Annotated in this window: 34 protein-coding genes and 1 pseudogene (2 of these 35 only partly in view); 7 read left to right on the top strand and 28 right to left on the bottom strand. The window is 67.1% G+C overall.

The genetic code is table 11. The annotated features are described in order from the left end of the window. Positions 1 to 989, top strand: partial view of an SDR family NAD(P)-dependent oxidoreductase gene (locus tag ABZ293_RS27645; protein WP_355185305.1) — the 3' end only. It extends 4,057 nt beyond the left edge of the window; only the last 989 of its 5,046 coding nucleotides appear in the window; its start codon lies beyond the left edge, outside the window; its stop codon occupies positions 987 to 989. A 154-nt stretch (positions 990 to 1,143) separates the two neighbouring features. Here ABZ293_RS27645 and ABZ293_RS27640 read toward each other — a convergent pair. From ABZ293_RS27640 to ABZ293_RS27570, 15 genes and pseudogenes are all read right to left on the bottom strand, one after another. After that, positions 1,144 to 1,362, bottom strand: a pseudogene (locus tag ABZ293_RS27640) (hydroxylase); the annotation flags it as partial. A 72-nt stretch (positions 1,363 to 1,434) separates the two neighbouring features. Then, positions 1,435 to 2,253 carry a hypothetical protein gene (locus ABZ293_RS27635; protein WP_355185303.1) on the bottom strand — a complete coding sequence of 273 codons (819 nt, stop codon included), beginning with the start codon at positions 2,251 to 2,253 and terminating at the stop codon, positions 1,435 to 1,437. 128 nt (positions 2,254 to 2,381) lie between these two features. Then, a complete protein-coding gene (locus tag ABZ293_RS27630) occupies positions 2,382 to 4,103 on the bottom strand; it encodes an ABC transporter ATP-binding protein (protein WP_355185301.1) in 1,722 nt (573 codons plus the stop codon). Beyond that, positions 4,100 to 5,863 (bottom strand): ABC transporter ATP-binding protein, encoded by a 1,764-nt coding sequence (locus tag ABZ293_RS27625; protein ID WP_355185299.1) that lies wholly within the window; start codon positions 5,861 to 5,863, stop codon positions 4,100 to 4,102. Before ABZ293_RS27625 ends, ABZ293_RS27630 begins: the two co-directional genes overlap by 4 nt. 68 nt (positions 5,864 to 5,931) lie before the next feature. After that, the gene (locus ABZ293_RS27620) at positions 5,932 to 6,174 is read right to left on the bottom strand and encodes a helix-turn-helix transcriptional regulator (RefSeq protein WP_355185297.1); all 243 of its coding nucleotides are present in this window, start codon (positions 6,172 to 6,174) and stop codon (positions 5,932 to 5,934) included. 24 nt (positions 6,175 to 6,198) lie between these two features. After that, positions 6,199 to 7,383, bottom strand: coding sequence for a thioester reductase domain-containing protein (locus ABZ293_RS27615; protein ID WP_355185295.1), 1,185 nt, complete (start codon positions 7,381 to 7,383; stop codon positions 6,199 to 6,201). Beyond that, the gene (locus ABZ293_RS27610; RefSeq protein WP_355185293.1) at positions 7,380 to 8,696 is read right to left on the bottom strand and encodes an aminotransferase class III-fold pyridoxal phosphate-dependent enzyme; all 1,317 of its coding nucleotides are present in this window, start codon (positions 8,694 to 8,696) and stop codon (positions 7,380 to 7,382) included. The genes ABZ293_RS27615 and ABZ293_RS27610 overlap by 4 nt, the downstream gene beginning before the upstream one ends. Positions 8,697 to 8,706: 10 nt before the next feature. Beyond that, positions 8,707 to 9,117, bottom strand: coding sequence for an SRPBCC family protein (locus ABZ293_RS27605; RefSeq protein ID WP_355185291.1), 411 nt, complete (start codon positions 9,115 to 9,117; stop codon positions 8,707 to 8,709). A 46-nt stretch (positions 9,118 to 9,163) separates the two neighbouring features. Continuing rightward, positions 9,164 to 10,945: an acyl-CoA dehydrogenase family protein gene (locus tag ABZ293_RS27600; protein ID WP_355185289.1), complete on the bottom strand. Its 1,782-nt coding sequence runs from the start codon at positions 10,943 to 10,945 to the stop codon at positions 9,164 to 9,166. After that, on the bottom strand, positions 10,942 to 12,723 hold the full coding sequence (locus ABZ293_RS27595) for an acyl-CoA dehydrogenase (protein WP_355185287.1): 1,782 nt from the start codon (positions 12,721 to 12,723) through the stop codon (positions 10,942 to 10,944). The genes ABZ293_RS27600 and ABZ293_RS27595 overlap by 4 nt, the downstream gene beginning before the upstream one ends. Further along, on the bottom strand, positions 12,720 to 14,333 hold the full coding sequence (locus ABZ293_RS27590; protein WP_355185285.1) for a PfaD family polyunsaturated fatty acid/polyketide biosynthesis protein: 1,614 nt from the start codon (positions 14,331 to 14,333) through the stop codon (positions 12,720 to 12,722). Before ABZ293_RS27590 ends, ABZ293_RS27595 begins: the two co-directional genes overlap by 4 nt. A 73-nt stretch (positions 14,334 to 14,406) precedes the next feature. Continuing rightward, positions 14,407 to 21,462, bottom strand: a complete 7,056-nt coding sequence (locus ABZ293_RS27585; protein WP_355185283.1) for a beta-ketoacyl synthase N-terminal-like domain-containing protein — start codon at positions 21,460 to 21,462, stop codon at positions 14,407 to 14,409. A gap of 4 nt (positions 21,463 to 21,466) precedes the next feature. Then, on the bottom strand, positions 21,467 to 27,508 hold the full coding sequence (locus tag ABZ293_RS27580; protein WP_355185281.1) for an SDR family NAD(P)-dependent oxidoreductase: 6,042 nt from the start codon (positions 27,506 to 27,508) through the stop codon (positions 21,467 to 21,469). Positions 27,509 to 27,564: 56 nt separating this feature from the next. Continuing rightward, positions 27,565 to 27,843, bottom strand: coding sequence for an acyl carrier protein (locus ABZ293_RS27575; RefSeq protein ID WP_355185279.1), 279 nt, complete (start codon positions 27,841 to 27,843; stop codon positions 27,565 to 27,567). Between the two features lie 52 nt (positions 27,844 to 27,895). Further along, on the bottom strand, positions 27,896 to 29,197 hold the full coding sequence (locus ABZ293_RS27570) for an FAD-dependent oxidoreductase (protein ID WP_355185277.1): 1,302 nt from the start codon (positions 29,195 to 29,197) through the stop codon (positions 27,896 to 27,898). A 413-nt stretch (positions 29,198 to 29,610) separates the two neighbouring features. Between ABZ293_RS27570 and ABZ293_RS27565 the strand changes: the two genes are divergently transcribed. Beyond that, a complete protein-coding gene (locus tag ABZ293_RS27565) occupies positions 29,611 to 30,429 on the top strand; it encodes a UbiA family prenyltransferase (protein ID WP_355185275.1) in 819 nt (272 codons plus the stop codon). Positions 30,430 to 30,522: 93 nt separating this feature from the next. Here the strand turns inward: ABZ293_RS27565 and ABZ293_RS27560 are convergent, their stop codons facing one another. Continuing rightward, complete coding sequence (locus ABZ293_RS27560; protein WP_355185273.1) at positions 30,523 to 31,068, bottom strand: TetR/AcrR family transcriptional regulator; 546 nt, start codon at positions 31,066 to 31,068, stop codon at positions 30,523 to 30,525. A gap of 241 nt (positions 31,069 to 31,309) precedes the next feature. On the opposite strand from ABZ293_RS27560, the gene ABZ293_RS27555 reads away from it, so the two are divergent. From ABZ293_RS27555 to ABZ293_RS27545, 3 genes are all read left to right on the top strand, one after another. Continuing rightward, entirely contained in the window at positions 31,310 to 31,972 is a 663-nt protein-coding gene (locus ABZ293_RS27555) for an ATP-binding cassette domain-containing protein (RefSeq protein WP_355185271.1), read from the top strand. Positions 31,973 to 32,079: 107 nt separating this feature from the next. Next, positions 32,080 to 32,739, top strand: a complete 660-nt coding sequence (locus tag ABZ293_RS27550) for a CatB-related O-acetyltransferase (RefSeq protein ID WP_355185269.1) — start codon at positions 32,080 to 32,082, stop codon at positions 32,737 to 32,739. Positions 32,740 to 32,750: 11 nt separating this feature from the next. After that, positions 32,751 to 33,926, top strand: a complete 1,176-nt coding sequence (locus ABZ293_RS27545) for a macrolide family glycosyltransferase (RefSeq protein WP_355185267.1) — start codon at positions 32,751 to 32,753, stop codon at positions 33,924 to 33,926. 149 nt (positions 33,927 to 34,075) lie between these two features. Here ABZ293_RS27545 and ABZ293_RS27540 read toward each other — a convergent pair whose 3' ends face one another. The 8 genes from ABZ293_RS27540 to ABZ293_RS27505 form a co-directional block, all read right to left on the bottom strand. Further along, positions 34,076 to 35,140: an ATP-binding protein gene (locus ABZ293_RS27540; RefSeq protein ID WP_355185265.1), complete on the bottom strand. Its 1,065-nt coding sequence runs from the start codon at positions 35,138 to 35,140 to the stop codon at positions 34,076 to 34,078. Between the two features lie 403 nt (positions 35,141 to 35,543). Next, positions 35,544 to 41,039 (bottom strand): biotin carboxylase N-terminal domain-containing protein, encoded by a 5,496-nt coding sequence (locus ABZ293_RS27535; RefSeq protein WP_355185263.1) that lies wholly within the window; start codon positions 41,037 to 41,039, stop codon positions 35,544 to 35,546. A gap of 528 nt (positions 41,040 to 41,567) precedes the next feature. Then, positions 41,568 to 42,506: a PHB depolymerase family esterase gene (locus tag ABZ293_RS27530; RefSeq protein ID WP_355185332.1), complete on the bottom strand. Its 939-nt coding sequence runs from the start codon at positions 42,504 to 42,506 to the stop codon at positions 41,568 to 41,570. Further along, positions 42,397 to 43,293, bottom strand: coding sequence for an alpha/beta fold hydrolase (locus ABZ293_RS27525; protein WP_355185261.1), 897 nt, complete (start codon positions 43,291 to 43,293; stop codon positions 42,397 to 42,399). The genes ABZ293_RS27530 and ABZ293_RS27525 overlap by 110 nt, the downstream gene beginning before the upstream one ends. A 35-nt stretch (positions 43,294 to 43,328) precedes the next feature. Further along, positions 43,329 to 43,832 (bottom strand): DUF2505 domain-containing protein, encoded by a 504-nt coding sequence (locus ABZ293_RS27520; RefSeq protein WP_355185259.1) that lies wholly within the window; start codon positions 43,830 to 43,832, stop codon positions 43,329 to 43,331. A 40-nt stretch (positions 43,833 to 43,872) separates the two neighbouring features. Beyond that, positions 43,873 to 44,262: a hypothetical protein gene (locus tag ABZ293_RS27515; protein ID WP_355185258.1), complete on the bottom strand. Its 390-nt coding sequence runs from the start codon at positions 44,260 to 44,262 to the stop codon at positions 43,873 to 43,875. A 249-nt stretch (positions 44,263 to 44,511) separates the two neighbouring features. Beyond that, positions 44,512 to 45,039 (bottom strand): TetR/AcrR family transcriptional regulator, encoded by a 528-nt coding sequence (locus tag ABZ293_RS27510; RefSeq protein ID WP_355185256.1) that lies wholly within the window; start codon positions 45,037 to 45,039, stop codon positions 44,512 to 44,514. A gap of 195 nt (positions 45,040 to 45,234) precedes the next feature. Then, positions 45,235 to 45,891 carry a response regulator transcription factor gene (locus ABZ293_RS27505; RefSeq protein WP_355185254.1) on the bottom strand — a complete coding sequence of 219 codons (657 nt, stop codon included), beginning with the start codon at positions 45,889 to 45,891 and terminating at the stop codon, positions 45,235 to 45,237. Between the two features lie 668 nt (positions 45,892 to 46,559). Between ABZ293_RS27505 and ABZ293_RS27500 the strand changes: the two genes are divergently transcribed. Continuing rightward, positions 46,560 to 47,564, top strand: a complete 1,005-nt coding sequence (locus ABZ293_RS27500) for an ABC transporter substrate-binding protein (RefSeq protein WP_355185252.1) — start codon at positions 46,560 to 46,562, stop codon at positions 47,562 to 47,564. A 40-nt stretch (positions 47,565 to 47,604) separates the two neighbouring features. Here ABZ293_RS27500 and ABZ293_RS27495 read toward each other — a convergent pair whose 3' ends face one another. Both ABZ293_RS27495 and ABZ293_RS27490 read right to left on the bottom strand, forming a co-directional pair. Then, a complete protein-coding gene (locus tag ABZ293_RS27495) occupies positions 47,605 to 48,843 on the bottom strand; it encodes a metallophosphoesterase (protein WP_355185250.1) in 1,239 nt (412 codons plus the stop codon). Positions 48,844 to 49,156: 313 nt separating this feature from the next. After that, complete coding sequence (locus ABZ293_RS27490) at positions 49,157 to 54,619, bottom strand: carboxyl transferase domain-containing protein (RefSeq protein WP_355185248.1); 5,463 nt, start codon at positions 54,617 to 54,619, stop codon at positions 49,157 to 49,159. A 407-nt stretch (positions 54,620 to 55,026) separates the two neighbouring features. On the opposite strand from ABZ293_RS27490, the gene ABZ293_RS27485 reads away from it, so the two are divergent. After that, the gene (locus tag ABZ293_RS27485) at positions 55,027 to 55,392 is read left to right on the top strand and encodes a hypothetical protein (RefSeq protein ID WP_355185246.1); all 366 of its coding nucleotides are present in this window, start codon (positions 55,027 to 55,029) and stop codon (positions 55,390 to 55,392) included. 190 nt (positions 55,393 to 55,582) lie between these two features. On the opposite strand, the gene ABZ293_RS27480 is transcribed toward ABZ293_RS27485, so the two are convergent. Beyond that, positions 55,583 to 56,740, bottom strand: a complete 1,158-nt coding sequence (locus tag ABZ293_RS27480; RefSeq protein ID WP_355185244.1) for a lipase family protein — start codon at positions 56,738 to 56,740, stop codon at positions 55,583 to 55,585. Positions 56,741 to 57,522: 782 nt separating this feature from the next. Continuing rightward, on the bottom strand, positions 57,523 to 57,671 hold the final stretch of the coding sequence (locus tag ABZ293_RS27475; protein ID WP_355185242.1) for a nuclear transport factor 2 family protein. 343 nt of this gene lie beyond the right edge of the window; only the last 149 of its 492 coding nucleotides appear in the window; its start codon lies off the right edge, out of view; the stop codon is at positions 57,523 to 57,525.

Here is a 57,671-nt window from a genome sequence, read left to right as displayed (position 1 = left end):
AACGCGGGGCCCGACGCATCGTGCTGCTCGGGCGGCGGCCGCTGCCGCGCCGGGCCGAATGGTCCGATGACGACGAGCGGGTGGCCGTCGTGCGACGGCTGGAGAATGCCGGTGTGACCGTGCGGACCATCGCGGTCGATATCACTGATCGCGCGGCCACCGAATCCGCACTCGCCGCATTGGATCTGCCGCCCGTGCGCGGTGTCGTACATGCGGCGGGCACGGTGGACAGCGCGATGTTGCCCGACCTCGATCCCGAGGTGCTGCGAAATGTCATGCGCCCCAAGGTGGATGGCGCGCTGGTGCTGGACGAGCTGTTCCCGCCCGGCAGCATCGACTTCCTCGTGCTGTTCTCCTCGGCCGGTCCACTGCTCGGACTGCCCGGCCAGGCCGCGTACGCCGCCGCCAACTCGCTCCTGGACGCGCTCGCGGTGCAGCGGCGGCGCGCCGGACACCGGGACACCGTGAGCCTGGCCTGGACCAGCTGGCGCGGCCTGGGCATGTCCACCTCGGCGGCTGCGACCGATCTCGAGCTGGCCGCTCGCGGCACCGCCGATCTGACGGCCGAACAGGCACTCACAATCTTCGACAACGCCTTGGCCCAGGCGAATTCCCCGGTACAGGTCGCGCTGACCGTGCTGCGCGACCATCGTGGGCCGCGCCCCGCACTCCTGGCCGAGCTGGTCCTCGAAACCTCCGAAACCGAATCCACCGAACCGGATTGGGCCGAGCTGTCCGGACCCGAGCTGACCGACTATCTCCTCGACCTGGTCAGCACCCGCACCGCCAGCACGCTCGGCGCCGCCCCGGACGACCTGAACCCACACCGTCCCCTCACCGAATCCGGCATCGACTCCCTGCTCGCCACCGCCCTGCGCGCGAATCTCGAACGTCACCTCGGCATTCCGCTGCCCGCCACCCTGCTCTGGAACTATCCGACGATCACCGATATCGCCCGCTACCTCCAAGAGGTCCTGCGATCCCGCTGACCCGGCCGCCACACCCGACCGCCTTGGCCCGCCACCAACGCACCGAATGCGATGATGGCGGGCCCACTACGGATCTGGGGATGCTCAACAGATCGGCAACGCACCGGGCAACACATCACGGTCTTGGCTCCGCATCCCGACACCTTCGACCGAGTCAGATCATCGCCCGCAGCGGCCCTTGCGGCTCGACACCGAGCGCGCTCAGCGACGCCGCGTGGTACAGCGTGCTGGGACTGCGGATCGCGTCGCGCCAATACTGTTGCAGTGCCTTGTCCATTCGCAGCGCCGTACCGTCACACCGCGGATAGATATCGTCAATCGCGTGCACTGCCTGCCATGCGGCGCGCAGTTGGCCGAGCCGCCCGCGAAATCGGACGGTCTTTTGTGCTCTTCCATCCGATCCGACGCCAGGGCACCACCCCGTGAGCGTCGCTGGTATCAGTAGTCAGTCATCGATGACAGGGTCTTCCAGACTGAGGTCGTAGTCGTCGAGTTCGGGGTCGTAGGAGTCAGGTGCAGGCAGGTCGCTGGCGATGGCGCCGGACTGTCGAGCGGCTGCGGCGTAGGCGATCCGGTCGTCCTCCGATCCGGCCAGCGCGCGCCACGGCGCGATCAGCTGGTCCAGGTGCGCGGTGAGTGTGGCATCGGGGAAGCGCTCGCCGAGGGCGATGACAGCCATGGCGTCTCGACCGATCCTTTGAGCTGCCGCGAATGCGTGCAGGTCCGCGGAACGATGGTCAGGGGAGTTCAGGCAGGTCTGGAAATAGAGGGTGACCAGTTCGATGGTGTCGCGCCATTGCCGATACCGCCCCTGCTGCTGTGTATGGTCGCGTACGGCCGCCCAGGCGTTATTGCGTTGCTCGGTATCCACCGGCATGAGCATCGCGGCACGGGAAAACCACGTCTCGAACGGGATCGAAGTGATCTCGGTGTTCAGGTCGAGCACCTGCTCCCAGCCGGTGCCGAACTGATCGAGCAAGTGGGCGTCGGTGATCTCGAGCCGCGCAAGATAATCGACCCAAGCCTCCTTGGCGTTCGGCAGCACCGACCCGCGCCCCGAGCGCCACGAGAACACATCCCAGACGATGTACGCATCCCCCGGGACCTCTGCTGCCCTGGCAAGCGCGCCATCGAAAGTGAGTTCAGTGCCGGTGGCCACCGCTGGCCCCCAGGCGAGCCCGTTCACTCGGAGCAGCTCCGCCGCGCGGTGAGCCAGCTCGGTCAATCGCGGTGCCGGAGAACCAGCAGTCGGATCCGATGACATGGATGCAGGCTAACCGAAGTCCGACAAGATCCTCGGCCAGCTCTTGCCACCACCTGCAAACCCACCGGGCCTTCGACCCCGGTCAAAGCCTTCGGACAACCTACCGACACACCGACAACACGTCCTGGTCAGCTGAGTGCCCCCACCTTCCATTCGGTGGCACGGCGGCGCTGTGCCCAGAACGCCGCGTAACGGCCTTCGGCGCCCAACAGGTCATCGTGCGTACCCGCCTCGACAATCGTGCCATTGTCGAGGAACAGGATCTGGTCCGCGGCGGCGACGGTGTTGAGGCGGTGCGCGATCACCAACACTGTCCGGTCCGCGGTCAGCGCGCTCAGCGCCTGTTGCACGGCCTGTTCGTTCTCGGGGTCCAGCGATGACGTCGCCTCGTCCAGCAGCACGATCGGGGCGTCCTTCAGGATGGCGCGGGCGATCGAAACCCGTTGCCGCTCACCGCCCGAGAGGCGGGCGCCGCCCTCGCCGACCTTGGTGGCCCAGCCCTCGGGGAGACGTTCGACGATCTCGTCGACCCGGGCGGCGGCGGCCGCCGCACGGACTTCGGCATCGGTGGCACCGGGGCGACCGAGTCGGATGTTCTCCTCGATGGTGTCCTCGAACAAGTAGACGTCCTGGAAGACAATGGAAATGCGCGATATCAGCTCGGCCGGGTCGAGCTGGCGTACATCCACCGCACCGATCTGAACGCTGCCGTCGTCGACATCCCAAAATCGGGCGATCAAGCGGGCGATCGTGGTCTTGCCGGATCCGGACGGTCCGACCAGCGCGGTGACCCGGCCCGCCGGGGCGGTGAACGAAACATCGTGCAGCACTGCGGATTCGCCGTAGCCGAAGCCGACCGAGTCGAAGCGCACCGCATTGCCCTCCGGTAGCCGGGCCGACAATGGCTCGGGCAGCGGCGGTTCGATGACCAGTTCGCGCACCCGGTCCAGCGCGGATTCCGCCGTGCGCAAGGTGGATCCGAGAATGGCGAATTCGGCGATCGGCTCGGTGAACCGCACCGCAAGCACCAGCACCGCCAGCAGAGTCGGCACGTCGAGGCTGCCGCCGAGGGCCAGATAGGTGCCGTACACCAGGATCGTGGTGAATGCGGCCTGCACGATCAGGGTGAAGCCGACCAGACCGGGCACACCGGTGACGAGCACCTTGCGCGAGGTCTCATATTGGGTGCGCAGTGTGCCATCCAGCGTATCCGCGCCGCGGCCGAATACCCGCAGCACCGGCTGCAGCTGCGCGAATTCCACTACCCGCCCGCCGGTTTCGGCGTTGGCCGCGGTGCGCAGCTCATCGGCAGTGCGGCTCAGCGACACGCTCCAGCGGTAGACCGCGATGATGACCGGAACGGTCAGCGTTGCGGCCAGCGCCAATCGCCAATCGAAGAAGTACATCAGCACGACCACCGTCACCGGCGTGACGAATGTGGTCACCATCGGCCGCAGCAGATGCGCCGGTACACCCATGATGTCCATGACACTCTTGGTGGCCAACTGCCCGAGCTGCCCGACCCGTTCGGGCCCGAACCACCCCAGCGGCAGCCCGGCCACCGTGTCACCGATGCGCGTGTGCAGCGTCTTCGCCAGTGCCGCACCGACTTGCGCGCCGATACCCATGCTGACGTAGTACGCCAGTGCATACAGCGCGGCCACCCCGAACAGGGTGCACAGCCACGGCCACACCGAATCCGGATCCGAACCGAGCAGCGCCTGCAGAATCGGCACCAGCAGTGCGAAGGCCACACCCTGCAGCACCGCGCCGATCACCAGGACCGCGAGCATTCTGCGCAGCGCCGCACCCTGTTCCGGCCCGACCACCGCGAGCAGTTTCCGAATCATGCCCCGGTCCTTTCCAACTGCTGGTTCCGCCAGCCCCCGGCGTTCTCGTGCGCCCGCCACATCCGGGCGTAGCGGCCCTCGGCGGCAAGCAATTCGGTATGGGTCCCGCGCTCGGCGATCGTGCCGTTCTCGAGCACCACGATCTGGTCGGCCTCGACGACAGTGGCGAGTCGGTGCGCGATCATCAGCACGGTCTTGGCACCGGTCAGTGCCGACAGCGCATCCTGCACCTCGGCCTCGGACTGTGGATCGGCGTAGGCGGCGGCCTCGTCGAGCACGATGATCGGGGCATCGGCCAGCAGTGCCCGCGCGATCGAAAGCCGTTGTGCCTGACCGCCGGACAGCCGCGCGTCGTCCCCGATCACCGAGTCGTATCCGCGCGGCAGCGCCAGGATCTCGTCGTGGATGCGGGCCATCCGCGCGGCGGTGTGCACCTCGAATTCCGATGCATCGGGCCGGGCCATCCGGATATTCGCCGCGATCGAATCCTGCGCCAGCCGGACATCCTGGAATACGAACGCCACGCGCTGGTACAGCTCCTGGGGCGCCATCTCGCGGATGTCCACACCACCGATGCTGACCGCACCGCGGGTGACATCCTGGAATCGCGGCAGCAGCGTGGCCAGGGTGCTCTTACCGGATCCGGACGGACCCACCAGCGCGGTGACCGTGCCCTCCGGCAACTCCAGGTCGATACCGCTCAGCACCTCGGTCGCACCGTCATAGGAGCACGACACCTCGGCGAGCCGAACGACATTGCCGCTGGGCGACTTCGGGGAGTCGACGACCGGAAGTGGTGCGGTGTCGAGCACCTCGATGACCCGGGCCGCCGCCTCCTTGGCGAAGCGCAGTTCATAGCTCGCGTAGAACAGCGCCAGGATCGGTGCGGTGAGTCCGACCCCGAGCAGCGCGAACGGCAGCAGATCAGCGGCGGCCAACCAGCCCCGGGTGACGAACCAGGCGCCGCCGCCGAGCACCGTCGCCAGCACCGCGATCGGCGAGAGCGCGATCTCGGCCGCGGTTTTGGAGCTGAGTGTCGACTTCACCCAGCCCAGGAAGAATTCCGCGAAATCGCTTGCGGCACTGGCATATCGACCGTGTGCGCGGTTGGCTTGGCCGAAGGTCTTGACCACGGCAATGCCCTGCACGAATTCCACTGCGCTGCCGTTGATCCGGCCCATCGCCCGGTCGTATTCGGGCAGGTGCTTACCCATCGCGGCCATGGTGACGCTGTACAGACTCAACCCGATCACCAGCGGAGCGATGGTCACCAACGTCATCTTCCAGTCCACCCAGAACAGGTAGACCAGTGCGGTGACCGGCAGCACCACCGCGGAGGTCAGCTCCAGCACCGAGTGCGCGACCAGGTGGTGCATCGCCGCCACATCATCCTGCACGATCTTCTTGACCGTGCCGGAGTTGTGTCCGGAGAACCAGCCCATAGGCACCTCGCCGAGCCGGCGTACCAACCGTCGGCGGATGTCGAGGGCCAGCTCGCCATCGGCGAAGTGGGTGAGCGCGCCCGCGGCCAGCAGGAGGATCAGCCGCACCAGCAGCGCGCCCGCGGCGACGGCGGTCAGCGTCCATGCCTCGCGGGTCCGATCGGGCCCGTTATCGAGCAGCACCCGGCCGAGCTCGGCAACGGCGATGAAGGGCAGCACCGCGGCGACGGACGAAATGGCTTGGGCGGCAACGGCTAGACGCACGCGACCACGGATCGGACGGAGTAGTTCACCGAGAGCGGATCGTTCCGCGGCCATGGCGGAAACCTCCAATTTCGAGAGTCAGGAGTTCCTTGGGGTGAGATTAGTGATCACTAACAAACTAGTCAACGGCCGGAAGTGAGATCGAGCCTGCTGTGGATGCCGAGCTTGCTGTAGATGCGATGCAGGTGGTTCTCGACCGTGCGGACGGAGATGAACAGGAGCACTGCGATCTCACGATTGGACTTACCGTCGGCCGCCAGTTCGGCGATCACGGCTTCGCGACGGGTCAGCCGCGGATCGGCGTCCCGCAAACGCGCCGGATGATGCGCGGTTCTGCTGGTCGGGTATGTGGTCGGCGCGGACATCGCGGTACTCCTGTCAGTAGCCGGTCAGGCGGAAGCGACCGGCGCGGGCAGCTGCCCGTGCCGGACGAAGAATGAGGCGTAGGTGCCGAAAAGCCGCTCGTCGATATTCGGGCACTCGATCCCGGTGCCGTCGAGCAGGCGGCGCGTGAGGTGGTCGGTGAACAGCAGCGGCTCCTGCCGCTCCATCAGCATGGTGGTGCGGATCAGCGGGAACATCGCATTGGTGACATCGGCCGAAATGGCCTTGAGCCACTTGATGATGCTGACCTCTTTGATCTCGAACCCGGCCGACCGGATGAAACCGAGGATGGTCTCGGAATCGATGGCCGCGGGTCCGATCTGGTGGTAGATCCCGCCGAGCGCGGCATCCTGGGCGGTGACCGCGGCGATGGCCGCGCACACGTAGTCGACCGGAACCAGATTCATCTTCAGCCGGAAGTTGCGCGGATATACCCCGGCCTGGATGGAGCCGGTGATAAAGCGCCAGACGAAGTCGTTCTTCTGGCAGGCGCCGGACTTCGAGTCGCCCCACACCTGCGCGGGCCGGTGCATGGTGATCGGCACACCACGCCGATCGGCCGCCAGCATCAGTTGCTCGGCAACCCATTTGCTCTTGGTGTATCCGAGCGGCATATCCGCGGCGGGTCCGGTGGGATCCGATTCGCCGCGCGGATCCGAATCCGCGTCCCCGGCGAAGACGCCGAGGGTGGACACATGGTGCAGCGGTGCGGTCGCCGCGCAGGCGAAGCGCAACATCTCGTGCGTGCCCGCGATGGTCTGCTTGCGCAGCCACTTGTAGGGCGTGAGGAAGTTGACCTTCGCCGCGGTGTGATAGCTGGCCTCGACCCGATCCGCGAGTTCGGCGTAGTCGCCATCGGATAGACCGAACTTCGGCAACGTCACATCACCGGGCACCACCCGGATCCGGTCGGTGGCGATGGTCTCGGCCAGCTCGTAGGTGTCCAGATTGGCGGTCAACCGGGCCAGTGCACTGTCGGCGGCGGTCGCGCGCACCAGGCAGTGCACGGTCAGTCCCCGGTCCAGCAGTTCCTTCAGCAGGAACGCCCCGAGGAATCCGGTTGCGCCGGTGAGGAATACATCCCGCACCGAGCTTGCGTGCACGGTGGGAGTGAAGCCCTGGATATCGGCGGCCAGTTCGGTATCGGCGGCCAGTTGTTCGGCCGCGCCCTCGATTTCGAGCGATGTCATGACGATGCGTCCAATCCGGGTCGGGTCGGGTCGATGGCGGCGGCGGCCTGCTCGATCGCACCGCGCAGCAGCAACAGCGCCTCCGCGACATCGTCGGAGGTGGCGATGATCGGCGGGATCAGCCGCAGCACTTCGGGTCGGCTCAGACAGGTGGACACGACCAGTCCGCGCTGTGCGAGCCCGACCTGCACCTCACCGGCGAACTCCGGCGAACAGAAGTCCAGCCCCCACAGCAGACCCCGCCCGCGCACCGCGGTGACGACGGTGTTGTGGTCGGTGGCCAGCAGCGCGAGTCCCTCGGCCATTTCGCGCGCGATCCGAACCCCGTCGGCGACATGGGCTTCGATGGTGGCCAGCGCCGGGGCCACGGCCGAGACGCCGAGCGGATATCCGCTGAAGGTAGCGGTGTGCAGCACCGGATCGCCGGTCAGCGGGGCATACAGCGCCTCGGTGCAGACCAGCGCCGAGACCGGCACCACACCGCCGCCGATCGCCTTGCCGAGTAGCACCGCGTCCACCGGCAACCCGTGCGCCAAGGCGACGGACCGGTCACCGCAGCGACGCAAGCCGACCTGGATCTCATCGGCGATGACGAATGCCCCGTGCGCATGCGCGTCGGCACACCAGCGCGACAGGATCGCCGGATCCAGCAGCGTGACTCCGTTCTCCCCTTGTACCGGCTCGAAAATCAGTGCGGCGACCGAGTTTTCGGCCAGCGCACGGGAAACTGCGTCCGGATCGGCGGGATCGATGTGCACGGTGTTGTCCAGCACCGGACCCAAATTGCCCTTGAACCGTTCGTGGTGGGTGAGCGCCAGCGCACCCAGCGTCTTGCCGTGATAGGCACCCTCGACCGCGAGTACCGTGGCACGGCCGGTGGCCAGCCGGGCCAGCTTGGCAGCCGCCTCGACGGCGTCGGCGCCGCTCAAACCGAAGTACACCTTCGACAGTTCCGGCGCGTGATCGCCCCCGAAGTCGGCGGCGGCCAGATAGTCCACTACCGCCTCGGCGGCCTGCCCGGGCAGCGGGTTCAGCACCGACCTGGTCGAAGTCGGCATCCGGTCCAGTTGCGCCCGGACCGCCTCGACCACCGTGGCATTGCGGTGACCGAGCAGCGCGACCGCATAGGAACCGAAGTCCAGCACCGCGCGTCCATCGGACAGGGTGACCCGGCAGCCGCTGGCCGAATCCTCGACCGCACCTTGACCGGTGAATTTGCCCGCCAGCGCCATCGATGGCGCGAAGTGCCGCTTGACCTGCTTGAACGTGGTCTTCGCGATATCCTTGGCACCGCGAGTCCTGATGTCGCTCATGGCAATTCCCTCACCGTGCGGCCCGGGTGACGATCGAGTTCGCATAACCTTCCAGCGCCGTGGCGATGGCCGGATGGATCATCTCGGCGACCAGCGGCAGCCCGATATCGAATTCGACATTGAGTTCCAGTTCGCCGCCGGCGCCGCCCTCGTGGAGCTGCCAGTAGCCGTGGTAGCTCTGTAGATCGCCATCGGTCTGCCGGAATTCGATCCGATGCCGTTCGGCATCGATCAGATCTTCCTGCTCCCACTCCATTTCGGAGCCCTTGAGCTCGACGACCCAGCTGCTCATGCGGCGCGTACCGTCTTCCTCGAGGATTTCCACCTCGTTGACCCCGCCCATGTAGTCGGGGAAGGACGCACAGTCGAGCAGCACCTCCCAGACGTCCGCGGGTGCGGCCGTCTGGTGCCGCGAATTCATCGAGTACACAATGTGTCCTTCCAGGGTGTTACGTCCGAGATAGTGGTCAGGCCGTGGTCTCGCCGCTGGCCTGCAATTGGAACTGCCAGTGTGAGAAGAGTTTCCGGTCGCGGTGCAGGTCCAGCAGCACCGTCAGGACACGGTCCACGACGACCGCGTCGGTGACCGGGTCCGCCGGGTGGAAGCCGCGCCAGATGCGTTCCAGGCACAGCAGTAGCACCGCGCCGTCCGGGAACGGCGGCGCCAACACCGCCGCCGAACGCACGGTCAGGTGGATCAGCGCGGCGGCCGCGTGCAGTGCGCAATATTGTTCGGCGAGCCGGTAGATTTCGGCGGAGGCGCCATAGCCGCGGCCGAGGGTCTGCTTGGCCCGCTGCTGTTCGAGCAGGATCCGGTCCAGTTCGACGAGTAGGCGTTCGGCGAGGTCGGCCGATTGTTCGAACCAGCTCCGCTGCTCGCCTGCACGGGTTCCGGCCAGTGCGCGCAGATCCGCGATCGCCTGCGGCAGGGCCAGGATGGCGGCATCACCGGCCCGGCTGAACAGCTGCTGCTGGGCGGGCTGCCATTCGTCGAGCTTGGCGTCGAGATCGTAGCTGCGCGCAACCTTCTCCGCCGCGGCCGAGCGCTGTTCGGCGGTGGCGGAATCGGCCGCGGTCAAGATCTGCTCGAGCTGCGCACCAACGGATTTCAGATTCACCACGGTATTGCCGTCGGCGAATACCGACACCACGATATCGCGCAGCATCTTCTGGAAGATCGCGTAGTGCGGGTGGTCGCGCAGGTACAGCCGGGCGCCCAGCACCTCCGACAGCTGGGTCATGGTGCGCTGCAGCGAGGTCGGCACGAAATATTTGACGATCGCGGAATCCACCGCGATCTGCTCGGGCGCGGCCTGCAGTCCGCGCACGGCGCCGGTGGCCACCGCCTCGGCCAGCAGCAGATCGGCGAAGCTCTCGGCGATCTGGCGGCGGGTGTAGGGGAATTCGACGACCTGCTGCCCGAAGATCTCCCGCGTCACAATGAAATCGCAGGTGACCCGCAATGCGGTATCGACCGCACCGAGCGCCAGCCCGCTGATCGTGGTGCGCGCCACCTGGGCGCTCTTGAGCACCATCTCCAGGCCCTGGCCCTCGGCGCCGATGCGGTGGCTGTCGGGGACGAAGAACTTCTCCAGCTGGATGCCGCTGAGATCGAGTGCGCGCAGTCCGTGCAGCCGCTCATTGGGCAGCTCGCGCACCGCGCCCGCCGGACCGAGCCGCTTTTCGACCAGGAAGATGGACCAGTCGCCCGGTCCGCCGCGTTCGCCGGTGCGGGCGTGCACGGTCACCATATCCGCCAGGGTGGCATTGCCGATGAGGTACTTCTCCCCCGTCAGCAGATAGCCGTCATCCACCTTCTCGGCCCGCATCTCATTCGAGAGCACATCGCTGCCGTGGGCCCGCTCGGACAGCCCCCACGCCAGCTTGGCACCATTGTTGATCTGCGATACCAGCCGGGTCCGCTGCTCATCGGTGCCCGCAATCCAGGTGGGCATGAATGCCAGGTCGGTGAGCATCAGGGCGGCGGCGGTGGTGGGGTCGCGGCGGGCGACCAGGCGCAGCAGCGAAAATCCGGTCTCGACGTCACCGGCGCGGCCACCCCACTTGGCCGGCAGGCAGTATTCGTGCAATGCCCAGCGCTGCAGCAGACCGAGTAGGTCGTGCGGGAATTCCTCGAGCTCGTCACAGCGCAGAATGCGCTGGAACGACATCTGATTCGCGGGATCGTGCGGATCGCCGAGGTACCGTTCCAGTTCCTCGGCCAGCTCGGTCACGTACTGCACGGTCATGACGGTTCGGTTCCTTCCTCGGTGGCGAGCGGGAGCGGCCGCGCGGTGAACAGCCGACGGTCCCGGTGCAGCCGGGCGATCACGTCGAATGCGTTGTCCGCCAACACCATCGGCAATCGGGCGGTACGGCAGTCGGCCCGGTCGAGCAGTAGCGCCAGTGCCGGGAGCAGCCAGTCGACCGATCCCGGGGTGGTGCCGTAGAGCGAACGCGCCCGGTTGAACCACCACAGCTGGACACACGCCGCGCCGGCATGCAGGTAGGCGACACGCAGCGCGAGATCCACTGTCACGGTGGCGCGTTCGGAGGTGGACAGCTCGGCCAGACCGGTGATGTCGGTGCGCGCCGCCGCCAGCGCTCGCTCCAGCCGGTCGACCAGCTCCAAGGCCCGTCCGGTGCACGGACGGGCCGCGCCGAGTACGGCGCGCATACCCGCCGCCGCCACCGGGAATCCGCCGGTGACGACCTCGAGACCGCGCGCCGACAAGGTCAGGCTGGTGAAATCCAGCGAGGGCAGAGTGGCATCGAGATCGAAAGTGTCCGAGAGTAATTCGAGCGCGCCGTCCTGCGCGGCGGTGAAACCGGCTTCGACGAACCGGCCCAACTGCATGGCGACCAACCGGAGATTGGCGGTGGGACTGGTATCGAAGTAGCGAACCACCGCGTTATCGGCACGCAGCACATCGAAGGTGCCTTCGGGACCCTCACGCAGTACGCCGCGGGTACCGAGCACATCCGCGCAGCGCGTGAACGCCTCGGTGGACAGCTCGGTGAGCACCGCTTTGAGCAGCCCGGACCACAGGCTCTGCGCCGCGGGGAAGGTATGTATCGCACGCGCACAGGCCAGTGCGACCGCATCGCCGGCCAGCAAGGCCGCCGCAGCGGTCCCCAATTCGCGGCGATTGAGCGCATGTTCACCGACCGGGCGGCCCGCGACCACGTGACGCCCGGCGAACTCGAGGGTGAGCCGCAGCGCCGAATCGACCGCGGCCAAGTTGGCCCCCACGCTGGTGGCCCGGACCACCTGCATGGCGCGCATCGCGGTCTCCATCCCCCGGCCGATCCGGCCGACGATCGCGTCATCGGCCACCGGCAGCTCGGTGAACTGGAAATGCGCGAAATCGGTGCCGCGCATGCCCGCTGGACGCTGCAATCGGTAGCGGGCCGAGCTCTGCCGCAGGGGATCGTGCACCAGCGCCATCGAGTACGCGGCCGGACCGCGTCCACCGGTGTGCGCGATCACCAGCATGGCACCGGCCCGCTTGCCGAATCCGGTCAGCCATTTCTCGCCGTCGAGCAGCCAGCCGCCGGTCACCGGATCCGGGGTCAGCGCACAGGTATTGGCGAGCAGATCGCTGCCGTGCGCGGGTTCGGAGAAGGCGAATCCGATGGACTCGCCCGAACGCAATAGCCGCACTACCCGATCGCGCTGCTCGGGCGAACCGGCCAGCAGCACACACAGTGTCGCGGTGATGTCGATCATCGTGGCGGGCATGATGGTCAGATCACGTCGCGCGGCGACCCGAACCAGCATCAGGGTCTGGTCGTAGGTGATCAGATCGCCGCCGTACTCGGCCGGGACATAGGACAGCCGCAGCGCAGGTCCGGCGATATCGGCGAGCGCATCGGGAAAAGCATCCCGTTCGGCACGTGCCAGCATGGCGGCGAAGCCGAACGAATTGTCTTGTGCCCGTGGATCTCCCAGCGCCGCTTCCAGGGCAGCCGCCGCCGGATACGGTCCGAGATCGATGGCGGCAGTGCGGCTTTCGACGGTGGTCACCGCGCGCCCCCGGAATCATCGGCCAACGGCGCCGGGCGGTAGTCGGCGCAGCCGCGCGGCACCCGGACACCGTTCACGGCCAACTGCTGGATGCGGGTGGTGAAGGCGGCACCGTGCAGCAGATTCAGCGCCACATCGGCGACCCGGCGGTTCTCGGTGGCCGCCAGATAGGAGCCGCGCACCCATTCGTTGAAGCTGCCCATGGCCGGACCGCACCAGATCTGGTAGTCCAAGCCGCGATCGGCCGCACCCACCACGGCCCAGCGCGAGGCCATGCCCAGGTACCAGCGGAAGACCAGGGCCATCTTGCGCTTCGGGTCATCGGCGGCCCGGGTCAGCTGGTCCGGATCGCGGCGGGTGAAGTAGCCGACCACGTCCTGCCAGACGTCTTCCACCGAGCGGCGCAGGATCTGCTGTTCCAGCCGGGCGCGCTCGGCGATCGGCAGCACGTCCAGCCCGTCGTAGGTGCGGTAGAGCTCGTAGAGCCGCTTCGCCCGCATCGCGAACATGCTGCCGTTCTTCAACACCTGCAGCTCGACGCCCATTTCGAACATATCCGCCGCGGGCGCCATATCCACATCCGCGACGCCCGCCGCCGCCAGCAGATGCCGGACCTCGTCGGAAGTTCCTGCCTCCAAGCAGGATTGGTTGACCGAACCGGTGACCACATAGTCGGCACCCATGGCGAAGGCGGCCGCGGCGGCGACCGGGGTACCGATACCACCGGCCGCGCCAACCCGGACCGCCACCGGATAACCCAGATCCTGCTGGACCTGGTCGCGGCGGCGCAGGATGGACGGGAACAGGGTGGTCAGCGGGCGGCGGTCGGTGTGCCCGCCGGAATCGGCCTCGGCGGTGATGTCATCGGCCAGCGGCACGAATTTGGCCAGCTCGGCCTGTTCGGCGGTGATCAGCCCGCGCCCCAGCAGATCGGAGACGATCGCGGCGGGTGCGGGGCGCATGAACTTCTCGGCGACCTCGGCCCGGGATACCTTGGCGATCACCCGGTTCGCGATGAGCACCCGCCCGTCGCCGGTGCGGGCCAGTCCGGCCACCCGATAGCGGACGATATGCGCGGTGACATCCATGAACGCCGACGCCTCGACGCAGCGCACCCCGTATTTCAGGAACAGCTCGACCGCGGCGCGTTCCAGCTCCTCCTCACTCGGGCTGTGAATCAGGTTGGCGGCGTAGGGCAATCCGGGAATCTCGGCCGCGAATCGCTGCAGCGCGGCCTCGACGCGTTCGGGCAGCAATCCGGCCGCGCCGAACGAGCCGAGACAACCGGACCGGGCCAGCGCGATCACGTAGTCCTCCGAGGCGATACCACCCGCCATCGCGCCACCCATGTAGGCGTAGCGGACGCCGTGGCAGGCGCGGAAGGCGGCGGAGCCGAGCTGCGCGGCGGGCAGCGGGCCGATCGCGGCGATGACCGCGGCGTCGTCATCGGGACGGGTGGTACTCAGGCCGGTGCCATGTGCGGTACGCACCACATAGACCGGCTGGTGCAGGGCGGTCAACGTCTCGTAGAAGCCGTCCTGGCTGTGGTGGACAATGGGTTCGACGGCGTAATCCGCTGGATCCCGCTCGGTTCCGACAAAGATGCTCATGCCTGCGCCTCGCTAACGCTCGGCTCCGAAATGCGCAATACGCGCTGCCACATGATTCGCTCGCTCCGCTCACTCATTGTTCGTCCTCTCTGCGTTCGTGAACCTCGACGGCGACGTTGGCGAGTTCGTAGATGCGCATCCCCGGCTTCCACACATTGGCGTCGGCGATCACCAACACCCGATCGTCGGCCCGCCGCACCTCCTTGACGTGCAGGTCGAAGGTCATCGGGCCCTCGGTGCGCAGAATCTGTCCCCGGTATTTCCAGACCATTTCGATGTCCAGCGGCATCGCGAACACCGGGTCGGTGAAGCCGTCGCCCGCACCGATCTCGATCGCGTAGACCTGCAATGCCTGGATCAGCGCCTCGACGCCGAGCGAGCCGGGCATCACCGGGTCGCGATAGAAGTGGCATTCGAAATACCAGTCATCGTGGTCGATTCGGCGCAGGCCGCGCAGATAACCCTGCCCGTGCGTGCCGCCATCGTCGACGATGTCGACCTCGTCGATCAGCCGCAGATGTCCATCGGCCAGGCGCAGGCCGGGGCGGGTGCACCAGCTGTCCGCGGAGCGCACCGCCAGTGTGCGCACCCGGCCCGGCGCGAGTTCGCCCTGCTGATCCAGCCAGGGCGCCACGTATTTGGCATTGTCCAGACCGATCTGATTGCTCAGCGCCTCGGCGGTGTGATAACCGAACATGGACTCGCCGTGGTAGAACAGCTCGCCGTCGGCGAAGAGCTCGTAGCGGAATTTCTGCAGCGAGGTACCCGGCATGATCTGGTTGAACAGCATCGTCGTGTGCTGGCGAATGGTCTTGCCGCGCAAGTCGATCTGCTTGACGACGGTCGCCTTACCGTCCAGGTTGCGGATATTGAGTTCCTGATCGGGCGTGGCCAGGCTGGCGCCGAGGTAGTAGCCGAGCAGGATGGCGGCCTGCAGCGAAGACTCCATGTAGACACAGTTCGGCATGCCGGGGAAGGCGTTCTCGTGGAAGTACCAGGCCTCCGGCGGGCAGTCGTATTCGGTCTCCATGGTGGCCCCGGCCGCGAGTTCACCGCGCACACCGCCGAATTTCATGATGCGGTCGACGAATCGGAAGTCGCCGTTGGGAATATAGGGCGCCTTGCGGTCGGCATAGATCTCGAACTCCGGGCCCATGGCGGTCGCCAGATCCCCCTTGGCGGCATGCGCCAGATGCAGTTCGTTGATGAAGGCCGGTTCGCCCGCCGCATTCCGGCGGCCCAGAAACGCCGGCACGCCGCCGGTTTCGGGCCGGTACGGGGTGCCGGGCTTCTCCCGAACCCGAACGCCGAAGTTACGCATGCTGATCATCGGCTTATCGCCGTCGTAGACGATGATGTCGGCGATGATCGTCGGACGCGGCAGCATGGTGATCTCGGTGATCTCCACGTGGTAGCGGATGCTGCGCTGTTTCGGGGTGATCTGGCCGCGCACCTTCACCTGGGTCTTCAGCCCCGGCACCGACTGGAATTCGGCATCGGGCAGGACCAGGTGCAGGCCCAGGTAGAGCGCATAGGTCTGCAGCAACTGCACGCCGCCCTCGGCGACCAGAGATCCGGCCAGTACCGGGTCACCGGTGAAGTGGCACTTGAAGTACCAGCCCTCGCGGTCCAGGTATTTGACCGCGGTCAACTCACCCAGGGCACGCGGGCCGCCGAGCCGGTCGATCGCGGTGATCTCGTCGATCATCCGCAGCATCCGATCCGGCAGGCGCAGTGAGCGATTCGAGCCGTCCGCGGTCTGGTCCCAGGCCGGACCGAAGACCTCGGCCGGACGTCCGGCGGCGAGCAGTTCGAGATCCGCCCCGCTCAGGGCGGTCCGGTCGGTGCGTGCGAGCGGCTTGAACCAGGTCTTGGTCATCGACTCGCGGCGCTTGCGATCGGCGGCATTGAAGACCACGCCGAGGGAATCCTCGAGTTCGGCGGCGGAGAAGAAGCCCGCGCAGGCATCGAGCAGCTCCAGGATGAGCACACCGTCGGCGAAGCACCGGTAGTTGAAGAAGAACAGCAGACTGTCGCCGTTCCAGACGAAGCGGTCGATCTTGATCTCGTAGCGCAGGGTCTGGCCCTCGCGGGGCAGGCCGCCGTGGAAGACCAATTCGCTGTCGAGCAGCCGGTAGACCTTCTGACCCTTATTGCGGAAGTCGATGCCGAGATAGCTGACCAGCAGCAGGTCGCACTGCCCGGCCTCGATGGTGACCGCGCACGGCACCAGTCCGTCCACCGAGTACCAGGCACCCTTCGGCACATCGTATTCGGTGGTTATCGCCGACGGCACGTATTCGCCGGTGGTGGCCCGCAATTCGGTGACCCGGGTGACGAAGTGGTACGGCGGCTCGGGCAGTCGCACCCGCACCGGGTAAGTATCGATCTCGGCGAAGTCCGGGCCGAAGACGTTGGCCACCTTGCCGTTCGCGAATTCCAGCAGCGCCGCCTCATCCCAGACCACCAGGCGGTCCGGTTGCGGTGCGGCGGAGGGGAATTCGCTCGGCGGGGGCGGGAAGCCGCGTCCCGCCTCCAAATCGTCCAGGCTGCGCTGCACCAGGGCGCCATGGACGCGCAGGAAGGACCGGTGCGCCAGCGAGACGCTATGACTCATCGGACGCAGCACCAGGGCCCGGGCGGTGTCGAGCGGATCGGCAACGCGGGCGATCGGCGCGGCGGCCGGGGCACCGACCGGAACTGGTTGCGGTGCGGGCTGTTCGGCGGCAGCGCGACGGGGCAGGTACACGAACGGCTCTCCCTCGATGATGATCAGATCCGGATCCACGATCGGGACCGTGGGGATGACGGTGACCGGATCCACCGTCCGGTGCGCCGCCGCCCGCTTCGCCGCCGCCAGGATCGGGGCGGTCCGCGCGGCGACTCGGTCGACCACCGATTCCCCTCCGCAGGTCACCGCGATGCGGTACTTGGGCTGGGCGGCGACGGCTTCGGTGGCCGGAAACAGCAGGTCGAGGCGTACGGCGACGCCGTGGCTGACCAGCCTGGCCAGCGCCTGTCCCAGCGCGACGCCGCTCGGGATGCCGCGCCGGTCGGCGGCGACGGCGATATGGTCGCGGCCGGTGAGTGTTTCGCCGATCCAGCGGGTGCAGGTGGCTGCGGGGCCGACCTCGACGAACACCCGGAAGCCGCGGTCATAGGCGGTGTTCACCAGTCTGGCGAAGTCGACTGTGCTGCAGAGTGTTTCGGCGATCCGATGGGCGATGACCGTGCGGTCGGACGGATCGACCCGGTCGTAGTCGTAGCTGGACAGCAGCTCCAGGCCCACAGCCGGATGACCCAACGGATGGTTGTTGAGTCCGGCAAAGGCAGCGCGTTCGGATTCGACTGCGGCACAGTGCATAACGTGGTTCGCAGGCGCCTTGGCGGATTTGCAGCCGAGTCGGGTGATGAGTTCCCGCACCGCGGCCGGACTGCCCGCGACCACGACCTCACCCGAGGTATTCACATGGGTCAGGTACACCCGGTCCAGGTCGGTCATCGCCGCACGCACCGCATCGGCCGGAGCCAGTAGTACCTGGGTGGTCCAGACCTCGCGATCGGCCAGCGTATCCGGCAGCCCCCACCGCTTGCGGATCAGCCGTTTCGGGCCGCGCAACTGGTCGACGAACAGCGGCGAGTTCCGCAGCGGGGCGTCATCGCGCACCGCCGCATCCCAGACGTCCATCGCGAAGAGCATGCTGCTCTCCCCCAGGCTGTAGCCGAAGCCACCGTCGACCCGGATGCCGAGCGAATCCCGCAGCAGCCGCGTCGACAACACCGCGGCATTCGTGCCGATGGCCAGCATGGTGGGAATCGACTCGATGAGTTCGCCCTCGTGCCGCATCAGCGCGGTCCGATCGATCCCGCGCGGCGCACTCGGATACAGCGCCGAATGCTTGTATTCGGCCCACGGCTGCTCCGACTCTCGCTCGAAGGCCGCGAGCAGCGACGGGAACAGCGAGAACAGTTCGCGTCCGGCTCCGGGGTAGGCGGTGAACGCGCCGGGATAGACGAAGGCGATCCGGGCGTCCGGTCCCACCGGCCGCGCGGTGCAGAAGCTGCCCGCCGGGGTGGCCCAATCCCCGCCCGCTGCAATGGTTTCCGGCAGATATCGCGCCGCGGCCTGCAGTTCCTTGCGCAGCTTGACGCCGTCGGCGGCAACCACGACCGCGGTGTAGGTCCCCGACCGCGGTGCGGCCACATATTCCCGCGCCAGCTCCACCGGATCCCGGCCCGCGTCCAGCGCATCGAGGCAGGCTTCGGCCCGCGCGGCCAGCTCCGCGCCGGTATCACCGTGCAGTGGGATCAGCAGCGGTCCACCGCCGCCCACCCAGTCCGCGACCGGCACCAACCCATTGATACCCGACGCCGAGTCACCCGAGGTCTGCTCCGCGAAATGCGGCAAGGCGGCGGGGGCCGCGGACAGCAGGATATGGGCGGTGCTCGCGCCGCTGATCGCGTGCACCGCGGCGATCCGGCGGCGGTCGCGTGCCATGGCGAGCCAGGTGGCCGGGGCGTCCAGCAGGTGCAGGGCGGAGTCATCGAGTTCCGCCATGTCAGCGGCGATCCGGCGCAGAGTCCCGGGGGCCGGAGGCAGTTCGCGGTGACGCAGGGCCAGGGCGGCGCTGACGACACCCGCGAGCACTCCGGCCTGCTGTGCGTCGCCGGTCAGGGCGACGTGATTGCCGAGGGCGCAGCTCGCGATGTCGCCTTCTCGGGCCGGGAAGATTTCGGACAGCGCCGTCAGGTCGGGGCCGGATACCGCACCGGCGAGTTCCAGGTAGCCGACCTCATCCGGTGTGACACCGAGTGCCGCATAGCACTTTTCGAGCTCGTGGCGCAGCTCGTCCCGGTCGCCGCGGTCCACGGTGATGTTGTCGATGGTGACCTGATCGGTGCCGTCGGAGCGGCGCAGCACCAGGGCGGCGGCGCCATCGCCGAGATCCGGGCGGTCGCCATCGGCGAGGACGCTGCGGACCAGCGTATTCTCCACTCCGGCCGCGAGTTCCACACCACCCACGAGCACCGCTTCGACAGTCGGGTCGAGCAGCAGCAATCCGGCCACCTCGAGGGCGTGGGCGCCGCCGGTGGCGTCGGCCGAGATGGTGAAGACCGGGCCGGTCAGGTTGTGTGCGGAGGCGATCCGGCTGGCCATGATATTGCCGATATAGCTGAGCACCTCATTGGCGCCGATCCGCTCGTGCACACCGGTCCGGACCGCGGCCTCCAACCGATCCAGCTCATCCGGCCCGAGTTCGACACCGGCCCTGGCGCATTCGGCCCGCACCTGAGCTCCGATATCGAAGCGAGCGCGATGGGCGTGCGAGCGTGGCTCCATTTCCATGGCCACCACCACCGCCACCCGGCGCCCGGCCTGCTCCCGCCCGCTGCCGGTCAGCCCGGCCTCGGCAAGGGCCTCCTCGGCGGCCTGGAAGAACAGCAGATGTTGCGGATTCATCTGCGCGAGTTCGGCGGGTGGCAGTCGATAGGCGCGGATATCCACCTCGACGCTGTCGACATAGCCCGCGGCCCGCTCGTCGGTGAGTTCGGCGATCCCCACCTGTTCCGTGCCGTACCAACGACCTTCGGGCCGCTGCACCAGCGCGGGTTGTCCGCACCGGATGGTCCGCCGCAGGGCGTCCGTCCCGGCCAGCGCCCCGATCCGAATTCCCATTCCGGACACCGACATTCGAGGCAGCTCGACACCGGTTGCGGTATCCGGAGCGTCGATCGGAACCGGCGCACCGACATGCGACGCGGGCGGCGAAACCAGCAGGAGGTGGGCATTGGTGCCGCCGAAGCCGAAGGCCGAGACACCAGCGCGGCGCTGCGCCGAATCACGCTGCGGCCAGGGCTGATTGATGGTGACGATGCGGTCGGCAACGGACTGGGCGCCGGTCGGTCGGATCGCGTCGCCGACACCCGGCGTTGCGGGGATGACCCCGTGGCGCATGGCCAGCATCGCCTTGATGAGGCTGGTGAAGCCCGCGACCGTGAGCAGGTGGCCGACATTGCCCTTCACGGAACCGAGCAAAGGCACATTCGCGCCGAAGAATTCGGCGAGTCCGCGCAGTTCGATCGGATCACCGACGGGAGTTCCGGTGGCATGACATTCGATGTAGTCGACGGCCGCCGGATCGACGCCGCCGCCGTAGGCCCGGCGGTAGGCGGCCAACTGGCCGTTGATATTCGGGGCCAGCAGGTGAGCGCCGGAACCGTCGTTACCGAGACCGATGGACTCGACCACCGCATAGATGGTGTCGCCGTCACGCTGGGCATCGGCCAGACGCTTGAGCACCACCACACCGGCGCCCTGGCCGGTGACGATGCCGCTGGAATCGGCGCGGAACGGCTGACTGACACCGTCCTCAGGGAAGGCGCGCAGATCCGAGAAGCACAGATGGATGAGCAGCGGGTCCGGCGCGCATACCGCACCGGCCAGCACCACATCGGCAGTTCCGGTGGCCAGATAGTCGCGGGCCAGCCCGATGCTGTAGAGCGCCGACGAGCACGCCGCGTCCAGCGCCAGCCGCGGCCCGCCCAGGCCGAAGGCATCGCCGACCACGGTGGTCGGCAGGCCCGAGGGCCACAGCGATTCGACCGGAACCTCCGGCTCCCACCGACGGACTCCGTTGTCCGGCAGTGGAAGTCCGGCGGCCCGCAGCCCTTCGGCGACCGCGCGTCGGGTCAGCGGCACGCACAGGTCAACGGAGCGTTCGGTCGGGAAGGAGTAGTTGCCGAGCACCAGGCCGGTGCGGGCGAGCACCGCGTCGTCCTCGGCGATACCGGCATCGGCCAATGCCTGCCGGACCACGTACAACGGCCAGCGCACCACCCGCCCCAACCCATCGATCCGCTCGGCCGGAACCCGCAGGCCGGTCGTGTCGATCGCCGGTTCGGTGACGAAACCGCCTCGGGTGGCAGTGATTTGGTGCTCCGGATCACCCCAGCCGCCGATGGTGGCCGGGTCGATTCCGAAGACGTCCGCGCCGCCCTCGGTGCGCAGATCCGCGCCGTCGAGCAATCGGTCCCAGAATTGCCGTGGGGTGTGCGCACCGGGTAGCAGGCAGCCGATTCCGACGATCGCTACCGGCATGCGCGCCGCGCCGCTGTCCGTGTCTGACATGTCCTCACACAGTCCGATCCGTGTCGTCCGTCGTGAATTTCGCACCGAGTGCCTCGCTGATCACCAGCTCCACCGCACCGAAGCGCAGCAGCACCCGTCCGGTCGCGCTGACGGCGGTGACCGTGCCGGTGGCCGTGGCCCCGCGGCTGATCAGCGGATCCACCACAATGTGGAACTCGACATCGCTGGGCACCGCGTCGTGCACCTCGATCGCGCCGACCGCGGTCGGCAGGCTGTTGTGGCCCGTGCTGCGGTGCACCTGGACCAGCGCGGCCTGTAGCAGCAGATCGGCGAGCACCGGGCTGTAGTCCTCGGCCGCGAACGCACCGCCGAGCAGCGTGCGGTCGGCCAGGCGGCAGGTGAGCACCAGACGTCCGTCCTCGGCCTGCACCGCAGCGGTGATGCCGCGCAGCGCGGGGCCGTGGAACAGCGTGCCGTCGGTGTAGACCGAAACTGGTTGTGCCGCAGCAATATCCGACAGCCCGGTCAGGGTCTCGGGCGCGAGGTCATCGTCGACCACACTTGCCCGGAACCGTGGCCTGCCGTCGGAGTCGGTCACCAGTACCGCGGCCGCCACGGCGCCCGGGGTGTAGGTGAGCCGCAGTTCCGTCGGACCGGCAGCGTCGAGGACTACGCCCTTGAGCACCGAGAACCCGGTCAGCCGCCGCACGGTCCGTCCGGTGATCCGCTGGGCGGTTCCGAGGATCGTGCCGATCGCAGCCGTCGCGGGCAGCACCGGAATTCCGCCCACCGCATGGTCGGCCAGCACCGGATCCTGCGCGGCCCCGGCGAGATCGCGCCGCACCACCGTCGGCTCGGCCGACAGCGTCCGCGGCGGCGCGGCCGATAGCGGCGCATTCGGCCCGACCACGCACACCACATCCGCGGACCGTGCGGTGCGGAACTGTTCGGTGAAGAACTCCACGCCGGTACGCAATGGGATCAACGTGACCCCGCGCTCGGTGAACATCCGCTCCAACTCCGGTGTCACCATGCCGCCCGCCCAGGCGCCCCAGTTCACCGAGGTGACCCGGGTGCCCGGCAGTCGCCGCCGCAGTGCGGCGGCCACCCGGTTGAGCGCCTCATTGGCGCTGGCGTAGCTGGACTGACCGCGATTGCCGAAGAATCCGGCGATCGAGGAGAACAGCACCACATGCCGCAGCCGGTCCATATCGAGGGCCGCCAGGGTGGCGGCCAGACCGGTCAGCTTGGTCGCCAACACCGGCGCGACATCCGCACGCCGCTGATCGATGATCGCCTTGTCGGCGAGCACCCCCGCGCCGTGCACCAGACCGGTGATCCGATCCCGGTACGGTGCCAGCGCCGCCGCGGTCGCCGTGGCGTCGGTGACATCGACGGCGAGGTATTCCGCGGTGGCGTCGGCGGCGCGAATCGCGGCCAGGGTGGCTCGGATCTCGCGGCCCGCGACCAGGCCGCGGAAGATCCGTTCGACCTCGCGTGGCGTCGGCTTGCCGCCGCCTGCGCGCAGATCGCCGACGATCGCGCCCTTCAGTTGAGCCTCGGAAACTCCGGTGGCCCAATCGGGTTCGGGTTCGAGTGGGCTGCGCCCGAGCAGCAGCAGCCCGCAACCGTACTGTTCGGCGAGCCCGATCGCGCACGCCGCGGTGACGCCGCGGCCGCCACCGGTGACCACCAGCAGATCCGCCACGGTCGGTTCGGGCACCGACTCACCCTGTGGCAGTAGCGGATCGGTGCCGTCGTCGGTGCACGCGCGCAGCGTGCGACGGGTGCTGTCGGCCGCGATGCCGACCTCGGCGGTGCCGGTATCGACGTCTGCGAGCTCGTCGAGCACTCGGGCCACCGCCTGCTTCACCGCCAGTTCCGGACTCAGGTCCAGTGCCCGGCAGAACAGCGAGGGCGCCTCGATCGCAAGGGTCTTCACCAGCCCCGGCAGTCCGCCGAGCAGTCCGGCGGCGTCGACCGTGCCGGACAGGCCGAACAGGCCGTCGACACGGCTGACCGTGAGGAAGGCCGCGCGGCCGCGCGCCGCCGCCTGTTCCAGGGTGCGCTGGGTCGTATGCGCCAGCTCCAGCGCATCTTCCAACGCCGCAATGGAACTCGACCACCGGGGTGGCGCCTCCGGGGCGAGGAATACGACCAGGTCGAGCCGATCGTCCGGGCCGAGGTCGGCACCGGCGACGACCGACCAGCCCGCCGCCGCGAGGGCGGCGGCGAGCGGTTCGGCCAGCGCGCTGCCGCCACCGGCGATCAGCGCGACCGGCTCGGCTGCGAAGGCCCCGACCAGCGGGGCGACGGCAGGCAGCTCGGAAAGGCGCGCCTGCATCCGCGAGATGCGGGACGCGCCATCAGCTTTTGGGTGCACCACCTCCGCCGCACGCACCGCGCCGGAGCCGCCGATCGCGACGCTGATGAAGGCGATGATCCCGCCCAGTGTGCGCAACTCGCCCATCTGCTCCGGACCCGCCTGCGGGCTGTCCGGGAACCGCTCCTGCAGTGCGCCCATGATCTCGACCCGCTTGATCGAGTCGATACCCAGATCGGCCTCGACATCCATGGATACGTCCAGCATGTCGGCCGGGTAGCCGGTCTTCTCGGCGACGATCGACAGTAGCGCGTCCTGCACCACCTCGGTGGCGTCACCGGTGACCGGGGTCTCGGTCGGGGCGCTGACCACCGGTCCGGCGGCCGCAGCGGCCGCGACCGGAGCCGGTTGCGCCACAACCGCTTCCGCGACGGGCTGCGGTGCGGCGACCGGCGCGGGAGCAGATGCCGGAGCCGACACCGGAGCGTAGGCGGGGGCGGCCGTCAGTTCCGCCTGCGCCGCCAGCTCGGTCCGCGGCAGCCGCTCGACCGGGCGGCGGATGGCCGGAGCGTCGATGCTCTGCCCCGCCTCCAGGTACGCGAAGCCGAGCAGCACCTCACTGGCCTGGCTGTGCGCATGGCCGATGGCCACGCTGTGGTCGCTGACCGAGGCAAGTCCGGCGATGGTGCGGTCGTCCAGGGTGCCCTGGCGCGAGTCGTATTCCAGAATGCCGCTGAGTCTTTCGGCCACCCGCAGCTGGCTGCTCAGGTATTCCCGGTGCAGCGCCAGGTGATCACCGGCGAGATCGCCCTGGCCACCAGCGGCCGCGAGCGCGGGCGGGGCGGCGGACGCCGCAGCGACATTGCCGTTGCCATTGCCATTGCCGTTCCCAGTGGCGGGGGCGGGCTGCGGTACGCGATATCCGTTCTCGAGAGCGTCGCGATAGGAACTGCGCCGCTCCTCCGAGACGTAGTTGATGCCGTTCAAGGGGATCCTCATTCCTTTGCTTTCGACTACTTCGGATTCCTCGGCGCTGTACCGGTTCAGACCGGTCAGCGGCAGTCCCAGCACCGCGAGCCGCGCCGCGAGCTGCTTGAGCGCGCGGTCGCCGTCGGCGCCCGCGTCGGCGGCGAGCACCACCGCGTCCGGCACATCGGCCAGGATCTTGCGCACCAGGCCGGAAAGCACCGACTTGGGGCCGAATTCGACGAAGACCCGGTAACCCGCGTCGTACATCTGCTGGATCCGCGGCGCGAATCCGACGGGCTGGGACAGCTGCTCTACCAGCACATTCCGGTTCGCCGCCAGATCGGCGCCGTATTCGGCGCCCGCGGCGTCGGCGAATACCTCGAGGGCGGGCTTGCCGATCGTCTCCTCGGCCACGGCCGCCCGGAACGCGTCCACCGCATGCGCCACATAGGCGGTGTGGAAGGCGGCGGCCACCGGCAGCAGCTGGGCGTGCAGGCCCTGCTCCTGTGCGGCCGCGGCGAATTCCCGCACCGCCTCGGTACCACCGCCGACGACGGTCTGCTCCGGTGCATTGAGGTTGCACACCACCACATCCGGGTGCGCCGCCAGCAATTCGGTCAGCGCGTCCGGACCGCAGCGCAGCGCCGCCATGGTGCCCCGATCGGCCGCGCCCTCGGGCAGTGTCGCCATGGCGGTGCCGCGGGCCCGGGCCAACCGGTAGAACGTGTCGTCATCGAAGGCCCCGGCCGCCCACAGCGCGGTGAGCTCACCGAAGCTGTGGCCGAGCGCGCCGTCGGGTACGAAGCCCAGTTCGTCCAGGAAGCGGTACTGTCCGGCGGCCAGCGCGCCGATGGCGGGCTGTGCGAAATCGGTGCGGCGCAAGGCTTCTTCCTGAGCCGCGGCGTCCTCCGGGGTGAACGCGGGCGGCGGGAAGATGGCCCGGCTCAGCGGATCGGCGGGATCGGAATGCCCACTCGCGGCATCGAAGGCGGCACGGACCGGCGGCACCGCTACGGCGGTCTGCGCGCCCATGCCGACGTACTGGCTGCCCTGTCCGGCGAACAGCGCGCCGATCCTGCCGGGCACCCCTGCCGCGCGCCGGTAGTAGGCACCACCCGGCACCTCGAACGCGTCGACCGACTGCTGCGCGCGCAGCCGTTCGACGGCCTTGTCCCGCAACGCCATCAGCTCGTCATCGGACTGTGCGACCACCGCCAGGCGGGCGAGCCCCTCCGGAATCGCCGTATCCAGTTCGACACCGCGTGGGCGCTCTTCGATCGCCGCGAGCAATTCCGCCGGCGTCGCGGCGTGCCACGCGTATACGCGGTAATCCCGGTGCAGCGCACGGGCATCGGCGCCGGACGGATCGTATTCCTCCAGCACGCAATGGAAGTTCGTGCCGCCGAAGCCGAAGGACGAGCTGGCCGCCCGCCGCTTCTCCCGGCCCGGCTCCAGCACCCACGGCCGGGTCGCCGAATTCACGTAGAACGGTGAGTTCGGGAAGTCCACCGCCTCCTTGGGCTGCTCCACATTGATGGTCGGCGGCAGCACCTTCTGGTGCAGCGCCAGCGACAGCTTGATCAGCCCGGCCGCGCCCGCCGCCGCCTTGGTGTGTCCGATCTGCGACTTGACGCTGCCCACCGCGCAGAACTGCTTCTCATCGCTCGCTTCGGCGAAAACCTCACGCAGCGCCGACAATTCGGTGTAGTCACCGACCGCGGTGCCGGTGCCGTGGCATTCCAGCAGTCCGATCTGCTCGGGCCCGAATCCGGCATCGGTGTAGGCCCGGCGCAACGCCAGCTGCTGCCCCTCCTTGCGGGGGGCGTAGATGCTCTTGAACCGCCCGTCGCTGGAGGTCCCGATGCCGCGCAGCACCGCGTAGATGCGGTCGCCGTCGCGCTCGGCGTCGGCGAGGCGTTTGAGTGCCAGCATGCCCATGCCCTCGCCGATCATGGTGCCGTCGGAATTCTCGTCGAACGGCCGGATGATTCCGCTCTTGGACAGCGCGGGCGTCTTGCTGAAGCACAGGTACATCAGGATGGTGTTCTCGGCATCGCAGCCACCGCTGATCATCAGATCGGCTCGGCCGGACACCAGTTCGGCGGCCGCCATGTGTACCGCAGCAAGCGAACTGGCGCAGGCGGCATCGATGGTGCAGTTGGTGCCGCCCAGATCGAACCGGTTGGCAATGCGCCCCGACACCACGTTGCCGAGCATGCCCGGGAAGGAATTCTCCTCCCATGGCGCGAAGGCCTTGACGAATTTGGCCGCGATCTCCTCGGCATCCTGATCGCTCAGGCCGCAGCTGCGCACCACTTCTTTGAGCACCGGGGTCTGCAGGCGGGTAGCGAGCGGCTGGGTCAGCGAGTTGGCGCCGGTGATGCCGAGAATGACGCCGGTGCGGCTCGGGTCGTACCAGGACGAATCGGGTGCGCCCGCATCCGCGAGGGTCTGCTTGGCCACCACCAGACTCAGCAGCTGCAATACGTCGGTGACCTCGAGGATGTTCGGTGGCAGGCCGAACTCCATCGGATTGAAGTCGACGGTGGGCAGGAAGCCACCGCGCTTGGCGTAGGTCTTATCCGGCGCGCTGGGGTCCGGATCGTAGTAGTCCTCTATCTTCCAATGTGTTTCGGGTACATCCTCGATGCAGTCCGCGGCCGCGACGATATTCGACCAGTATTCGGTCAGATCCGCCGAACGCGGAAACAGCGCGCCGAGACCGACGATCGCGATGGGCGTATCGCCGAGCCGGGAACCCGGCGCGGGCGAGAGCGTTGTCTGTGATTGCATGGGGGCACTGCTCCTCGACGGCGTAAAACGCAGCGGCGGTGAACGATTCGCGACACTTAGGCCGCGAGCCGGTCCTTCTCGGCGACGATGTACTTGGCCAGTTCGGCGATGGTCGGGTGGTACCAGAGCGCGGTGGTCTCCAGCTCGAACCCCAACCAGGACTCCAGCTCACCCGCGAGCACCAGCGCCTCGGTGGAGTCGAGGCCGAAGCTGTCGAAGAAGTCGTCCACCGAAACCTCTGCCGGCTCGACGGACAGCTTGTAGGCGATCTTCTCCCGCAGCCAGTTCTCCACTTCCTCGACGGAAAGCGATGCGGTGGTGGCCTGCTCGGTCATGGGAAACACACTCCTGATGCGGTAACAGCGAATTGATCTGATGAGGGAGAACTCATTGAGCGGGCGCGGCGGACAGGCTGCGCACCACCGCGTCGGCCGCGGCAGCGCCGGAATCGAATCCGGATTCGTGGTTGCCGACGATATCGATGCCCATCTTGCGCGAATGGAAATACGAGCCCGCGAATTTGACCCGAGAGCTGCCCTCATTGATGGTGTGCAGCACCGGACGCAATTGCCGGGCCTCGTAGGTGAAAATCGGGTGGCGGTAGGCCAACTCGCGGATCACCCGGTCCGGGTCGATGTCGACGCCGCAGTCCAGGGTGAGGAAGTAGTCGGTCTCGCTGGTGAAGCACTGCAGTTCGTTGAGGTAATAGACGACCCAGGACCGCATATCGTCGAGCCCGCCCGAGCGCACATAGTTCCAACTGCGCCAGATCGAACGGTCGCCGGACATGCAGACCGGATCGGTGTGCAGGGTGGCGCGAGTGTCGTTGTAGGACAGGGCTTCCAGCATGCGCTGTGCTGCGGTGGGCGCGGCGAGCATGGCCAGCGCGTCATCGGCGTGCGCCGCGATGATCACCTCGTCGAAGCGCCGTGGGCCCACAGCGGTGTAGACGGTGACTCCGGTTTCGTCCTCGTCGACCCGATCGACGGCGGTGCCGAGCCGGATCTCCTGCCCGGCCGCACCCAGGTGCTCCAGCGTCGCGCGCACATAGTTGATACTGCCGCCGGTGACCGTATTCCACGGGGCGGTGCGCCCGCCCAGGCCCTCGCGGCCGTGCCCGAGAAAGAACGCGATAATGGTTGCCGCGGGCATTTCCCAGATGCGATCTGCCGGTACCGACCAGGCGGCGGTGGCGATCAGCACAATGAATCCGTAGCGAAAGTCCTGGCTGTAGCCGTTGGCGTCCAAATATTCACCCATCGGCATCTCGGCCTGCTTGCGGATGAAATGCTTGGGCGATTCCCGGTAGAACCGCTCCGCCTCGGCCCACATCGGCACGAATTCCGGTCCGTACTTCGCCCTGATCTCGTCTTCGGGGAGTACGAAATCCTCCGAGACGAAGCCGAGTCCGGTGTCGGCATGGTAAAAGCTGAAGGTGCCGGGATGCGATTGCGTCGGCACGCCCAGATCGGCGAAGAATTGCGTCAACCGCTGGTAGTGCGCCTCGTTGTAGACGATAAATGCGGTATCCAGTCCGAGGATCCGACCACTATCGTTCACTTCGATAGAGTTGGCGTGACCACCGGCGTTCGCTTCCTTTTCGAACAGGGTCACTTCGGCCCGTCCACGCAGGTGGTAGGCGGCGGACAGACCGGCGATACCACCACCGATCACGGCCACTGCGGACATACTGCCCCCAATTCATCAGCAAATGTCAGTAATTCGATCCCGAGGCCACTCCGACGCGGGATCGAAACTGACGATATCCGTTCGTTACCAGCACCCCAAGGGACACTTTGGGAACATCGGAGCATGTATCAAAAGAGGTACGTGCCGCCATTACCTGGTCCTTTCCAGCGATTTTCAGCGCCATCGGAACTCTCCCCCAACTCTCCGTTAATTCGCCCCGAACGATCAGGAACCGATCCCCTGAATTAATCGGAAGATAAGTGTGGACCGCGCTCGGGCGCTCGCGTTAGCGTTTGTCCATGGCCACCGCCGCAACGCAACAGGCACACCGGATACGCGCAGTAACGGAAATAATGGCCGCCTATCATCGACTCCGAATGTGTTTCCTGGAAGCGCGCCCCATGGTTCAGCTGATGTTCGTGCTGCGTTTCCTGGCCGCATCCGCAATCGCCGCGGAATACGGTATGGGACACCGGGAATTCGCCATCCGAAGTTATGGCTGCGCACTGCTGTCCTGGTTCTTCGCGACGGTCTGCATCTATCTCGCCAACGGCATTGCCGACGGTGCGAACGACCGGATCAACGGCGTCGGCCGCCCGATCGGGCGCGGCGACCTGATGCCCGCACAGGCACTGCCGGTCGCGATCGGCGCTGCGGTCGGCGCCCTGCTGCTCGGCGTACTCGCGGGTCCGATCCCGACCCTGCTCGTATGCGCATTCCTGGCCGTCGGCTATGCCTACTCGGCGCCACCGTTCCAACTGCGCCGCGGCTGGCTGGGTTCGACTTCGGTGGTGGTCGCCGGTGGTCTGCTCACCTACGCGGCCGGGGCGGTGGCGGTCGGCGCGCGACCGACGCCCACGCTGGTCGCCTTCGCCATCGCAATGTCATTGTGGATGGGCTGTATCGGCGCGGTGACCAAGGACTTCTCCGATGTGCACGGTGACCGCGGCACGCGCCCGCGGACCCTCATCGCGCTGGTGGCCGAGTGGCCGCTGCGCCGCTGCGTCGCCGCGCTCGCGACCCTGATCGCGCTCGGCATTCTGTTTGCCGCACAACAGATTCCCGGCCTCGTTCCGACCTGCGCCTGCCTGCTTCCCGGCGCGGTGGTGGTCGGCTATCTCACCCTCACCACCCGCTACCACCATCCCCGCCGACGCAGCCGCCGCCCCTACCACGCCTTCATGGCCACCCAGTTCGCCGCCAACGCCGCAATGGGTTTGAGCGGCCTGTAACCGGGGGTCGATTGTCAGGGCAGGCTGGGTATCGCGGGCCGGTTCTGGGAGTGCCTCCGGCTGTTGGGAATCGCAGTAGGTGACGTGGGCCCGCTATGTGCGGGTCGACGCGAAGGCACCCGAGCTTGCGGCGAGCGTAGCGGTGACGGCCGCGCGGTCGGGGAGGTGCGGGTCGGGCGGGGTGCGCAGCAGAACCAGTTGATGATAGAGCGGTGCGGTAGCGGCGATCAGCAGGGCGCGCGCGTCGACGTCGGGTGGGAGCTCTCCGCGCCGGACCGCCCGCTCGACGATGATCTCGGACTGTCCGTAGCGGTCCTCCCATAGACGCCGCAGGGCTCGGGCCGCCTCCTCCGATCGGAACGAGACCGCGATCAATGCCACAGCGATCGACGATTCGTCGGTCAAGGAATCTTGGATCTCGTAGTTCAGTGCCGCGAGATCGCCACGCAGAGAGCCGGTGTCGCGGGGGTGCCACGGCTGATGACCGGCCGCGTCGAAAACGTCGGCAAGCAGGCCGCCGACATCATGCCAGCGGCGATACACCGTTGCGCGGTGCACGCCCGCGCGGGCGGCGACGGCATCGATGCTCAGCGCGTCGTAACCGTGCTGGGTCAGCACCGCGCTGACTGCCGCGAGCACTTGGGCTCGGATGCGGGCGGTTCGCCCACCTGGCCGGGGACGGGCTGTCGAGGCGGGCTCGGAAGCATCTGGAGCGGAACTCATCGTGGGAATCCGATTGCTTGACGGGAGGGGACCTCGAGGATATCTTAGTGCGACAGTTGTCGCGCTAAGTAAAGGTCTTCGATGCTCTTGCGAAGTGTTCACCCGGCCCTGCGGTCTCCGCTGACCGCGCCATCCTCGAACGCTTCGGAGTGTGCCCGTGTCACCCCAGATCACCGCGCTAGCGGTCAGCAAGTCCTGCGACGGCAAGCTTGTTCTCGATGAGGTGACGTGTGTGCTCGCCGCGGGCGAGCACACCGGGATCGTCGGTGAGAACGGGTCCGCTAAAACCACTCTGCTGCGCCTGTTCGCCTGGCAGGAGCAGCCCGATCACGGTGAGATCGTCGTTCAGGCCGAGAGCGGTGCCGGCTACCTCACTCAGGAAGAGCAGCTCCCGCCGCACTTGACGGTGCAGCAGGTCATCGACCGAGCCCTGGCCGAACTGCGGTCGATCGAGGAGCGGATGCGCCGCCTCGAAGCCGCAATGGCCGCCGGTGACGAATCCGGCATGGCCGAATACGGTCAGCTGGCAACCGTTTTCGAGCTACGCGGCGGCTACGACGCGCACGCGCGAGTGGAGCGGGCTCTGCACGGCCTGGGATTGAGCCTGGTGAACCGCGACCGCACGGTCGGCGAGTTGTCCGGCGGCGAACAAGTACTGATCACCGGGCAGCGGCAGCGTCTCGCCTTGGCGCGGTCGGTCAGCGAGCCCGTCCACGTGCTGCTGCTCGATGAACCCACCAACCACCGTCTCCAGCACTGGTCGAGGTGTTGGAAACGCCCTGGCCGAGTACCACGGCGCCCTCGTAATCGTCAGCCATGACCGTCGGCTGCGCGCCCGCTGGCGCGGCGCTCATATCGGTTTGCGCGCGTTGGCATCCGCCTGACCTCGCCGAACCCAGATCACCCACGCACCGAAGGAGTTTCGCTGTGCCCACCGATCCCTCCCCGATCCCGGCCGACCCAGCCGTTCTGCACCCCATGCCCGGCCAGCCGCGCGTGGTGCTGTTGAAGCCGCTCGTCACCTCGCCCCTGATCGAGGTCGGCGAGTACTCCTACTACGACGATCCGGAAGATCCGACCGCGTTCGAAAACCGCAATGTGCTGTACCACTACGGGCCGGAGAAACTGACCATCGGAAAGTTCTGCGCACTGGGCACCGGAGTGCGGTTCATCATGAACGGGGCCAATCACCGTATGGACGGCCCCTCGACCTTCCCCTTCCCGACCATGGGCGGCTCGTGGTCGAACCACTTCGACCTGCTCACCGGGTTGCCGAACCGAGGCGACACTGTCGTCGGCAACGATGTCTGGTTCGGTCACGGCGTGACGGTGATGCCCGGCGTGCGGATCGGCCACGGCGCGATCATCGGCACCGGCTCCGTGGTCACCAGCGACGTGCCCGACTACGGCATCGTCGGTGGCAATCCGGCCCGCCTCATCCGTACCCGCTACGGCGACGAGGACGTCGCACGGCTGCTGGCGGTGGCCTGGTGGAACTGGCCCGTCGAGCACATCACCGAACACGTACGCACGATCATGTCGGGCAGCATCGCCGCCCTCGAAGCCGCCGCCGGAGACTTGAAATGAGGGATACTGCAATGCCTTTCCGTCCTATCCATATCGCGATGGCCGGCGTCCCCCTGGTGAGTCATGTCCTGCCGAGTCTGGAGATCATCCGTGAGCTGGTCGCCCGCGGCCATCGCGTCACCTACGCCAACGACCCCGCCGTAGCCGACCTGATCACCGGCACCGGCGCCGAACTGCTCCCGTGTACCTCCACATTGCCTGTCGCAGCGAACAATTGGCCCGACGACCCGATCGCGGCGATGAGCCTGTTTCTCGACAACGCCGTTCAAGCCCTGCCGCAGCTACACGCGGCCTACGACCACGACCCCGCGGACCTCTACCTGTACGACATCGGTGCCTACGCCGCACGGGCCCTCGCCGAAGCACAGCATCGCCCGATAGTCCAGCTGTCGCCCACGTTCGTGGCCTGGAAAGGCTACGAACTGGAGGTAGCAGAACAACTCCGGCAGCTGCCCGGCGCCGACACCTACCGAGCGAGGTTCGCGCAGTGGCTTACCGACTGCGGTGCGGCGACGACCGACGTCGACGCATTCTCCGGCCTGCCGGACCGGGCGCTGGCCCTGATACCCCGGGCGATGCAACCGCACGCCGAACACGTCGACACCGCTGCAGTGACCTTCGTGGGACCGTGCTTCGACACACGTGGCGACGCCGAGGTCTGGGTCCGACCAGACGATGCGGAAAAGGTGCTCCTGATCTCCCTGGGCTCGGCCTACACTCGCCAACCGGAGTTCTATCGCCAGTGCCTACGGGCCTATGGCGACCTGCCCGGCTGGCACGTTGTGCTGCAGATCGGCAAGTACACCGACCCGCGCGAACTCGGCCACATCCCTGCCAATGTCGAAGTGCGCTCCTGGGTCCCGCAGCGGGCGATCCTGGAACAGGTGGATGCCTTCGTCACCCACGCCGGCATGGGCGGCTGCAGCGAGGGACTGATGGCAGGTGTCCCGATGATCGCCGTGCCGCAGGCAGCCGAGCAGTTCATGAATGCCGACCGGCTCGTTGAACTGGGGGTGGCCCGCCGCATCGACACCCCACAAGCGACTGCCCAGAATCTACGGGGTGCGCTGAACGACCTCATCACGGATCCGGAAGTGGCCCGCCGCTCAGCCCATTTGCGTGCCGCTACGCGAATCGAAGGCGGCACTATGCGAGCCGCTGACCTCGTCGAAAGCATTGCAGGGTAACGGCTCACGACCGTGGATCGCGACGATCGGTTCGTGTGGGAGGTACCTCGAATGGGACTGCCACCGGCACAGATCGACCTCGATCCCGATCAGGTCCGACAACCGGCCCACCGTCGCCACCATGCCCTCGGGGGTGGGCCGGGCATTGATCAGATCGCACAGGCCGCCAGTACCGGAATCCATACCCCGACCGTGGTGCCCCCGTGCTTGCGCGAGACCACGGTCACCGCGCCGGAAAGCAGTTCGGCGCGTTCACGCATGGAGTCCAGCCCGTTCGTGCGGTGCTCGGCCTTCGGGTCGAATCCGATACCGTCGTCGGCCACCGTCGCCCAGACCTCATGCGGCGCGATATCGACCGTCACCACCACCTGCTCGGCCGCCGCGTGCGCGAAGGCATTGCGCAAACCTTCCCGCAGGATCAGGAAGATCTCGTCGAGCACCAGCGAGTCGACCCAGGACTCCACCCCGTTGACCTGAATCCCGACCGCCGGCTCGGCCAGTCGCATCGCACCGACGAATGCGGCCAGCGCATCGCGCAGACTGCCCGTCCCATCATCGGCGCGCAGCCCGGTGGTGATGTACGAAAGTTCGTGCAGCGTATCGGTCAATGCCGCGATGGCGTCGGAGATGGTCGGGTCGCCCGCGGGCTGCGATGCGGCGCACAGTTCCAGCCGTCGCATCGCCACGCTGACGCTATTGCCGATCCGGTCGTGGATGTCGCGGGCGAGCATCCGCCGCTCGGCGTTGTTGACCATGCGCACCTGGTTGAGCAGGAACGAGTCGTAGCCCTTGGCCCCGGCCTCCAGCCGCGCGTATATCGCACGGTTCAGCGTGATTGCCGCTATCCCCAGGCGCCGCGTCGAATCCGGTAGCGGGGCAACGATTTCGGCCACCTCGGTGAGCACCAGTTCGGAGAGCACCCGGGCTGCGCGCACCGAGGCATCCGGCCGAATGCCCCGGTCACCACGGCGCTGAGCCATATCGGCGATGGTGTGCAGATGTCGGGCCACGATGCCGACCCGACCGGAGGCGAGCGCATCGGCACAGTCGGCGATGATGTGCTCGGCCTGGATCGAACATTCCCGCCAGGTGACCTCGTCGGCGACCAGCGCACTGTCGATCGCCGCCAGTTCCGCGCGATAGCGGTCGAGAATCAGCCGCTGTCTAGCGCGCAGGTCCGCGACCGCTGCGGACGGCCCCACCTCTGTTGTCATCGTGTCGATCTCCATCGACGGGCCGGACCAGCCCGTTCCCCTGACCTCGGCGCGGGCGGCACAACGCTGTGTCCCACGCACCCGGTCGTCCTGCTGTCGGGTCAACCGATGGGTTTTGCCGACCCATCAGAAGCGAACGCAGTGTCACATCCGGGGCCGACTCGACCACGGCGCAACACCATCCAAGTCGTGACCATTCTTATACGGTTGTGTTAACTCGGCTACTCGAAGAGTAACGCCCCCAATATTTTCCGGACCGCTATACCGCAAAATGTCCGCAACCGCACCGAACGGGGGAAATATCCCAAATTCCAGTTTGGATCAACCGACCAGTTTTTGAACCGAAGCCGCCGTCCCTACCTCCACTGAAACTGGTTACACCCCAATCTCATTCCTGCTCCGGCTAAAAGGGCGCATCCAGCATCCACTCGTCGATCGCGGTCGCGATCCGCAGGCGCAGCTCACTCGCGGCGACCACGGAATCCACCGACCCGACTCCCACCGCGCGCTCGATACTGTGCACCGCATCGAATTCCGCAGCGAGCGTTGCCAGCTGCTCGGCGCGCACCGCCGTACGCTGGTCCACCAATTCGGCGGCCAGTTTGGGTCGCTCGGACAGATCGGCACGAGCCAGTCGGTGTTCCAGGTCGCGGACGCGAGCGTCGGCGACGGTGCGTGCGTCCACCGTGCGCGCGAACACCACCGCCGCCGCCGGAGCCCCGCCGATCACCGAGGCGAACGATCCCTCGACCGCGAGCACCGTCATATTCGGATTCAGCGCCTTGGAGAAGACCACGAAGGCGCCGCCGTGGTAGCGGGAGATCACGCAGAAGACGATCTTGCCGTCGAAGTTCACCACCGCCCGGCCGATCTCGGCGCCGTACTCCAGCTGCAGCGTGCGCATGGATTCCGGCGATCCATCGAATCCGGACAGATTGGCGAGCACTACCAGCGGCCGATTGCCGCTGGCCGCATTGATTGCCCGCGCCACCTTCTTCGACGAACGCGGGAACAGCGTGCCCGCGGTGTAGGTGTCCGGGCCGTCCGCGGGCGGAAAACCATGTCGGACAACGGGCTTGGATTCGATCCCGATCAGGCAGACCGGCCAGCCGCCGATCCGGGCGTCGGCGACCACCGCGGTGTCCGCATCGGCCATATCGGCCCAGCGCTCCAGCAGCTGGTGGTCCTGGTCGGTGACCGCGCGCAACACCGCGCGGATGTCGAAGGGCTTCTTGCGATCGGGATTGACGGTGGCGGAGAAGATTTCACCGACCGTACGGAACTCCGCACCTGGATGCGGGAACGCGGTGATGTCACGCTCCACCGGGTCGGTGCTGGCGGCCCGGCGCGGCCCCGGCTCCCCCGGACCGCGGTAGCTGTGCGCGTAATGCGCCAGCAGCACATCGCGGGCCTGCGCTAAGTTCGCGGCCCAGTACTGCGCCTGCCCGTTCGGGCCCATCACCCGCGCGTAGCCGCCGATACCGAAGTTGTCCTCGGCCGACACCCCGCCGGAGAAGTCCAGCGACTGCTTGCCGGTGAGCACCATCGCGCCGTCCGGGATCATCACCAGGATGCCCTTGGTGTGCATCAACATGGTGGCCTCGGCGTTCCAGTACGGCTGCGCGCCCACATTGATACCGGCGACCACCACATTGATCTCGCCGCCGTCCTGGGTGAACGTGACGATGCGGCGCAGCGCGCGGGCGACCCAGTCCATATTCTCGGTGCCGGAGTCCAGCGAGATGCGCGCACCCGCCGAGAGCGCGAACCACTCCACCGGAACCGCAAGCCGCTGCGCGAGATCCAGCGCCGCGATGATCCGGGTGCATTCGGCCTCCGATACCGCGCCGAGCGCCTTGGTGGGATCGCCGAACAGGCTCACCCGGCACACGCCCTCCGGGTGCAGCGCGGTCGGCGTCGACACCACACCCACCACAATGCCCGCCGTATTGCGCCCGCGCGGTCGGTCCACCGGGACCGGCCGCGCCGAGGTGGACTCGGAGTCGAGATCGTATTCGGTGAAGGTGCCGACCGCACCGGTGAGCAGCGGGATCAGCTCGTACGGGTACACGGTGCCGCGCCGCCGCGCCCGCACCACCTTCTGGTCGTAGTCGTCGAGCGGTTCGAGCGCGACCTGCGGAGGTCCCTCGATGGTCACCTGCGCGCTGGAACCGGGCTCATAGCGCAGTCGGGTGACCGATTCCCGGAAAGTTCCCTCCCGGGTGGCCAGGCGCGCCTGGACCAGCACTTCCTGCACACCGGCCTCGGTGAATTCCGGTGCCACGCAACGCTGCCAGGCCGCGAACTCCGCCAGGTCGACCTCGATACCCGGCCGGATGTCCAGCCAGATGTGGTTCATATCCAACCAGGCCCCCGCCGGGTCCAGATCGTGGCGAGCCCGTCCGATCGCCTCGACGCATGCCGAGAGCACCGTGTCGACATCACCGACCGCCGCGATCGCCCCCTGTTCGTCGCGGGTCAGCTCGAAGCGGCCGACCTGGGCCAGCGCCACCAGTCGCTGGTCGTCCGGGTTGTCCTTGGCCACACAGTGATACAGCAGAATCGCTTCGGGAGTATGGATCCGCGACAGGTGGAAGTGCCGCAGCCGCCACAGCGACAGCCGCCGCCCGACCAGCGGGTGGACCCCGCGCACCAGCCGGTCCTCGACCAGATCCGACTCGGCCCGGCGGAAGGTGTAGAACTCCACTTCCGGTCCGGCCACGGCCACCACGATCCGGCGCGCCTGTTCGGACAGCCGGGCCGCGATCAAACCGCGGCACAGCGCCTCGGCGCGTTCGTCGGGTGAGGCGGGTGCGTCCGGCCAGACCAGGTGCAGGTCGGCCACGGCCACCTGACCGACCGGGACCGCGAGCAGTTCGGCGCGCAAGGCCGCCACCAGTGCGGTGTCCGGCTGATCGGCGTATTCCGGCAGCTCGGCGAAGGTGCCAACGGTGGCGACGGCGGTCGTCGGCACGGCATGGGCCGGATGCAGTTCCAGCCGGTAGTCACAGACCACGAACGGACGACCCGCGATATCGAAGGCACGCAATGTGTGCAGATGCTGTTCGCCGTAATGCCAGCGGCCCAACACCTCGAGCATGGGTTCGCGCGGTGCGAAGCGGCCGTCCGGACCGGCGAGCAGACGCTCTGCGAGGAATTCGTACAGCGGTTCCGGAATATCGACCAGCGCGGCGATCCGACGCGACCGCTCCGGCGAATCCGGCGCCGCCGCGAGGGCGGCCAGTTCCTCCGACACCCCGGTCAGCATGGCGGTACGGGCGGCATCGGTCGCCGGGCGCATGAACCACGCAAAGGCGACACTGCGGGCCAGATCGGCGACCGCGGGGAAGCGCGAGCGGGACATCCGGATCACCCGCTCCAAGATCTCGCGGGTGCGCGGGTGGTGCGCCACCGGCGGCGGATCCGCACCGATCCACAGCTTCAGCAGTTCGGTCACTACCCGGACACCCGCGGCAATCCGATTGGTGCCCAGGAAGATACGGAAGACGGCCGCTTCCAGTTCGGGGGTCCGATCCAGTTCCGCGACCCCGTAGTGGCCCAGTGCGCGCCCGAGCCCGCTGCGGAACTCGGCCGGAATCGCGCCCCGTTCGGTGTCGAGACTCTGCAGGTAGATATGCAGCTGCTCGCGCGGGCTGTCGGCGCCGCGGCCCGATGCCTCGGGGGAGGCCAATTCCGCGATATCGGCGAAGATTTCGGCCAACTCGACCTCGCCGACGAGCCAGTCGCCGTCGGCGACCGCCAGCGCGTCGCGATCGAGCAGATAGCGGGCCCAGGCGTCGGCCGATGCGGCGTCGAAGCCGAGCAGTTCCGCTCGCACGTCCGCCCGCGCGCGGCGCGCCCGATCTGCCGCGCTCGGCGGCTGTGCGGGCGACGGGATCATCAGATCGATCGACCGCGACGGCGCCACCCGAGTCGCACCACCCGCCGGTTCCACCCGTGCCAAGAGCTCCCCCGCCGCGACTTGGCTGCCGACGGCGACCAGCAGCTCCCGGAGCCGACCAGCGCAGGGTGCGGGCAGCACAGTTTCCAGCTTCATGCTCTCCAGCACCAGTACCGGTGCACCGCTTTGCACTTCGCCGCCGACCTCGACCGGGGTCGCGACCACCAGCGCGGGCGCGGGTGCGCGCAGCACACCACCCTCATCCCGACTCACCCGATGTGCGACGCCGTCGATCTCGACCAAATGGACCGCGCCGTGTGTGGCCGACACCAGACGGTAGCGCTGACCGGCCACGGTGAGCGCGGCCAGGTGCTCGTCGATCCGCTCGACAGCCGCCTCGAATTCCACGCGATCGGCGATACCGTCCTCGATCGCGACCCAGAATCGGCCGAATCCGTTCTTGGCCACCGTGACCCGGTACCCGCGCTCGCCGACACGCAGTTCGACGGCCCGACCGACCTCGTGCTGCACATGTGGGCGCCGCCCACGCCCACTTTCCCAGAGCCGCTCGCGAGCACCGTGTTCGGTGTCCTCGTAGCCATCGATCGCCGCGACCGCCAAGGCGAGGCCGAGGTGGTGCCGGGTGGCCAGCCCGCCCTCGGCCGATGCGCGGTCCACCCACCGGGTGTCGGCGGTACCGTCGATCACTTCCGGCGTATCGAGCAGCGTCAGCAGGAAGCTCTTATTGGTCGCGCCGCCCTCGATGACCACCGTCGTATCGGCCAGTGCCCGGCGCAGTCGCTGTAGCGCCTCGGTCCGATCCCGGCCGTAGGCGATGATCTTGGCGATCATGGAATCGAAGTCCGCCGGGATTTCATCGCCCTCGCCGACACCGGTGTCCACCCGGATACCCGGGCCGGTCGGCAAGCGCAGCAACGCGATTCGGCCCGGTGCCGGTGCGAAGTCACGGTCCGGATCCTCGGCGTTCAGCCTGGCCTCCACCGCGTGCCCGCGTTCGGCGGGCACCGGTCCGCTCAGCGGAATTCCGGCCGCCACCTGCAGCTGGGCCTTGACCAGATCGACACCGGTGGTGGCCTCGGTGATGGGGTGTTCGACCTGTAGCCGAGTGTTCACCTCCAGGAACGCGAAGAACCGTTCGCCCGGGTGATACAGGAATTCGACGGTGCAGGCCCCGCAGTAGCCGACCGAAAGTGCCAGCCGTCGCGCGGATTGCTTCAACTCCAGCGCCTGCTCGGCGGTGAGTACCGGCGAGGCCGACTCCTCGATGATCTTCTGGTTGCGCCGCTGCACCGAACAATCGCGCACGCCCAGCGCCCAGGCGCCGCCGTGCCCGTCGGCGATCACCTGCACCTCGACATGCCGTGCGCCGGTCACCTGACGTTCGAGGAACACCACACCGCTGCCGAAGGCCCGCTCGGCCTCCTCGCACGTGCGCTGGTAGGCCTCGCGCAAATCGGCCTCCGAGGCGACCACCCGGATGCCGCGTCCACCACCGCCCGCGGTCGCCTTCAACATCAGCGGGTAGCCGATGCGCTGCGCGGCTTCGATTGCGGCGTCCAGCGTTTCGACCGGACCGCCGCTCCACGGCGCGACCGGCACGCCCGCCTGCTCGGCCAGCAGCTTCGCGCCGATCTTGTCACCGAGCCTGCGCATCGCCTCGGCACTCGGCCCGATAAAGGTGACACCCACCCGCGCACACAGTTCGGCGAATTCCGGATCCTCGGCCACGAATCCCCAGCCGACCCAGGCCGCGTCCGCACCGGTTTCCCGTAAAGCGCGTTCCAGCAGCACCGGATTCAGATACGGGCGCGCACTCGCCGGTCCCAGGCAATACCGCCGATCGGCTTCCCGCACGAAGGTCGCATGACGTTCGCCATCGGTATATAGCGCGACAGTTTCGACCCCCAACTCCCTCGCCGCATGAATAAGCCTGCGGGCGGCCTCGCCGCGATTGACAATTGCGATCCGGGTGAACATCTGCTGCCTTCCGTGCCCGCCTGCCCGACCGATCATCGGCCCCTGTGCACTTACAACTGTGGCGGCAGATGCAACACCCGTCGAATCGAGCGAACGAAATAAGTAGCGGCAGTACCGATTTCCACCTATTCCGCCGCAGCTTCACAGGATCGGTGTCCCTCGTCGAGGCAGCCCAGCGGTTCCACCGGGTGATCGAGAAGCTGTCGATGGCAAACTCGCAGAAAACGAATATCGACTCCTTCGTTACCACTCGATGCCGTACGGCCAATTCCCTCACAGTCAGCTATAGCAGGCGCGATACGCTGAATTGTGAACCCCGCCAGCTTTCTTTGCGCACCATCCCGCGGTAGTCGGGCACAGATATCGCACGGTGCGAACCCCTCAGCGAGATGTCCGAGTGCACATATGCACAATCCGCAGCGAATGGCATCAGCATCTGCTCGTCCGCGATCGGCTGCGGCAATGGGATTGCGTGACATACCAGCAGCTCGCGCCCGCCCTGGTGGGCGACAAGCCGGTCGGCCCGAGTCAGCGGGCGTGGGCTGCGAAGAACTGCCAGCTCGCTTCTGAGGCGTCGAAGATATCGGTGGTCGGGCCGATGATGGCCTTGGGGAGGTACTGCAGGCCGCCGGGCCAGGTGTGTCCTCCGTTGTCGACCTGCATAAAGGTCACCTCGGTGCCGTCGGCACAGGCGGTGGCGGTGAGGCGGTGGACCTGGGTGGCGTCGTTGCCGATGGCCGGGAGCAGCTCTTCGGTCGGCGCTTGGCAGCGGTCCGCCTCGCGCCAGCGCGCCGCAGTCGTGAGGGCGGGCAGAATTGTCGACTGTCCGCCCCGGCCGGTCATGGTTCCGCCGGTAAAGGGCACGATCGGATCGGCGGTTCCGTGGGTTTCGAGTACGGAGACCGGACGCGTGGGCGCACAGTTGACGTTGGCACCCAGGGTGCCCGCGACCGGCGCGATGGCGGCGAATACATCGGCGCGATCACAGGCGAGTCGATCGGCCATGAACCCACCATTCGACATACCGGTGGCGAACACATGACCGCGGTCGATATCGAAGTCGCGGGCGAGTTTATCGACGAGCGCGACAAGGAAACCGACATCGTCGATGCCCCGACGGTCCGGCTCGGACGCACCCCGCCCATCGGCCCAATTATGTTCGATACCATCGGGATACACCACGATGAAGCCGTGCCGGTCCGCGACGGTGTCGTAGTGCGTGAGAGATTCCTGGCCGTGCCCGGTCGAACCACCGCCGTGCAGGTTGACCACCAGCCCAGCCGGATGGTCGGTTCCGGCGGGGATATGCAGGCCATAGGTTCGCACCAACCCGCCGAACGACAATTGCCCGAGCTGATCACCATCGGGGCCGGTTTCCGCGCGCGATATGTGATGCAGGCCCAAACCGGCCATGGCGCAGCTCATTAGGCAAACCATAACCGTCGTCAGCACCCTCGGACGGGGAATCCGGTTGAGCAGCCTTTCCGACACGAGGCAAAGATACCGCACGTTTGTGAACGTTGGTCGATGCCGAATCGGCCGCTCCGATACCGCTGTTGATCACCTGCGCGATCGCCGCAGGTTGGGCGTCCAAATAAAAATGCGAACCCGGGAAGATATGCAGATCGAACGATCCCGAGGTATGAGTGCGCCACCGCGCGAGCTGGTCCGGTGCGACCACCGGGTCGTCGGCCCCGGTCAGGCCGACCACCGGGCAGCGCAACGGATCACCGGGTGCGTAGACGTAGTTCTCGATCGCGAGGTAGTCGTTGCGAACTGCGGGCAGCACGGCGGCGGCGAGTGCCGAGTTGGTACGCAAGACGGCCACTGACGCGGGATCATTTGCCAAGCGCTCCAATTCGGCGATCAGCGTGGCATCGCCGGTGTCGGCCAGCCGATCGGCGGCGGGCTCGGACGGGGCCGTCCGACCGGATACGAACAGTGTGATCGTTGTTCGGCCGCGCGCCTCCAGCCGACGGGCGGTCTCGAAGGCAATGGTCGCCCCCATGCTGTGGCCGAACAATGCCAGCTCACCACCGAGCAGTGGCGCCAAGGCCATGGCGATATGGTCCGCGAGTTCGGTGAGGCATGGAATCAGCGCCTCGCCGATCCGGTCGCGGCGACCCGGATACTGCACGGCGTAGACGCCGACACCCTCGGTGATGTGGTTCGCCAGCTCGCGATAGCCTCCGGCGGCGCCGCCACCGGGCGGAAAGCACACCAGGGCCGGTTGCCCGGGCCGTCCAGGACGCATTCGTCTCATCCACACCGCGAACGGGTCACCGGCCATCACGCATGCTCCCGCCGCAGCCAGCGCTCGGTGAATGCATCCACCGCACCCGAGTCCTCGATGATGCCCTTCGCGAAGGCCCCCGCGATCAACCGGCCCGCCATCGGAATTCCGGAATCGACCGTCACCGAGTATTCCGAGACGCATCCATCCACGCCGTCGCGCAGCTCGCAGCTGCCCGCCATGGTGCCGACGCCAGCGATGCTGCCGCGTATTTCGGCCCGGGCCACCCCCGCCACCAGCGGTGACCAGCACTCGGCGTAGTCCAGCCGCAGCCCGGACGGCCAAACCCGCGCCAGCCGTGGCGGAATCTGGTCCGGGGCAACAGGTTTGGATACCGTGGCCACGAGCACGCCATCGGCATCACGATGGAGAGACAGTTCGGCATGCGGGCCGTCCAGTTCGGCCACGCGCGCGTGCCAGTACTCGGCACTGACCAGTGCCGCATGGAAAAGCACTGCGGGAAAAGAGAACTCACTGATCAAGCGAATCTTCTGCGGCATCACCACTCCTCGATCGGCTGGTCCGGCTGGCTGTCAGGGACTAGCGCGCGGAGATCCGGACTCGGGCATCGGCCCAGGACAGCGGTATGTCCCCGGTCGACGCGCTCGACTCGACGAAATTCGGATCGCCGATCCGACCGGCCATATCCGCCAGCATCTTCGCGTGGGTACCGCTGTGCGCGAAGTGGTCCATGGCCTGCTTGTCCGACCACGCGGACAGCGTCCAGAACGTCTTGGAGATCAGCTTCGCGTCCAGTGCGAATCCGACACATCCCGGTGCGGAAACCAGTTGGGTGCGAATCCGCATTGTCCAGTAGAGAAATCGGGGCACATCGATATAGTTCGTCAGCGGCAGCCGGGAGGTGAGCACGTGCAACTGGTCACCTTCCGCGGGCTTGTGCACCCCTGCGGTCCAGGGCAGAGCGGGCATGAAAATCTCCTTATATCAATGGGAAGGCGGCAAACGTCCTTCGGGCGGCCATCTAGGCCAGTGCGTATTTGTCGGCAAGGTATTCATTACGACCAGATTGTCGAGCGAAACCATGAAGATCGCGATGACGTTGACAGCGAGGTCCGCAACACGCGACGACAGCCCGTGTCCGTCATCGGCGAATTCCTTGTTCAATAATTTGGCTCAGAGCGCAATTCGATCGAGCGATGAACCACTCGGAATCTGGCGTTATTCTTCACTGTCCGGGTCCAGTAGTTCCAGTTCCAGCACACTCGTGACATTCAGCAGCATGCCCTGCGCCATGAAATCGAACGCACCCCCGGCATCGCTGCCGGACAGGTCCTGCACCACCTGGTACAGGCGGTGAAACCGTTCGCGGGCGAGGGCGCGGATCTCGTCGTCGAGAGCCGATGCCGCATACACCTGCAGTTGGAAGGTCAGCTGCTGACGATCACCCAGCAGCTCTATATAGGCGTCCGCCATCGCGTCCAGGCGGTCGTCTTGCACGCTTTTCGAGGCGGCCTCACGGAAGGCCTTCTCGACGGCATCGAATGCTCGATTCGCCGCGGCGAGAAAAATCTCCTTCTTGGTCTGGAACAAACGGAAGAGATAGGCCTGCGAAATTCCGGAATGCCGGGCGATCGACTCCGTTGTCGTCGCCGTGTAGCCACCGGCTGCGAATTCGGCTATGGCCGCAGCCAATACCTGTTCGCGTCGTGCGCTCGCCGACATTCGTACTCGAGCCGGTGAACTCATATCCCGAAGTTTAGTGATCACTCACCTACCTGATCAACCGGTGCGCCGGATAGTTCAGCGCGAGTTAACAGACCGGACACCAGAAGCGCCACGATCCCGCATCTATTGCATACTCACGCCGCGCTATCGCGACCCGCAGCAGGCGACCGCTACTCATGACAGATGGCCGCCGATCTCGGCGCGGCTGGCGGTTGATCACTCCGGCGGATACGGGACAATGAGCTTGGCCGCCGTCGCCCGGTTGACCATATCCAGTCTCGATACGGCGCCGAGCTTCTGGAAGATGTTGCGCAGGTGCCGCTTTACGGTGCCCTCGGTGATGCCGAGGGCATTCGCGATCTGCCGATTGCTCATGGCGCTCGCGACCCGTTCGACGACCTCCAACTCGCGCGCGGTGAGCGCCTGATCCGGCGAGGCGTCCCGGTTGCCGTCCGCGGATCGGCGATCCTCCTGCCAGGACACGTAGACGATCACCTCGCCATCGCTGTCCGCGGTGCGGATCGCCGACAGCAGCGTCTCCCGCCTCGCGCTCTTGTGCAGATAGCCAGCGATGCCGCACTCGACCAGTTCGCGGATCAACCCCATATCCTGGTGCACGCTGACGATCAACACCCGCGTGTCGGGACTCACCTCCCGCAGCCTGAGCAGTGTCGTCACGACGTCTTCCCCGGGGATCTCGACATCCAGGATCACGACATTCGGATATAGCTGCTCCGCCTGCTCGATGCCCGAACGGCCATCGGCAGCCTGGCCCACCACCGTGATATCGCTCTCACGATCCAGGATTTCGCACAGCGCGCCGCGCAGCATGTTGTGATCGTCGATCACCAGCACCGATATCATCGCGGTCATCACGCCTCATCGATCGATAGTTGTATCCACCACGCGACGCGTGTAATTGCCGCCCCGATTCCCTGGCAACCCTCGAGTTCTCCGACCACCAGCCCGCGGCGATGGCCGTCGGGTATGTGCCGGGCCGCCAGGCGGACGGGCACCACATCCGGCGGATCCTGCGTCATACACCGATCTCCCGGACGCCTGGATATCCAGCAATCGATCGGCTATTATTGCCGCGTCGAATCACCCAGTGCCAGCACCGCATTCGTGCCACGGTTGCCATGTCGGTTTTCCCCTTTGATACCCACCCATGGTGCCCCGGGCTATCCCTCGATGGATATCCTCAGGTGAACCGCACTGTACCCAAGGATCGCACGGTCATCGACCGGTCCACGGTCCGGTTCACCCGGGCGGACCTGATCGAAACGCACTGCAAAGTTTCTGGTCGATTGACCTATTTTCTTGCGGTTCAACATGCTTTAACCTCCGCCGTATCGAGTGCACTTCTGGAATCGCACCCACTTCTACCAGCCAACACACGTCATGACCTCACGGCAAAGCCGCGGTCTGCCAGTAAACTACTCATGAACACCGGAAAACCATTGCAGGAAAACAACTTCCGTTGTGACATCCACGAAAATTGAGTAGCGAACGGCGTGCTGCCCGCGGATACTCTGACAATCATGTTCAGCCGCGCCGGACTCGGAATACTGACATTCGGACTCACCTTCGCACTCGAACTCAGCGCATGTTCGTCGCAAGGGCAGACCGATGTCGCAACCAAGGGCGAAATCACAGCAACCCTGACGGATCCCGATCCGCAACCGATCGCATCCGACCCGCGGCCGAGCCTGCCCGTCACCGTCCGCGGTTTCGTCGGCACCGACGTGACGGTCTCCGACACCAGTCGCATCATTGCGGTAGACCGTTTCGGCACCCTGGCGCAGACGGTATACGCACTCGGCCTCGGCCCACATCTCGTCGGCCGCAGTACCGCCGCGAAGCTCCCGGCGATCATCGACCGCACCGATGTCACCCCCGGCGGTGAGGCCATGAGCGTCGAGGCCGTTCTGGCCTTGCACCCCACCGTCTTGCTGACCGATACCACCACCGGGACACCTGCGGTCTTCGAGCAGTTGCACGCCGCTGGCGTCCCGATCGTCGTCTTCGATCCGGCGCGCACGCTGACGGGGACCGGTCCGCAGATCCAGGCCGTCGCGGACGCTCTCGGCGTCCACGACCAGGGTGTCGCGCTCGCCCAGCGCACGACCGCGGAGATTGCCGCCGCGACCGCGGCCGTCCCGGCTGGAAAGCCCAAGCCGCGCATCGCATTCGTGTATCTGCGCGGCACCGCGCTCACCATGCTGGCCGGACCGGGCTCGGGCGCGGACGCACTGATCACCGGGTTGGGTGCGCAGGACGCGGGAACAGCGGCCGGGCTGACCGAGCCCTTCGTCACCATCACCAGCGAGGCGCTGATCGCGGCCCGCCCCGATATCCTCCTGGTCATGACCGATGGCCTCGCCTCGGTGGGCGGCCCGGCCAGCCTGCTCGCGCTGCCCGGCATCGGACAAACTCCAGCCGGGCGCGCCGATCGGATCATCGATATGTCCGACAGCGTCCTACTTTGCTTCGGCCCGAATACCGGACGAGTGATGACCGCACTGCTCCCGGCTATCTATCGCTGACCGAGGACAGCCGCGGTGCGGGCGCCCGGCCAGCGCGGCCTCACGCCTGCAGCGCAGCGAGTTCGACCACGGTGATATCGGATGGCGCCCCCACCCGGACCGGCGGGCCCCATGCCCCGGCGCCTCGCGTCACATACAGTTGCGTGTCGCCGTAGCGCTCCAGCCCGGCAACGGTCGGATTGGCCAGGCCCGCAAGGAAATTGCCCGGCCACATCTGACCGCCATGGGTGTGCCCCGACAGTTGCAGGTCGACGCCGTGGGCAACCGCGTCATCGATCAGCACGGGCTGGTGCGCCAGGAGCACCGCCGTACGCGACCGATCCCGATCCCCCAGCGCCCGACCGAAGTCGGGTCCCTGTCCGGTCGACGCGCCCTGCACGTCGTTGACGCCCGCGAGGTCGAATCCGGGCAGCTCCGTTCGGGTATTGGCGAGCAAGTGCAGCCCCAATTCCTGGACATGTTCGATCCATTCCTCCGCACCGGAGAAGTACTCGTGGTTGCCGGTCACGAAATACGCACCGTGGCGGGCCCGCAACCCGGCCAGCGGTGCGACGGCGGGACGGAGATCCTCGACAGTGCCGTCCACCAGATCGCCGACAACGGCGATGAGGTCGGGCTGCGTGTCATTGATCGTGGCGACCACGCGTTCGGCGAACCCACGCCCGAGGATCGGACCGAGATGGATGTCGCTGACCACGGCTATCCGGAACCCGTGTGCACGGCGAGGCAGTTTCGCCAGCGGAACGACAACGCGCTGCACACTGGGACCACGCAGTACACCGTAGGTTCCGTATCCGACGGTGGTCACCGCGGCAGCCGCTGCCGTACCACCCACGACACGAGATACGAAGAGTCGGCGCGGAATTCGAGTGACCGCGGCGGTGGCCACCCCCGACGATGACTCCGGCTGCGTCTGGGCACCCGGCCCCGGGATCACCCCACCGGGGACGGCCGTGTCCGCTACCGAAGTCGTCGCGACGGTATCCGCCGCCGCGTCACCGCCACCAGCCCATCTCAGCAATACAAATCGGACCACCTCCCCCACGCACAGCGCCATCAGCAGGTACACGAAGACAGCACCCCACAGATAGCCCGGCCAGGCGATGATCCGAACGAGCCGAAACGGTGCCCGAAGGCGTTCGGCGACCACGGTCCCGATCAGCAGCACCGGCGCAACCACCACGATGGCGGTGCCGATATGCCGGGACACGGAGCCTTCGACAGTCGTATCACGCACGAGCCGCCGCCATACATACCAGTGCAGCCCAACACCTGACACCGCGAGAACGATAACTCCCACGACAACCGCGACAACCACAGCAACGACCAACACGCACTCCCCACGACATACCGATGTGGACCCGACTCCCGTCGGGACACCCATCCGAATCCCTGCCCTGCCGCGGTGTGCCAGGGTCCGATCACGCAGTACCGCATCAAATCTGCAGCGGCCGCAATCGGCGGGAGGCGGCGTTGAGTACAACGCCGCCTCCACCTCCACGGGCAGCCGTTTCACCGACTCGGGGCCCGATATCGAGAGCCCCGAGTCCTGCTCGGACCTACCGCATCAGCAATCAAATGGTCCGGACCGATCAGCCAGGCAGACCAGCCTCGATGGCTTCGATGATGCGCGGGCGCAGTTCGGCGGCACGGATGATGGCATCCACCGAACCGACCTCGACAGCGCGCTGGATATTGTGCACGCGGTCGAATTCTGCTGCGACCTCACCGAGTTTCTCCGTGCGGACCGACGTCCGGACCTCGTCGCGTTCCGCCGTCAGTGCCGCGCGGTCGGCGCCGACCGCGTTCGCGGTGCGTGCCTCGAGGTCCCGCACTCGCTGATCGGCTGCGGTACGGGCATCGACCTCGCCGGAGAAGACCACCGCGGCGGCGGGGGCGCCGCCGAGCACCGAGGCGAATGAGCCTTCCAGCGCGAGCACGGTCATATTCGGGTTGAGCAGCTTCGAGAAGACCACGAACGCGCCACCGTGATAGCGCGAGATCACGCAGAACACAATGGGCCCTTGGAAGTTCACGATCGCACGGCCGATCTCGGCGCCGTACTCGAGCTGCAGCTTCCGCATCGATTCCGGCGAGCCGTCGAAGCCCGACAGGTTCGCCAGCACCACGAGCGGCCGATTGCCGCTGGCCGCGCTGATCGCCCGCGCGGCCTTCTTCGACGACCGCGGGAACAGCGTGCCTGCCGTATAGGTGTCCGGGCCATCGGTGGACGGGAAGCCGCGCCGCGGCACGCCCCTGGACTCGATGCCCAACAGGCACACCGGGATACCGCCGAGCCGCACATCCTGCACCACGGCCGTCTCGGCGTCGGCCATCCCGGCCCAGCGTTCCAGTACCGGGTGGTCCTGATCGGATACCGCCCGCATGACAGTCCGAATGTCGAACGGCTTCTTGCGGTCCGGGTTGGCGGTGGCGGAGAAGATCTCACCGACCGTGGTGAAGTCGCTGCCCGCCACGACATGCGGGAAGTCGGAGACGTCACGATCGATCGGGTCACTGGTCCGAGACCGCCGCGGCGACTGCTCGCCGGGTGCCACGTAGGTGTGGTCGTAGTGCGACATCAGCACATCGCGCGCGGCAAGCAGGTTCGGCGCCCAGTACTGCGCCTGCCCGTTCGGACCCATCACCCGGTCGTAGCCGCCGATGCCGAAGTTGTCCTCGGCCGACACACCACCGGAGAAGTCCAGCGCCTGCTTGCCGGTGAGCACCATCGCCGAGTCCGGCGTCATCACCAGGATGCCCTTGGTGTGCATGAGCATCGTCGCCTCGGCGTTCCAGTACGGCTGCGCACCGACATTGATGCCCGAGACCACGATATTGATCTCGCCGCCGTCCTGGGTGAATTCGACGATCCGCTTGAGCGCCGCCGCCACCCAGTCCATGTTCTCGGTGCCCGACTGCATCGAGATCCGGGCACCGGAGGACAGCGCGTACCACTCCAGCGGCACCTGCATCCGTTCGGCCAAGTCCATCGCGGCGATCACGCGACGGCACTCCGGTTCCGAGAGCGCGCCGAGAGATTTCGTCGGATCACCGAGCAGCACCACCCTGGTGATGCCGTCCGGATACTGCTCGGTCGGCGTGGTGACCACGCCCGCAACCATCGCGGCCTTGTTGCGTCCCTTGGGCCGGTCGACCGGCACCAGCGTGTGGTCGGTATCGAGGTCGTACTCGGCGAACTCACCGAGCAAACCGGTCAACTCGTAGGGGTAGACGGTGTTGCGGCTGCTCGCCCGCAGCACCTTCTGCCGGTACTCGTCGAGTGGCTCGACCACCTCGTCGGTCCGCTCGCCGATGGTCACCTCGGTGCCGCCGGTGGTGTCGAAGGTTATGCGCACGGCGACCTTGATCAGCTCGCCGGACCTCGGGGCCCGGTGCCGTGCGATGAGCAGGATCTCCTCCAGCCCGGCGCCCGCGGTCGTCGGCCGCACGCGATCGACGATCGTCTCCAACTCGGCGCGGGTGATGTCGACCGGCGGCCAGATGTACATCACGATGCGGTTGGTGTGGAAGCGCTTGGCCGACGGCCGCTGCGACTGTGCCCGCCGGATCGAGTCGAGGCAGGTGGCGATGGTGCTCTCGGCCGTCGGCAGTGCCAGCAGTCGGCCGTCCTGCTCGCGCAGCGCGGCCAGGTCACGCACCTGCGCGAACGCGACGAGGCGCTCATCGGACGGGTTTTCTTTCGCGATGCAGCGGAAGAGGTAGATCTCCTCGTCCGAGGACGGCAGCCGGGTGAGGTCGAACTTGCGCAGCCGCTTCATCTGCATCCGCTCCGCGATGTAGGGATGCAGGCCGCGGATCAACCGCTCCTCGACCATGCCCGTCGCGGACGGGCGGAAGGTGAAGTGATGGTGCATCACCGCACCGCCGCTGCCCGCAACGGTCGCGGTGATCCGGTGTATCTGGTTCGGCAATGGCCGCGCACCGAGCACTTCCTGCAGCGCCGCCGCCATCGCGTCGAAGTCCTCTGGCTGCTTCTCCCAGCTCAGGTAGATGTCGACCTCGATGGACGCGACACCGTTCGCCAGTTCGGTCAGACCGCGCAGCACGGTGTCGAGCGCGTCGAAACTCACCGCCGCCGACACCAGGCTCAGGCCCCGGCGCTCGGCGATCACGAAGGTGCACCCGCTGGCCTCGCGCGTGTGCACGCTGGCCAGACCCTTGTTTCCGTAGTACCGCCGGGTCAGCACCTCGAGCATGGCGGTGTTGTCCGCACGGCCGCGCACCAGCCGCTGACCGAGCAGCCGCACCAGCGGCTCGGTGCTGCGCACCATCTCGGAAATGCGCTCGGCGCGATCGGACGTTTCCGGGTGCGCGTCGAGGTGGCTCAACTGCTTGCGGACATTGGTGTAAACGCGGGCGCGGTTGCGCCGCAGCAGCGGCTGGCCGAACCAGGCATACACCAAACCGCGGGTGAGGTCGGCGATCACCGGGAAGCGCACCTGCGTCGCGGCCACCAGCCGCTCCAGCGCCAGACCGACCGGTTCATGCAGCGCCCGGTCCGGCACCGGCTCGCGCAGCCATTCGCGCAGCAATGTGGTGATGACCGTGACGGTGTCGGATGGACGTTGCTGGGCGAGGAAGATCCGGAAGACCGCGGCTTCGAGCTCAGGGGAACGTTCCAGATCGGTGACACCGTAGTGCCCGAGCGCCTTGGCGAGCGTGGCCTGGTACGACTCCGGCAGCCCGGCCCGTTCGACGTCGAGGCTCTGCAGATAGGTGTGGAAGTACTCGCGGGCGCTGTGGACATGTCCGTGGCCACCGTCCTCGTCTCCCGACCGGTTGTGGCTCAGTTCGGAGAGATCGGCGAACACCTGCACGAGTTCGATTTCCTCGGCGAGGGGCCGACGGTTGTCCGCGAGGGCTGCCCGGCGCACGGCGAGGTAGCGGTCGAGTACTCGGCGATCGTCATGCGGGTCGACGTCGAAACCCAGCAACAAGCTGCGCAGATCCTGCAGGCTGCGTGCCGTTCCGTCATGTGGTCGGTCCGATGCGGACTCGCCGGGCAGGTCCAGCTCGACCGACTCGACCGCCGCCGCGTCCTCGGCCTCGTCGTCATCGGCGAGCGGCTCCAGCCGCAGCAGCGGCGCACCGGTCTCCACCTGGGTGCCGACGGAAACAGCGCATTCCTTCAACCGAGCCCGGAACGGCGCGCGCAGCACCGTTTCCATCTTCATGCTCTCCAGTACCAGGACCGGCGCGCCCGCCTCGACCTCGGCGCCGACCTCCAGTGGCGTGGCAACGACCAGCGCAGGAGCGGGCGAGCGGACGACACCACCCTCGTCACGGCTGATCCGATGCGTCACACCATCGACATCGACCAGATGAATCGGCCCGTGCGTACCGGTGATCACGCGGTAGCGGGTGCCGTTGACCACGATCTGCCCGGTGTGGCGGTCGAAGCGCTCGAGGTCCACATCAGCGGCGGCCGTATCGCCGCCCGCCTCGATGCCGACTCGGAACCGATAGGCACCGATACGTGCGACGCGCACGCGGTAACCGACGCCGCGCAGCTTGAGGTCGTGCGGCCGACCGCTCTGATGCTGCACCTGGGGACGTCCACCCGCCGCCGTGGACAGCAGCCGGTCCCGCTCGGCGCGCTCTTCCTCTTCATAGGCGTCGATGGCGGCGACGGCCACCGCGATCGCGGAGTGCCGATGCGATACGAGGCGGCCCTCGGCGCGAACACGGTCGATCCAGCCGGTATCCGCGCTGGCATCGATCACCTCGGGCTGGTTCAGCAGATCGAGCACGAAGCTCTTGTTCGTCGCGCCGCCCTCGATGACGACCCGGGTCTTCGCCACTGCCCGGCGCAGCCGGCCCAGCGCTTCGTCGCGGTCTCTGCCGTAGGCGATGATCTTGGCGATCATCGAGTCGAAGTCGGCGGGAATCGTGTCGCCCTCGCTGACGCCGGTATCGACTCGAATGCCGGGCCCGGCGGGCAGGTCCAGCCGCGCGATGCGGCCCGGAGCGGGCGCGAAGTCGCGGTCGGGGTCCTCGGCGTTGAGCCGGGCCTCGATCGCATGTCCGCGCTCAGCCGGAGGTTCGCCCTCGAGCTTGCCGCCCGATGCCACCAGCAGCTGCGCCCGAACCAGGTCGAATCCGGTGGTGCACTCGGTGATCGGGTGTTCGACCTGCAGGCGGGTGTTGACCTCGAGGAACGCGAACAGATCGTCACCCGGGTGGTACAGGAATTCGACGGTCGCGGCGCCGCGATACCCGACCGCGATCGCCAACCGCTCGGCCGACGCCTTGAGCTCGGCCGCCTGTTCGGGGCGCAGCACCGGCGACGCAGACTCCTCGATGACCTTCTGATTGCGCCGCTGCACCGAGCAATCGCGGACGCCGAGCGCCCACGCGGTCCCCTGGCCGTCCGCGATCACCTGGACCTCGACATGCCGGGCGCCGGTCACCAGCCGTTCCAGGAAGACCACGCCACTGCCGAATGCGCGCGCGGCTTCCTGACGGGTGCGCTCGTAGGCGTCGACGAGCTCGTCCTCGTTCGTGATCACCCGGATACCCCGGCCGCCACCACCGGCGGTCGCCTTCAGCATCAACGGGTAGCCGATCTCGGCGGCGGCCGCGAGGGCCGCGTCCACGGTTTCGACCGGACCGCGGCTCCACGGCGCGACCGGCACGCCGACTTCCTCCGCGATCAGCTTCGCACCGATCTTGTCGCCGAGCTTGCGCATGGCTTCCGGACTGGGGCCGACGAAAGTGACGCCGATCTGCTCGCAGAGTTCGGCGAACGCCGGATCCTCTGCGACGAAACCCCAACCGACCCACGCGGCGTCGGCCTTGGTCGTCACCAGAGCCTGCTCGAGCGCCTTCAGATCCAGATACGGGCGTGCGGACGCGGGACCGAGGTCGTAGGCGATGTCGGCCTCGCGCACGAATGTCGCGTTCCGGTCGACATCGGTATGCAAAGCGACGGTTTCGATCGATCTACCGGTCTCCGCGGCCAGATCTTGGACGGCATGGATGAGGCGCATGGCGGCCTCTCCGCGGTTCACGATGGCGATGCGGCTGAACACTCGCCAGCTCCTTCCATTCCACAGCTCTGGCCCGCTCGGGCTAGGGGTTGCGACTACCGGTCCCGCGTAGTCTGCACCCCATACTGCTCGTACGTACAGGCCGTCCGGCGGTTACCCGCGCGTATCGTGGGAAATCCCTCATACGGGCCTATGAGAGTCGGTGGCGGAATTCCTCGATCCGGCCAGGTTCAAGTACCGTGCCCGTGATCGGGTCGTAGTTCGGCGCGGGTATCGATGAGCGCATTCGAACGGGAGTGGAAGACGTCGATTTTCGACCAGCATCGCCAGATGTGTTGACCTGCAACGTTTCTTCGTTTTCCGAGCTCGCGCTGCGGCGGGGGCGTATCCGATCGGCGCGGGCACCTGAGCAGCTCGAACGCTCCGCCGCAGTGTAGGAGGTGATCTGTGTGGCCGACATTGTCGATGTACTGCACGCCCGCTGCGCCGAAGTCGCGGGCGAGGCGATCCTCTCCGGAGCGGAGCACCCGACCCTCACACTGACCACTCGTGAAGTAGCCGACCTGCTCAACCATATGGCCGACCTACGCCGCCGCTACCACGACATCGACCTCGCCCACCGCGAACTCGACCACCGCTACACAGTGCTGCGCCGAGCCGCCAGCGATGCCACTGCATCGTTGGATCGGATCCGCGCCGCACTGGAGCAGCGCACCGCGCACCCGGAAGCGCAGGCTCGCCAGGCATGCACCATCGCTCGTTTCGCTGCCCAGAACCTCACTGCCGCAAGCCTCAACACCGAGAAGGCGAATTGACGATGCGGCGCGCGATGCGGCTCGTCACGAAGATCGGGGGGTGAACACCTCGATATCGAGACCGGTCAGAATCTGATAGGCGGTCGGCCCGGTCACGCCGCATAACGCGCGATCGGTGACGTGGAAGACCGACGATTGCCGTCCACGCCACCGACACCGCGTTTGCGCCGAGCGACGATCCCGTCGGCTCTCAGCAGGCAACAGGGGCAGGTTCGCCGCGAACCCGGCCCTCGAGCCACCGCAGTACCTCAGGTGCGCCCGCTGCCGCTGCGGACAAATGCTCGGGCACGGACACCGTCATCGTCTGCAGCCGCACCCCGGAATTGCACCAGCGGCGGTCGGTGTTTTCGATGGAGTCGACCGGAACCAACGGGTCGCTCGGTGAATGCCATTCGAACATGGGCATTTCCGGCACCCCTGGGTAGAGCTCCAGACTGTTTTGCTCCACCACCGTCCAGGCCTCGGGCCTGTCGAAGATAGAGGTGGTGGTGACGTAATCGCGAGCGCTGCCGTTGGCGCCGATGGCGAGGATTTCGTTGGTGCAGCGGTTCGCCATGGCGTCACGGAGCGCGACGCCGCGCGGGTTGAGATACAAGCTGGTCGGCACTTGGTCCGGATACTCCCGCTCCAGACCGATTGCCGTCGCCATGGCCAGCCCGAAGGCCGGATGCGGGTCGAGGCCGAGCGCCCGCGCCATCGTCAGCAGGTTCATCGGTGCGCCGCCGATGGCCGCGCCCGCGATCTGCAGCTCACTTGCATACGACGGCTGCAGCACTGACGCCCACGAGGTGGCCAGGCCGCCACCGGAGTAGCCCGCCATCGTCACCGGACTGTGCTGTACCGCGAGTTCGGGCAGCCGTTTCACCGCCCGGATGCCGTCCAATACGATGTGCGCACCCAATTGCGCCGCTCCGAGTGCGAACTGCGGGCCCAGATGGTCCGGCATCGCGACAGTCCACCCCTCCTGCAGCACGGCATTCAACATCGACGCCGTCACGGACAGATTCAAATCGCCGCTGTACAGCTTGTGCGATACCGCGCAGTCGGTGCCGAGTGCATTGATGAAGTGCTGGTACGACAGCAACGGCGCGTCGGGCTGATGGCCGAAGGGGGTGATGACTGTGGTGGTCGCCGCGATCGGCCCACCGTGCGAGTCGGTCGAGCGGAATTTGACCAGAGTGACGGTGGCGCCGGGGAAGAGGGGCACCGGTGGCATCGCCCGCACGTCGAGGATGTCACCGGGTTGGTGCGCTGCCACATCCCCCGGGGCGGCATAGAACGGATCCGGATCGGGCACCGGATACAGCGGTTCGGCGGTTGCCGTCGTCGCCAGCAGCGCAAGTGCCATACCGCTGAATGCACCCAGGACCTTGGTCCAACCGCTGCGTCTACTACCGAAGAAAGAATGGAACGGACGAGTCACGACCTTGACCTCCACGGATAGTTCGCGGGCATAGTCGACAAGCCAGGCTGAATACAAATACCACATTCGGCAAATCTCCAGCGACACTATGGAAAGAAAGCCTGATCGGCCCAAATAACCGGCAGCCGAGCATCCGACTCGAGCCCAGACCGGTGCCGTCGTCGAACAATTCGGAGCAAATAACAGTTACGCCATGCCGGGGCGACCCCCGGCACCCACCAGCCGAGCCGATCTGCAGCATGTCCACATGCTCGACGACTTGACGCGCTCGCGTCCCGCACGTTCACCGCGCGTCCGCTCATGCGCACCGAGGCGATACCAGCCCGGCCGGGTCGTGAACGGATATGCCCTTGATAGTCAGGGAGGCGATGACCGACTTCGGCGTGGAATAAACTGCAGCCTGGCAGATTTCGCAATTGTCGAGCAAATAGGCCACGGTTTCGTTGGCGTCACCCCTGGTATGGCCGATGAGACCGACCGTACCGCGCTTGATCCGAGCCCGTGACGTACACGGCCGGCAGGTAGCGCGCCGCACCGTGCGCATCCGCACCCGGCGCGCCTCGCTCGGCACCACAGGTGGCTGGCGACGGCGCCGGATGGCCCGGAAGCTCGAGGGCGGCCTCGTTCACCGATGACGAGGCCATGCGCGACAGGATGCCGCCCACGGAGTTGCCGGTGGTTGCGGCAGCCCCGTGGGCAGCGCATGATCACCCGTGCAGTTGGGCAGCGGATACGTCCACACCCAGTCCGTTCTCTCCCGGCGGTGAGCCCGGCAGCGGCGAGCTGTCCAGGTATCGGATCTCGTAGACCCGCTCGGTGAACTTCCAGCCGTCGGCCGTTCGCCGGTAGCGATCGT

The organism is Nocardia sp. NPDC005998, from assembly GCF_040614395.1.
Taxonomy (GTDB): domain Bacteria; phylum Actinomycetota; class Actinomycetes; order Mycobacteriales; family Mycobacteriaceae; genus Nocardia.
This window is presented reverse-complemented; position numbering and strand designations above follow the sequence as displayed.

What these genes read in the sequence shown, in the direction of transcription:
- ABZ293_RS27635 (WP_355185303.1), bottom strand. Translation starts at nt 2,253, where the DNA reads ATGTCATCGGATCCGACTGCTGGTTCTCCGGCACCGCGATTGACCGAG.
- ABZ293_RS27630 (WP_355185301.1), bottom strand. Translation starts at nt 4,103, where the DNA reads ATGATTCGGAAACTGCTCGCGGTGGTCGGGCCGGAACAGGGTGCGGCG.
- ABZ293_RS27625 (WP_355185299.1), bottom strand. Translation starts at nt 5,863, where the DNA reads ATGGCCGCGGAACGATCCGCTCTCGGTGAACTACTCCGTCCGATCCGT.
- ABZ293_RS27620 (WP_355185297.1), bottom strand. Translation starts at nt 6,174, where the DNA reads ATGTCCGCGCCGACCACATACCCGACCAGCAGAACCGCGCATCATCCG.
- ABZ293_RS27615 (WP_355185295.1), bottom strand. Translation starts at nt 7,383, where the DNA reads ATGACATCGCTCGAAATCGAGGGCGCGGCCGAACAACTGGCCGCCGAT.
- ABZ293_RS27610 (WP_355185293.1), bottom strand. Translation starts at nt 8,696, where the DNA reads ATGAGCGACATCAGGACTCGCGGTGCCAAGGATATCGCGAAGACCACG.
- ABZ293_RS27605 (WP_355185291.1), bottom strand. Translation starts at nt 9,117, where the DNA reads ATGAATTCGCGGCACCAGACGGCCGCACCCGCGGACGTCTGGGAGGTG.
- ABZ293_RS27600 (WP_355185289.1), bottom strand. Translation starts at nt 10,945, where the DNA reads ATGACCGTGCAGTACGTGACCGAGCTGGCCGAGGAACTGGAACGGTAC.
- ABZ293_RS27590 (WP_355185285.1), bottom strand. Translation starts at nt 14,333, where the DNA reads ATGAGCATCTTTGTCGGAACCGAGCGGGATCCAGCGGATTACGCCGTC.
- ABZ293_RS27585 (WP_355185283.1), bottom strand. Translation starts at nt 21,462, where the DNA reads ATGTCAGACACGGACAGCGGCGCGGCGCGCATGCCGGTAGCGATCGTC.
- ABZ293_RS27580 (WP_355185281.1), bottom strand. Translation starts at nt 27,508, where the DNA reads ATGCAATCACAGACAACGCTCTCGCCCGCGCCGGGTTCCCGGCTCGGC.
- ABZ293_RS27575 (WP_355185279.1), bottom strand. Translation starts at nt 27,843, where the DNA reads ATGACCGAGCAGGCCACCACCGCATCGCTTTCCGTCGAGGAAGTGGAG.
- ABZ293_RS27570 (WP_355185277.1), bottom strand. Translation starts at nt 29,197, where the DNA reads ATGTCCGCAGTGGCCGTGATCGGTGGTGGTATCGCCGGTCTGTCCGCC.
- ABZ293_RS27565 (WP_355185275.1), top strand. Translation starts at nt 29,611, where the DNA reads ATGTTCGTGCTGCGTTTCCTGGCCGCATCCGCAATCGCCGCGGAATAC.
- ABZ293_RS27545 (WP_355185267.1), top strand. Translation starts at nt 32,751, where the DNA reads ATGCCTTTCCGTCCTATCCATATCGCGATGGCCGGCGTCCCCCTGGTG.
- ABZ293_RS27540 (WP_355185265.1), bottom strand. Translation starts at nt 35,140, where the DNA reads ATGACAACAGAGGTGGGGCCGTCCGCAGCGGTCGCGGACCTGCGCGCT.
- ABZ293_RS27535 (WP_355185263.1), bottom strand. Translation starts at nt 41,039, where the DNA reads ATGTTCACCCGGATCGCAATTGTCAATCGCGGCGAGGCCGCCCGCAGG.
- ABZ293_RS27525 (WP_355185261.1), bottom strand. Translation starts at nt 43,293, where the DNA reads ATGCGTCCTGGACGGCCCGGGCAACCGGCCCTGGTGTGCTTTCCGCCC.
- ABZ293_RS27520 (WP_355185259.1), bottom strand. Translation starts at nt 43,832, where the DNA reads ATGCCGCAGAAGATTCGCTTGATCAGTGAGTTCTCTTTTCCCGCAGTG.
- ABZ293_RS27515 (WP_355185258.1), bottom strand. Translation starts at nt 44,262, where the DNA reads ATGCCCGCTCTGCCCTGGACCGCAGGGGTGCACAAGCCCGCGGAAGGT.
- ABZ293_RS27510 (WP_355185256.1), bottom strand. Translation starts at nt 45,039, where the DNA reads ATGAGTTCACCGGCTCGAGTACGAATGTCGGCGAGCGCACGACGCGAA.
- ABZ293_RS27505 (WP_355185254.1), bottom strand. Translation starts at nt 45,891, where the DNA reads ATGACCGCGATGATATCGGTGCTGGTGATCGACGATCACAACATGCTG.
- ABZ293_RS27500 (WP_355185252.1), top strand. Translation starts at nt 46,560, where the DNA reads ATGTTCAGCCGCGCCGGACTCGGAATACTGACATTCGGACTCACCTTC.
- ABZ293_RS27480 (WP_355185244.1), bottom strand. Translation starts at nt 56,740, where the DNA reads ATGGCACTTGCGCTGCTGGCGACGACGGCAACCGCCGAACCGCTGTAT.